Annotated in this window: 60 protein-coding genes and 1 pseudogene (2 of these 61 running past the window's edge); 22 read left to right on the plus strand and 39 right to left on the minus strand. The window is 68.4% G+C overall.

What is annotated here, in order from left to right; translation table 11 throughout:
- The 11 genes and pseudogenes from CHC08_RS11210 to CHC08_RS11250 all read right to left on the minus strand — a co-directional run.
- Window positions 1-305 carry the 5' portion of a hypothetical protein gene (locus tag CHC08_RS11210; RefSeq protein WP_089207156.1) on the minus strand. The gene continues 25 nt to the left of window position 1, outside the view, so the window shows 305 of its 330 coding nt (coding positions 1-305); its start codon is at window positions 303-305; its stop codon lies beyond the left edge, outside the window.
- On the minus strand, window positions 302-493 hold the full coding sequence (locus tag CHC08_RS11215) for a hypothetical protein (protein WP_089207157.1): 192 nt from the start codon (window positions 491-493) through the stop codon (window positions 302-304). Before CHC08_RS11215 ends, CHC08_RS11210 begins: the two co-directional genes overlap by 4 nt.
- Complete coding sequence (locus tag CHC08_RS11220; RefSeq protein WP_143653169.1) at window positions 490-756, minus strand: hypothetical protein; 267 nt, start codon at window positions 754-756, stop codon at window positions 490-492. Before CHC08_RS11220 ends, CHC08_RS11215 begins: the two co-directional genes overlap by 4 nt.
- A gap of 33 nt (window positions 757-789) precedes the next feature.
- Window positions 790-948 (minus strand): hypothetical protein, encoded by a 159-nt coding sequence (locus CHC08_RS49445; protein ID WP_179281979.1) that lies wholly within the window; start codon window positions 946-948, stop codon window positions 790-792.
- Window positions 949-1034: 86 nt separating this feature from the next.
- Entirely contained in the window at window positions 1035-2252 is a 1218-nt protein-coding gene (locus tag CHC08_RS11225; protein WP_179281980.1) for a DUF3987 domain-containing protein, read from the minus strand.
- Between the two features lie 131 nt (window positions 2253-2383).
- Window positions 2384-2668, minus strand: coding sequence for a hypothetical protein (locus CHC08_RS11230; protein WP_143653170.1), 285 nt, complete (start codon window positions 2666-2668; stop codon window positions 2384-2386).
- A 24-nt stretch (window positions 2669-2692) separates the two neighbouring features.
- Window positions 2693-2911 carry a hypothetical protein gene (locus tag CHC08_RS11235; RefSeq protein WP_089207161.1) on the minus strand — a complete coding sequence of 73 codons (219 nt, stop codon included), beginning with the start codon at window positions 2909-2911 and terminating at the stop codon, window positions 2693-2695.
- 82 nt (window positions 2912-2993) lie between these two features.
- Window positions 2994-3335 (minus strand): annotated as a pseudogene (locus CHC08_RS48120) (DUF7178 family protein); the annotation flags it as partial.
- Window positions 3336-3599: 264 nt separating this feature from the next.
- The gene (locus CHC08_RS11240; RefSeq protein ID WP_089207162.1) at window positions 3600-3854 is read right to left on the minus strand and encodes a hypothetical protein; all 255 of its coding nucleotides are present in this window, start codon (window positions 3852-3854) and stop codon (window positions 3600-3602) included.
- Window positions 3855-4844: 990 nt separating this feature from the next.
- Window positions 4845-5279 carry a hypothetical protein gene (locus CHC08_RS11245; RefSeq protein WP_143653172.1) on the minus strand — a complete coding sequence of 145 codons (435 nt, stop codon included), beginning with the start codon at window positions 5277-5279 and terminating at the stop codon, window positions 4845-4847.
- A gap of 201 nt (window positions 5280-5480) precedes the next feature.
- A complete protein-coding gene (locus tag CHC08_RS11250; RefSeq protein WP_179281981.1) occupies window positions 5481-5843 on the minus strand; it encodes an Lsr2 dimerization domain-containing protein in 363 nt (120 codons plus the stop codon).
- Between the two features lie 274 nt (window positions 5844-6117).
- Between CHC08_RS11250 and CHC08_RS11255 the strand changes: the two genes are divergently transcribed.
- The gene (locus tag CHC08_RS11255) at window positions 6118-6396 is read left to right on the plus strand and encodes a hypothetical protein (RefSeq protein ID WP_089207165.1); all 279 of its coding nucleotides are present in this window, start codon (window positions 6118-6120) and stop codon (window positions 6394-6396) included.
- Here CHC08_RS11255 and CHC08_RS11260 read toward each other — a convergent pair.
- Window positions 6393-6725: a hypothetical protein gene (locus tag CHC08_RS11260; RefSeq protein WP_089207166.1), complete on the minus strand. Its 333-nt coding sequence runs from the start codon at window positions 6723-6725 to the stop codon at window positions 6393-6395. The two genes, CHC08_RS11255 and CHC08_RS11260, sit on opposite strands and share 4 nt — an antisense overlap.
- A gap of 156 nt (window positions 6726-6881) precedes the next feature.
- On the opposite strand from CHC08_RS11260, the gene CHC08_RS11265 reads away from it, so the two are divergent.
- Complete coding sequence (locus CHC08_RS11265) at window positions 6882-7118, plus strand: GntR family transcriptional regulator (RefSeq protein ID WP_218825248.1); 237 nt, start codon at window positions 6882-6884, stop codon at window positions 7116-7118.
- Window positions 7119-7160: 42 nt separating this feature from the next.
- On the opposite strand, the gene CHC08_RS11270 is transcribed toward CHC08_RS11265, so the two are convergent.
- Both CHC08_RS11270 and CHC08_RS11275 read right to left on the minus strand, forming a co-directional pair.
- On the minus strand, window positions 7161-7871 hold the full coding sequence (locus tag CHC08_RS11270; RefSeq protein ID WP_143653173.1) for a hypothetical protein: 711 nt from the start codon (window positions 7869-7871) through the stop codon (window positions 7161-7163).
- Between the two features lie 138 nt (window positions 7872-8009).
- A complete protein-coding gene (locus tag CHC08_RS11275) occupies window positions 8010-8816 on the minus strand; it encodes a hypothetical protein (RefSeq protein ID WP_089207168.1) in 807 nt (268 codons plus the stop codon).
- A gap of 73 nt (window positions 8817-8889) precedes the next feature.
- On the opposite strand from CHC08_RS11275, the gene CHC08_RS11280 reads away from it, so the two are divergent.
- Window positions 8890-9285, plus strand: coding sequence for a hypothetical protein (locus CHC08_RS11280; RefSeq protein WP_143653174.1), 396 nt, complete (start codon window positions 8890-8892; stop codon window positions 9283-9285).
- Here CHC08_RS11280 and CHC08_RS11285 read toward each other — a convergent pair.
- From CHC08_RS11285 to CHC08_RS11310, 6 genes are all read right to left on the minus strand, one after another.
- The gene (locus CHC08_RS11285; protein WP_143653175.1) at window positions 9268-9915 is read right to left on the minus strand and encodes a hypothetical protein; all 648 of its coding nucleotides are present in this window, start codon (window positions 9913-9915) and stop codon (window positions 9268-9270) included. The two genes, CHC08_RS11280 and CHC08_RS11285, sit on opposite strands and share 18 nt — an antisense overlap.
- A complete protein-coding gene (locus tag CHC08_RS11290) occupies window positions 9852-10205 on the minus strand; it encodes a hypothetical protein (RefSeq protein WP_089207171.1) in 354 nt (117 codons plus the stop codon). The genes CHC08_RS11285 and CHC08_RS11290 overlap by 64 nt, the downstream gene beginning before the upstream one ends.
- Complete coding sequence (locus CHC08_RS49450) at window positions 10166-10459, minus strand: PD-(D/E)XK nuclease family protein (protein ID WP_089207172.1); 294 nt, start codon at window positions 10457-10459, stop codon at window positions 10166-10168. The genes CHC08_RS11290 and CHC08_RS49450 overlap by 40 nt, the downstream gene beginning before the upstream one ends.
- A gap of 50 nt (window positions 10460-10509) precedes the next feature.
- The gene (locus CHC08_RS49455) at window positions 10510-10743 is read right to left on the minus strand and encodes a hypothetical protein (protein ID WP_089207173.1); all 234 of its coding nucleotides are present in this window, start codon (window positions 10741-10743) and stop codon (window positions 10510-10512) included.
- A 70-nt stretch (window positions 10744-10813) separates the two neighbouring features.
- Window positions 10814-11248: a hypothetical protein gene (locus tag CHC08_RS11305; protein WP_089207174.1), complete on the minus strand. Its 435-nt coding sequence runs from the start codon at window positions 11246-11248 to the stop codon at window positions 10814-10816.
- A gap of 689 nt (window positions 11249-11937) precedes the next feature.
- Window positions 11938-12135 carry an LLM class flavin-dependent oxidoreductase gene (locus CHC08_RS11310; protein WP_089207175.1) on the minus strand — a complete coding sequence of 66 codons (198 nt, stop codon included), beginning with the start codon at window positions 12133-12135 and terminating at the stop codon, window positions 11938-11940.
- A gap of 464 nt (window positions 12136-12599) precedes the next feature.
- Here CHC08_RS11310 and CHC08_RS11315 point away from each other — a divergent pair, with 464 nt between their 5' ends.
- The gene (locus CHC08_RS11315) at window positions 12600-13445 is read left to right on the plus strand and encodes an oxidoreductase (RefSeq protein ID WP_089207176.1); all 846 of its coding nucleotides are present in this window, start codon (window positions 12600-12602) and stop codon (window positions 13443-13445) included.
- A 9-nt stretch (window positions 13446-13454) separates the two neighbouring features.
- Here the strand turns inward: CHC08_RS11315 and CHC08_RS11320 are convergent, their stop codons facing one another.
- The 3 genes from CHC08_RS11320 to CHC08_RS11330 are packed head-to-tail and all read right to left on the minus strand — an operon-like array spanning window position 13455 to window position 16027.
- Window positions 13455-14597, minus strand: coding sequence for a magnesium and cobalt transport protein CorA (locus CHC08_RS11320; RefSeq protein WP_089207177.1), 1143 nt, complete (start codon window positions 14595-14597; stop codon window positions 13455-13457).
- 10 nt (window positions 14598-14607) lie between these two features.
- Window positions 14608-15084: a nuclear transport factor 2 family protein gene (locus tag CHC08_RS11325; RefSeq protein ID WP_089207178.1), complete on the minus strand. Its 477-nt coding sequence runs from the start codon at window positions 15082-15084 to the stop codon at window positions 14608-14610.
- A 13-nt stretch (window positions 15085-15097) separates the two neighbouring features.
- Window positions 15098-16027 (minus strand): amidohydrolase family protein, encoded by a 930-nt coding sequence (locus tag CHC08_RS11330; RefSeq protein ID WP_245878260.1) that lies wholly within the window; start codon window positions 16025-16027, stop codon window positions 15098-15100.
- Window positions 16028-16101: 74 nt separating this feature from the next.
- On the opposite strand from CHC08_RS11330, the gene CHC08_RS11335 reads away from it, so the two are divergent.
- From CHC08_RS11335 to CHC08_RS11380, 10 genes are all read left to right on the plus strand, one after another.
- Complete coding sequence (locus CHC08_RS11335) at window positions 16102-16815, plus strand: M50 family metallopeptidase (protein WP_089207180.1); 714 nt, start codon at window positions 16102-16104, stop codon at window positions 16813-16815.
- A gap of 294 nt (window positions 16816-17109) precedes the next feature.
- A complete protein-coding gene (locus tag CHC08_RS11340) occupies window positions 17110-17829 on the plus strand; it encodes a sensor histidine kinase (RefSeq protein ID WP_089207181.1) in 720 nt (239 codons plus the stop codon).
- A gap of 147 nt (window positions 17830-17976) precedes the next feature.
- Window positions 17977-20613, plus strand: a complete 2637-nt coding sequence (gene lanKC / locus CHC08_RS11345; RefSeq protein WP_089207182.1) for a class III lanthionine synthetase LanKC — start codon at window positions 17977-17979, stop codon at window positions 20611-20613.
- Between the two features lie 8 nt (window positions 20614-20621).
- Window positions 20622-20765 (plus strand): SapB/AmfS family lanthipeptide, encoded by a 144-nt coding sequence (locus CHC08_RS11350; protein ID WP_089207183.1) that lies wholly within the window; start codon window positions 20622-20624, stop codon window positions 20763-20765.
- Between the two features lie 32 nt (window positions 20766-20797).
- Window positions 20798-20941: a SapB/AmfS family lanthipeptide gene (locus CHC08_RS11355; RefSeq protein WP_089207184.1), complete on the plus strand. Its 144-nt coding sequence runs from the start codon at window positions 20798-20800 to the stop codon at window positions 20939-20941.
- A 33-nt stretch (window positions 20942-20974) separates the two neighbouring features.
- Window positions 20975-21118 carry a SapB/AmfS family lanthipeptide gene (locus CHC08_RS11360; RefSeq protein ID WP_089207185.1) on the plus strand — a complete coding sequence of 48 codons (144 nt, stop codon included), beginning with the start codon at window positions 20975-20977 and terminating at the stop codon, window positions 21116-21118.
- Window positions 21119-21151: 33 nt separating this feature from the next.
- Window positions 21152-21295, plus strand: a complete 144-nt coding sequence (locus CHC08_RS11365) for a SapB/AmfS family lanthipeptide (RefSeq protein WP_089207186.1) — start codon at window positions 21152-21154, stop codon at window positions 21293-21295.
- A gap of 107 nt (window positions 21296-21402) precedes the next feature.
- Window positions 21403-23076, plus strand: coding sequence for an ABC transporter ATP-binding protein (locus CHC08_RS11370; protein WP_089207187.1), 1674 nt, complete (start codon window positions 21403-21405; stop codon window positions 23074-23076).
- A complete protein-coding gene (locus CHC08_RS11375) occupies window positions 23073-24776 on the plus strand; it encodes an ATP-binding cassette domain-containing protein (RefSeq protein WP_089207188.1) in 1704 nt (567 codons plus the stop codon). The genes CHC08_RS11370 and CHC08_RS11375 overlap by 4 nt, the downstream gene beginning before the upstream one ends.
- Window positions 24773-26827, plus strand: a complete 2055-nt coding sequence (locus CHC08_RS11380; RefSeq protein WP_245878261.1) for a prolyl oligopeptidase family serine peptidase — start codon at window positions 24773-24775, stop codon at window positions 26825-26827. Before CHC08_RS11375 ends, CHC08_RS11380 begins: the two co-directional genes overlap by 4 nt.
- A gap of 53 nt (window positions 26828-26880) precedes the next feature.
- On the opposite strand, the gene CHC08_RS11385 is transcribed toward CHC08_RS11380, so the two are convergent.
- Window positions 26881-27537, minus strand: coding sequence for a response regulator transcription factor (locus tag CHC08_RS11385; RefSeq protein WP_089207190.1), 657 nt, complete (start codon window positions 27535-27537; stop codon window positions 26881-26883).
- 295 nt (window positions 27538-27832) lie between these two features.
- On the opposite strand from CHC08_RS11385, the gene CHC08_RS11390 reads away from it, so the two are divergent.
- Window positions 27833-29242 carry a threonine/serine exporter family protein gene (locus CHC08_RS11390; RefSeq protein WP_089207191.1) on the plus strand — a complete coding sequence of 470 codons (1410 nt, stop codon included), beginning with the start codon at window positions 27833-27835 and terminating at the stop codon, window positions 29240-29242.
- Here CHC08_RS11390 and CHC08_RS11395 read toward each other — a convergent pair.
- Complete coding sequence (locus CHC08_RS11395; RefSeq protein ID WP_089207192.1) at window positions 29165-33157, minus strand: AAA family ATPase; 3993 nt, start codon at window positions 33155-33157, stop codon at window positions 29165-29167. The genes CHC08_RS11390 and CHC08_RS11395 overlap by 78 nt on opposite strands.
- Window positions 33158-34285 (minus strand): exonuclease SbcCD subunit D, encoded by a 1128-nt coding sequence (locus CHC08_RS11400; RefSeq protein WP_089207193.1) that lies wholly within the window; start codon window positions 34283-34285, stop codon window positions 33158-33160.
- A 192-nt stretch (window positions 34286-34477) separates the two neighbouring features.
- Between CHC08_RS11400 and CHC08_RS11405 the strand changes: the two genes are divergently transcribed.
- Complete coding sequence (locus CHC08_RS11405) at window positions 34478-35944, plus strand: alpha/beta hydrolase family protein (RefSeq protein WP_089207240.1); 1467 nt, start codon at window positions 34478-34480, stop codon at window positions 35942-35944.
- Here CHC08_RS11405 and CHC08_RS11410 read toward each other — a convergent pair.
- Window positions 35917-36873, minus strand: coding sequence for an alpha/beta hydrolase (locus CHC08_RS11410; protein ID WP_089207194.1), 957 nt, complete (start codon window positions 36871-36873; stop codon window positions 35917-35919). The genes CHC08_RS11405 and CHC08_RS11410 overlap by 28 nt on opposite strands.
- A gap of 291 nt (window positions 36874-37164) precedes the next feature.
- On the opposite strand from CHC08_RS11410, the gene CHC08_RS11415 reads away from it, so the two are divergent.
- Window positions 37165-38670, plus strand: coding sequence for an LCP family protein (locus CHC08_RS11415; protein WP_245878262.1), 1506 nt, complete (start codon window positions 37165-37167; stop codon window positions 38668-38670).
- Between the two features lie 74 nt (window positions 38671-38744).
- On the opposite strand, the gene CHC08_RS11420 is transcribed toward CHC08_RS11415, so the two are convergent.
- From CHC08_RS11420 to CHC08_RS11435, 4 genes are all read right to left on the minus strand, one after another.
- Window positions 38745-39803, minus strand: a complete 1059-nt coding sequence (locus CHC08_RS11420; RefSeq protein WP_089207196.1) for a glucose 1-dehydrogenase — start codon at window positions 39801-39803, stop codon at window positions 38745-38747.
- 150 nt (window positions 39804-39953) lie between these two features.
- Window positions 39954-40961, minus strand: coding sequence for an enolase C-terminal domain-like protein (locus CHC08_RS11425; protein WP_089207197.1), 1008 nt, complete (start codon window positions 40959-40961; stop codon window positions 39954-39956).
- A gap of 136 nt (window positions 40962-41097) precedes the next feature.
- The gene (locus CHC08_RS11430; RefSeq protein WP_089207198.1) at window positions 41098-41880 is read right to left on the minus strand and encodes a hypothetical protein; all 783 of its coding nucleotides are present in this window, start codon (window positions 41878-41880) and stop codon (window positions 41098-41100) included.
- Entirely contained in the window at window positions 41867-42382 is a 516-nt protein-coding gene (locus tag CHC08_RS11435; protein ID WP_089207199.1) for a SigE family RNA polymerase sigma factor, read from the minus strand. The genes CHC08_RS11430 and CHC08_RS11435 overlap by 14 nt, the downstream gene beginning before the upstream one ends.
- Before the next feature lie 213 nt (window positions 42383-42595).
- On the opposite strand from CHC08_RS11435, the gene CHC08_RS11440 reads away from it, so the two are divergent.
- Window positions 42596-43519 (plus strand): hypothetical protein, encoded by a 924-nt coding sequence (locus CHC08_RS11440; RefSeq protein WP_089207200.1) that lies wholly within the window; start codon window positions 42596-42598, stop codon window positions 43517-43519.
- 232 nt (window positions 43520-43751) lie between these two features.
- Here the strand turns inward: CHC08_RS11440 and CHC08_RS11445 are convergent, their stop codons facing one another.
- Both CHC08_RS11445 and CHC08_RS11450 read right to left on the minus strand, forming a co-directional pair.
- Window positions 43752-45113 (minus strand): MFS transporter, encoded by a 1362-nt coding sequence (locus CHC08_RS11445; RefSeq protein WP_089207201.1) that lies wholly within the window; start codon window positions 45111-45113, stop codon window positions 43752-43754.
- A gap of 48 nt (window positions 45114-45161) precedes the next feature.
- Complete coding sequence (locus CHC08_RS11450) at window positions 45162-45908, minus strand: TetR/AcrR family transcriptional regulator C-terminal domain-containing protein (protein ID WP_089207202.1); 747 nt, start codon at window positions 45906-45908, stop codon at window positions 45162-45164.
- A gap of 275 nt (window positions 45909-46183) precedes the next feature.
- On the opposite strand from CHC08_RS11450, the gene CHC08_RS11455 reads away from it, so the two are divergent.
- Complete coding sequence (locus CHC08_RS11455) at window positions 46184-47098, plus strand: NAD(P)H-binding protein (RefSeq protein ID WP_089207203.1); 915 nt, start codon at window positions 46184-46186, stop codon at window positions 47096-47098.
- A gap of 82 nt (window positions 47099-47180) precedes the next feature.
- On the opposite strand, the gene CHC08_RS11460 is transcribed toward CHC08_RS11455, so the two are convergent.
- Entirely contained in the window at window positions 47181-47903 is a 723-nt protein-coding gene (locus CHC08_RS11460) for an MgtC/SapB family protein (RefSeq protein ID WP_089207204.1), read from the minus strand.
- A 146-nt stretch (window positions 47904-48049) separates the two neighbouring features.
- The gene (locus CHC08_RS11465) at window positions 48050-48895 is read right to left on the minus strand and encodes an SDR family oxidoreductase (RefSeq protein ID WP_089207205.1); all 846 of its coding nucleotides are present in this window, start codon (window positions 48893-48895) and stop codon (window positions 48050-48052) included.
- Between the two features lie 54 nt (window positions 48896-48949).
- Between CHC08_RS11465 and CHC08_RS11470 the strand changes: the two genes are divergently transcribed.
- Together CHC08_RS11470 and CHC08_RS11475 are read left to right on the plus strand one after the other, a co-directional pair.
- Window positions 48950-49171 carry an AbfB domain-containing protein gene (locus CHC08_RS11470; RefSeq protein WP_218825249.1) on the plus strand — a complete coding sequence of 74 codons (222 nt, stop codon included), beginning with the start codon at window positions 48950-48952 and terminating at the stop codon, window positions 49169-49171.
- Window positions 49172-49301: 130 nt separating this feature from the next.
- Complete coding sequence (locus CHC08_RS11475) at window positions 49302-50087, plus strand: GNAT family N-acetyltransferase (RefSeq protein WP_089207206.1); 786 nt, start codon at window positions 49302-49304, stop codon at window positions 50085-50087.
- A 107-nt stretch (window positions 50088-50194) separates the two neighbouring features.
- Here the strand turns inward: CHC08_RS11475 and CHC08_RS11480 are convergent, their stop codons facing one another.
- Together CHC08_RS11480 and CHC08_RS11485 are read right to left on the minus strand one after the other, a co-directional pair.
- Window positions 50195-52015, minus strand: a complete 1821-nt coding sequence (locus tag CHC08_RS11480) for a hypothetical protein (protein WP_089207207.1) — start codon at window positions 52013-52015, stop codon at window positions 50195-50197.
- Window positions 52000-52755 carry an ABC transporter ATP-binding protein gene (locus tag CHC08_RS11485; protein WP_089207208.1) on the minus strand — a complete coding sequence of 252 codons (756 nt, stop codon included), beginning with the start codon at window positions 52753-52755 and terminating at the stop codon, window positions 52000-52002. The genes CHC08_RS11480 and CHC08_RS11485 overlap by 16 nt, the downstream gene beginning before the upstream one ends.
- Before the next feature lie 325 nt (window positions 52756-53080).
- Here CHC08_RS11485 and CHC08_RS11495 point away from each other — a divergent pair, with 325 nt between their 5' ends.
- A complete protein-coding gene (locus CHC08_RS11495) occupies window positions 53081-53350 on the plus strand; it encodes a hypothetical protein (RefSeq protein WP_218825250.1) in 270 nt (89 codons plus the stop codon).
- 267 nt (window positions 53351-53617) lie between these two features.
- Here the strand turns inward: CHC08_RS11495 and CHC08_RS11500 are convergent, their stop codons facing one another.
- Together CHC08_RS11500 and CHC08_RS49460 are read right to left on the minus strand one after the other, a co-directional pair.
- Window positions 53618-54787, minus strand: coding sequence for a VWA domain-containing protein (locus CHC08_RS11500; protein ID WP_089207210.1), 1170 nt, complete (start codon window positions 54785-54787; stop codon window positions 53618-53620).
- Window positions 54780-55316, minus strand: partial view of a DUF5682 family protein gene (locus CHC08_RS49460; protein WP_179281983.1) — the 3' portion only. Its footprint extends 2229 nt past the window's final position; 537 of the gene's 2766 nt are visible here — the last part of the coding sequence; the start codon falls outside the window, past its right edge; it ends in the stop codon at window positions 54780-54782. Before CHC08_RS49460 ends, CHC08_RS11500 begins: the two co-directional genes overlap by 8 nt.

Consider the following 55316-nt stretch of genomic DNA (forward strand, 5'->3'; position numbering starts at 1 on the left):
ACCAGCCAGTCACACCCGGCCAGGAAAGCCCTGTCGTCCTCCTCTGTCTGCGGTGGGGCGAGCGACAGCCGGATCGGGGCATCTGGCCCCTTGGCGTAGTCGAGCCCCGCCTCGCACGAGGTGAAGTGCCGAAGGCTGCGCGGCTGCGACGTGACCTCATAAGCGGCCTCCGTACCCGACTTGAAGTAGGGGCTCTTCATCGGGTCCGCCTCCGCGCTCGGCCCGTAGACACCCATGAGGGCGGCTCCGGCCGCCGCCAGGGTAAGAGCCTGGGCAGCGACCAGAGACCTGTACGAGCTGTTCACGCCAGCTCCACCTCGGTGCCGATGGGGGCCGTCAGGTCCGCCCACTCCAGTTCCTCGCAGGTGACGAACACCTGCCCGTCCTCCTCGATACGGACGGCCTCCACGCGAGACGTGATCATGCCGCCGAGACCGGCCCACAGGATGATCTCGTCGTCCTTCGAAAGCTCCTCGATGTTGAGGCCGCTCATGCGTTGTCCTTCTCTCTGCTGATGTAGGTGGTGATCCCAGCCCGGAGGCAGTAGATCGACCAGCCCTTGTCGAAGTCCTGGCCGCTGAAGCGGCCCAGCGTGAGCCCAGTGACGTTGCCGTCCAGGTCCAGCGGTGTGCGCCAGGAGACGAACCGGCCATCCCAGGCGGCGAATACGTATTCGGCCACGCCATCCGCGCCGGGGGTGAAGTGCAGGACCGCCGCACCGTTAGGCAGCGGGTCGCCGACCTGCAATGCCTTCATGATCTGACTCACTCCGATGTGATATGTGGTGGGTCAGTCGGCGATGTTCATCTCGGTCACGGTCCAGACGCTGCCGTCCTCGAACTCCAAGGGGGTGCCCATCAGGACCCCACGCAAGTGCATAGCCACCTCGTACTCACTGATCTCGGCGTTCTCGGGGTTGGTGAGTACGAACTCGATGGTGACGTCCATGATCTGATTCCTTCGGTAGTGACGTGCAGACCGCTGTGGCGATCTCCCCGCCCGACCGGACCAAGGCCCGGTGAGCGGAGGGACCGTCAAGCCGCCACGAGCTGATCAAGCTCGACAGCCACCGCGGATTCCTCAACCGCCTCCTCGATCCAGGTGAAGAGGGTTGCGGGGCGGCCACCCTCAGACCTCAGCTTGGATGTGGTCACAAACTCGCTGGCGTCGGTGATCGCTCGGACCTCCGCAGCACGGACCCGCTGGAACTTGCGGGCCACCTCGGTGGAGGTCACACCCTCCGGCCCGGCGCCCTGGATGAAGGCCAGGATGCGCGCCGGGATCTCGTTACCGGACGCCTCGACCTCGGGCAGCGTGTAGGTGACCGTCTCGACCATGTAGGTGATGAGGGCCAGCGCGGCGTCGAAATCCCCGACCGTGAGTTCTGTCCGCTTATCGGCCAGGGCATAGAGGCCGGCGAGTCTGATCATGTACGCCATGGCCCGCTCGGTGTACTGCCCGAGCTGCTCGTTTCCCGTGGTCATCGCGTCGCAGATCTCGCGATGCCGGGTCTCGAAGATCTTCGCGACCGCCATGGGCACGTTCAGGTCGGTGACCTCTTGGGCGAAGTTGACCATGCTCCGGAACCTGTGGCCCAGACGCTCGATGACCTTGTCCGGGTTCGCCGAGGCGAACACCGGGAGCTTCTTCGACTGGAGCACCCAGACCGGGAAGAACCGGTTGTAGGTGCCGCCCGTGGCGTCACGAGACCCGCTGATCGCGCCCCAGTTCTTCGGCTGCACATGCCCGACGATCGCGACGTGTGGCTTGTGGATCTGGAGGTCAACCTGGCTGGTGCGGTGGCCGATGGTCGAGCCGTCCCACGCCTTGCGGAGGTACCCACCGATCTTGGTGTCTCGCTTGGCGTTCGCGATGAACTCGTCCATCTCTTCGGAGATGAAGAGCATGGGCGATGACACGCCCCGGATCGCGCGCTCCGCCAGCTCGTTGGCGAAACCCAGCCCCGTGGCCGGGAGGTTGTACGAGACGTTGTTCTGGAAGAACGACTCCAGCCCGGACTCAATGACCTTCATCGCGATTCCGGTAGCCGTTCCCTTACGGCCCACCCCGGTAGGCCCGACCAAGACCGGCCAGAAGCTCAGCGGCATCGACCCCTTGCCCGTGCCCACACCGGGCAGGCTGCCAACCGCAGCACTGAATCCAGAAAGGAAGGTGACCAGAACACCCACCATGGAGCCCTCGGTGTACTTGTCCAGCTCCTCGACCATCTTGCCGAGTGGACCCTGGAACATGTCCGGATTAGCAACCGGCATCTCATTCGTTAAGCAACTCACCGCATTCTCCTTTATCAAGTAAGTTGAGTTATTGGGATTGACGATCTGGAGACCGCATACCGCTTGCGCGGTGTGCTGGTCCAGTCCTCTCAATCGGTGAGAGTCACGGCCAATTCGTGCGCGCTGTAGCGATCGGCAACAAACCCGGTCACGTCCTGGTCGAACGCGATCACCGAATAAATCCAGTCGCTGGGAGATTCATCGGGGTCGAGTTCGTAGTCGTGCCCGAACTCGGCCAGCAGTTCCTGCTTGATTTCCTCGCGGTCGTCGAGGAACACGAACCTCGATCCTTCCGGATAGGTGACCGTGAGCAGGAGCGGCGGCGCATCCTCATGAGGTGCGAACCAATCGCAAACCATCGTTTGAGTGGGCATCAGGAAACCTTCTCTTTCTTGTTGCTAGGACAGGAGCGAATCGACGTACGCGGGAATGTCAACAGCCTTGAACACGTCGTCGTCATCGAACTCGATGTGAATGTCCGAGCCTTCGGAGTCGGCCTCGGCGTGGCCCTCAAGCCATGTGATAGCCGCATCCCCATGGCCAGCGACCATGAGCAGAGCTGCCACCGAGTCCGCCTCATGGCAGGAGAAGTGGCCGCCATTGTCATAGGCGAACATGCCGCCACCGAATACGTCGGCCAGGTCCGTAAGGCATACGGCGAGAAGGCCAAGGTCGATGGTTGTGGTGGTGGTGTCCGTGTCAAATCTCCTGTGTGGCGTTGTTCGGGCAGGGGTTCAGCGGGTCCATATCGAGTGCGTGTCGGTCGATGCAAATCGAATCCGCATCGATCGGGTCAGTAATGCACCTGTAGAAATTCCCCGCCTTAATGCCCGTCGGAAGCACATGCTCGGGCAATTCACCCGACATAATCCGAGCGGCTTTCCGGAGTGCATCGCCCAAGTGCCCCGACGGCTTACCCTCAACGAATGCCTTAGCGGCCAATTTCATGTTTTCGTTCCAAGATTTATTAGCCGAAAGCGCAGCGACAACACCCGCACCCTTGATTAAATCGCCATCGGCGATCATGTACGCCAGTTGATTAGCCGTGCGGTATCAGGACATTCCACGGCACATTTGGTCGGGCGTGGCCCTGTCCCAAACCGCGAGGGTGTTCCCCACGTATGCCCCACGCGTCATTTCGTTGGCCTTTATCTCGATCATTAATAGCTCCAAACAATGGCTGTAGATGTTCGAGGAAGTGCCCTAGGCGCGTTTGAAGCGCTTGCTCACGCCATTTCTGGCGCACTAAGGATAATGCCGCGAAACTCGTTCCTACCAATCTCATATAGACAGGAAAAAGGGGGACTACACCCACGCCGGGTAGTAGTTGTCCTGGTCGGCGTACCAGCGCTCGATCAGGGCGTATGCCGACCATTTGTCGTCGGCCGTACCCACCAGCTGCACGCGCTTGCCGAACACGGCGTATGCCTCATGCGTCTCCCACACCGTCGATGCGACCTGTTCCCTCCGGCGAATCGTCACGCCGTTGGCGTCTCCGCCACCGGCCACCATGGCCAGTCCATCGCGGTGCGGGTAAGCGCCATATTCGAAGTCGATCACTGTTCCTCCGGTTGTGATCAAGGAGTCACGTCCCGATGACATGACCCCGTGATCACCGCCCGGCGGCGGTGATTGATCAGCGAGAGCGCCCACCTCTCACACGGCCGGGGATCGTCGCACGAGACGAAAAGTCTCTGGGTTCCAGGGCTGCCCGCTGGGGTTCCGGTCCGCCGCCCCGTTCCGGTGGGGCGACCTTCTTCGATTCAGTTCTCAAACAGCTGCTGTAGCGGCGTTCGCGCCGTATCGCGCCACTTGCCGCTCCGGGGATTCCCCCGGCCAGTCCGCGCTCCCTGGCGACCGTCCTGCTCTGCCCCTTCGCCGTGTCGCTCGGTGTTGCTTACAACGAGAACTATGCAGGACATGAGTATGGGAGTCCAACAAGATCTTGCATATACCATTCTCATAGCAGTCGTGATCATGGCTTCCACCTCCCGATTTATCAATTTTAAGAATCTTGAAATTAGTTTGGTAGGCCATTCCCAACAGGCTTTCCAATGAGATTGGGAGAATTGCTCGCACACGGGCACACGGGCACACGGGCACACGGGCACACGGTCCCGCGTGGGCGCTGGGCTCTCGCTCGGCTGGTCGGTCAGTCACGTCGCATGACGCGCTCGGCCGCGCATGGCGCGCCCCCTCGCTCGCATGGGTGCGCTCGCGCCTGCCCCCCGCCTCCGCGCGCCGCCACCCTCGCTCGCGCATGAGGCGCGCTACGCGCGACTACGGGAAGATCACCAGGCGCCATTATTCAGGGTGCCCTTACCGTCTCGCCGGTAGCCCCGGTTTTCGCCTCGATTGAGCTGCGGATTCTCGCCTAACGGCCTAACTCGGTTAGGTCGGATAGGGAGTGCCCGAGAGGCCCCCCTTAATGCCAAAAAGCCCCTCAGAGGCCCTATCGGGGGCCGCCTACGGGGTCTTGGGGAGGCCGCGGCGAGGTGGGGCCGGCGACCTGGAAACTGCCCTCTTGTGGAGGAGCTTCCGCGGAGTTGATCAGGCGGCGGCAGTACCGGTTTCACTGTCCTTCACCCAGTACCTGACGGTGATGTCCATGTCGGTCCGGTCCATCGCGACGATGGGCGCCGTGAGCGTCGGTGCGAGGCAAGGGAGTCTCGGCCAGGGGTGGCCGAGCTGGGACTGGACTCGGTAGATCCAGCCGTCCTCGCCGTTCTCGAAGCGCAGCCGGCTGACGACGAGGTGCTCGTCCTCGTGCAGGGTCTCGTACTCGACTGTAGGTGTTGCCATGAAGTCCACGGCGGGCAGCCTGGACATCCAGACGGTGATGTAGTTGCACTCCCCGTCGAAAAAAGTGCGGAGAAGCCGGCCCCTGAAGAGGGGGGTCGCGAGGTGTGGCGTCTCTGGGTAGATGGAGACCCCGTTGGGGACCTTGTACTCGTAGATGTAGCCGTCCGCGTATGCCTGTCGCATCACGCGCACCCCGGAGGTCGTGTGCGTGAGCACCTCTACGCAGCCCGTGGCGCGGAGGGGGTCTGCTGGGCCGTGTGTGGCTGGTACTTGTGGTGCTAATGGTGCAACTTGTGCTGCCAGCGGGGCAGAAGCGTCTAACATGTCCGATTTATATCGTTTTTAACCCATTTTTGGGTCACACATCGGTGAACGTTGGGTAGATCAGCGCTGGTCAGCCAGCACGTTGGGCTTGCCGGCCTTCTTCCACGCCTGCTCGATGTGGAACCCGACCCGTCCGTTGTCGTTGACTTCCATGTTCTGGCTTTTGGCCCAGGCCCGAGCCTGGGCATTCTCGCTGGGAACGCTCCTCGGGAGCCTCTTAGGCGCCGGTCGGGAGGCCGGCCTCAGTGCGGAGGCGCTGGACCCCTTCTCCACGGTCTCCCATGCCTTGAGGAACTCCTTCTGATGGGTCACGCAGAGGTCGTTCTCCTTGCGCTCGCCCGCCAGGTTGGTCCACGCGTTGTGGTGGATGGCCTCGGCGTCGCCGTCGTGCCAATCACACACCACTATCTGTTTGGTAGCCACGTCTCCCCCATCTGCCATGCCCGATGAAAAAGGAAGAAGTCGGGCGATCAGTCTGTGCTCGTACGGGCGCTGATCTTACCAACCTCCACCTCTTCTATCGCAAAGAGCCCCCGCCAGGGTGGCCTTACCCGCCCTTCACCCAGGTTTGGGCTCCGTTTTGTTTGAAAGTTCTAGCATTTCCCATACTGTATGGCGTATGGACAAAACACCGACTATCGGTTCATCCTATGAATCGGCCGAGGGGGCCAAGATGTGTTCGATCGCTCCAGAGTCCATGTCCGATGAGGTTCTACGGGATCTTCGGGGCTGGAACAGGCTGCTGGCCGAGCTGAGCTGGCACGAATCCATCTACTGGGTGCTCCGTGCCCCGCAGAACCCCATGTCGTACCGGGATCTGGCTTACAAGGCCCATCTCAGCGTCTACTTCCTGTTCCAGATCCACGACTGGCTCCTGATCCACCAGCACGAGCTGGTGAAGGACATCCTCACGCCGTTCCACTGCCCGAAGTGCACCTACCGCATCCACCCGCCGGAGATGCTGGCCGAGCCCTAACGGGTGTCCGGCGCGCGCCAGAGCCGGCGCATGCGCTGCTGCCCCAGTTCCTTGAGAGTTCTGGCGTTCTGCCAGGACTCCAAGGGCTCGGGGAGGTTGTCGAAGAGGGTCGCCTTGACGGCAGACACGAAGAACTGCCAGCTTTCGGGGTCGGTCTCGACGCTGCTCAGGGTTCCTCGGCCGATGGTGACGAACACCCGATCGTCGGAGCCAAAGTGCGGCTCGTAGAGGTCGCCCTTGATGTTGGCCAGGAAGCCATACCAGTCGTATTCGGACACGACGATGGCGTGGCCTTCGCATCCGGTGGCTCGGATCTCAATGACCCTCATGTACTCGGCTCTGCGGGCCTCAATCATCATTGAATTACCTGCCTTATAGTTGCGCCTTGGTTCGCATCATAAACTGGACAAGATATATCTCGCTATGGTTCACTCCTGCTCGCGGTGCCTCGCACTGGCACAATGTGGCCACCTATGGTGATCTGCGTGGTGGACCTGCGCAGCAACGAGCCTCTGTGGCCTCAGATCGTCGAGATCATGACGAAGCGAATCAGATCCGGGCAGTATGAGCCCGGTGAGCGCATCCCGAGCGTCCTTGAGCTGTCTGCTGAGTTCCACGTCACTCCGGTGACGGTGCGTAAGGCCATCGGCGGTCTGCGGGATGCCGGCCTCATCGTCACGCATATCGGCATGGGCTCCTACGTGGCCAACAAGCTGCCATAACGCAAAAAGCCCCCGGCCGAAGCCGGGGGCACCCTTAGCGGGTTATGAGCAGGTGTAGGCGGACGGGGCCTGGTCGAAGGCGATCGGCCAGGTGGTCTTGCCCCGGAGCTTGACGGCCGGGCTGGTGGCCCTGGCGGTCACGTAGCCCTTGCTACCGGCCTTCACCACGTTGTCTCCGGCGTTGAGGGCCTTGAACCCGTAGGAGTACCGGACGCCAGGGGTGTTGCCGATGACAATGTGGGCGGCCTTGTCCGAGCAGCGGGGCTGCTTGAACTCGGGGGCCACGGTCACGGCCTTGCAAGAGGTCTGCACGGTCGCGCTGGCCCAGGGCAGGAACTGCTTCTGCTCCGGTCCCTCGGCCAGGCGCCATTCAACCTTGTGGTAGCCGGAGTTCGGCTTGAAGGGCAGAGTCACCGTCTTGGTGCCCACACCGTCGATCTTGACCAGGTTGTACCTCGGGCCGAACTTCTGACCAGCCAGAGGGCCTTCCTTGATCGTGGCGTCAACGACCGGGGGGTGCTTCGGCCGCTGGTCATCCACGCGATAGTCGAAGGTGTAGGCGAACCGCGTCGGGTTGTTAAAGGTGAGCGTGAGCTTGCCGCACTCGTTGACGGCGGCGGCGCTCGGCACGGTGGGTGCTGCGGCGGCCTGCGTCGCGGAGGGCGTCGGCGTCGGGGTCGCGTCCGCTACGGCGGCCGTGGCCGTCGAGAGAGCTGATGCCGCGAGCAAGCCCGTGGCAACCAGTGCGAACATGGTGTTGATCTTCAAAATGGACCTTTCGCGAAGGGTCGTGCAAGGAAGTGCCCTCCGCTACCAAGGCGCGGAGGGCCTGTCTGTTATATACAATTTCGCTATATCTTGCTATATCTCACTGCAGCTCACGACATATGACTACGCTGCACAGTCGCCGGCCTTTGGCTTGTAGATGACCCGCAGGGGTCCGTACTGGACGCCCAGGGCCAGCCACTCGACATCCTCCAAGTCGTCCCAGTGGACGGTGCAGGACCAGCCACCCTCATGCCGCCGGGCCTTCATCAGGCGCTCCATGAGTGCCCTGCGCTTCGCGAGGCGCTTTTCGATCCGGGTGCGCAGGTCGTTGGAGGTGCGTAGGTGCTCCACGGTGTCGCGCAGCCTCTTGTTCTCCGCGCGGAGCGTGGTCACGGACTCGTCGAGCTGGATCATCTGGTAAATCGCGTCGAGCAGGTCGGGGTCACCCTTCTGCAAGGGGCAGAAGTAGCCGGCCCATGGGCCCCGAGCGCCGTTGCCGGTGCGGTAGGTCATCTCGGCGCGGGAGCAAGCGTTGCCCTGCTGTCCGGGCGGGGTGGATGCCTGCGAGCGGGCCGGGGCGGCAGGACTCGCGGCGGAGCGTGCGGCGGGAGCGGGAGTCCCGGGGTCCAGGGTCTTGGCGAACTTGGCGACGCGGGCGACCAGCTCCAGGTAGTTCTTTGCACCGTTCAGTGTGGTCTCGGCCTCCTCCACGGTGTTGCTGGGGAAGACCGCCCAGGGGGCGTCGAAGCCGCTGCCGAACTTGATCGTGGTCGTGATCTTGGCCTCGGGGCCGTTGTTGACGGTGATGGTGCTCTCCTTGCTCGGGGCGGTGCTGGTGCCGCTCGGGGGGCCTGCGGCCTGCGCCTCATCGGCGGGCGGCTGAGGGGCCGGTACTGCGGTGGCCCAGGGGTCAGTGTCGAACGCGCTCATACTGCTACCAATCTCTTGAATGATGAATTGCGTTTAGTCCCGAATTAGAGGGGTCTCCCACTACTCTGATTCGGTGGATTTATGGAATTTGCTCAGCCTGACCGTTGGTGTGGTTGGCCTGGTTCTGGCTGCCATGCAGGTCCACTACGCGCGCCAACAGGCCAAGCGCGGAGGAAACGCCCAGGAAATGCAGCGCTCAGCTGTACGTCAGGAGGAAGCACCTGTAGGCCAGGAGGAGGTTCCTGTCCCCTCGCGGAAGGTCCCATGGGTGATGCGGCGCATGGCTCCCGCCTCCTGGCAGGAGGACCTAGAGATCTGGAACTACCGCGAGCCACCCCCAGTGGAGAGGAAGCTTCCCAAAGAAGTCAAAGTGTTCGGGTGGGTCGTTCTCTGGCTGCTTCTTGCCTCCATGATTTACGGGATGCTGGGCGGCCCCGGGAGTTCCTGGATGTTAACGGATTGGGCATGATCCGTTGGCGCAGTCCTCGTCGATGCCGCCCTCGACGTTGGACAGCCCGGTGATGAAGATCCAGTCCTGGTAGTCCTGCTCGGAGATTCGCTCGTAGGGGGCCAGCTCATATCCCTGCTCGGGGAAGATCGTGGTTCCCTTGAGCTTGCCTGCGAACTGCAGGATCGTCTCGGCCACGTCCTGCGGGGTGTACTTGGCGGGATCGATGCTGGCGGTGAAGGACACCGCGTTGTCGGCGTACTCGGTCTGGAGCATCTCCTGGAAGGCCAGCAGCTGCTCAAGCGTCAGCTCGTCGGCGGACTCCACGAGGTCGGCGGGCCGGCCGACCTCCTCCACCCGCTCGACCACGGACTCCTTGGACGGGATCTCGACCACGACGGTGTTGGCGGCCTGGGGGTCGGGGAGGATGTTGTATCCCTGCTCGCGGTACCCCTCCACCTGTGCCCGCCGGTCCGGGTCGATCGTCGAGGAGCGAATGCGACGGATGTAGTACCCGTACATGATCGGGTGCCCGCCCTCTGTGGTCCCCGGCAATTTCGCGATTGAGCCGGTGGGTGCCAGGGTGGTCACCTTGACCGGCTCGGGGATTCTGAGTTGGAAGGAGTACTTGCGGGCCTCGTCTCGCACCACCTCCTTAGCTTGCGGAAGATCGCCCGAATGTAGGCCTCCTTGGGTGCCGTGATGTAGCGCACGCCCATGAGCGCCAGCGCCTCCTGGACACCGAAGATGTAGCCGTGGACGGTGATCCCGCCGAAGTCGATGTCGACCTTGGAGGCGGCGGTGCCGTCATCGGGTCGGGCCATCGGCCGCAGGGCGGTGTCGGTGAGGTTGTAGTCGATGTAGTCGGCCACCTGGCGCAGGCCGTCGTTGTAGCGGTCGATCAGGTCGGTGTAGACCTTCTTGCGCCTCCTACGAGCCATTTGTCGCGGTCGGGTTCGGCAACGTCGTTCTTCGCTATCTCGGCCGTCCAGACGGCGCCGAAGACCGCCTGCGCCTCGGGGATGGACATCTGGCGGTCGAACTTCTCCCAGGCGTCGGCCGCGTCGTGGATGGCGGTCCCCTGGGAGAGCCAGGCGGCCGGGAGGACGGGCACACGCAGTTTGCGCTCCAGCTCATATGCCGTGCCGCAGCGGGAAATGCTGGTGACGCGGGAGACCGAGGTGCGTCTGCTCAATCGAGCGCTCCCAATCTCATGTATCTGATCATGGCTTAGGCAGCCTCCTGTCAGAAGTTGATGGTGATGTCCTCGTCGTCTGCGAAGGCGTCTCGAAGCAGTGAGTGCTGGGGCAGTTGCTGGAGTGCGGTGATGATGTCCGCGACCGTGTAGGCGCTGTAGCGGTTGACGACGAGTTCGAAGTAGCCACCTTTGGTACCTGTAGCGAGGGCCACCAAGATTCCGGTGTTCGCCCAGACGATCTCAGGGGTGTTGAGGTCGAGGAGGTTCTTCGGGCCGATCATTGCTACTACCAATCTACAGCTTATGGGAGAAAGAAAAGCGACCCCGTCAAGTGGGGCCGCTGATCCCTTTTCAGGGGAAGGTTGCATCTCGAGTCATTGCCGAATTCACGTCTTCGAGGACCATCGCGATGTGCCATCCGGCTTTGTCGGCGGGTTTCTCGAAGAATCCGGTCTCCTTGGTGTAGTCGATGTCGAGGTCCTCATCATGCAAGCGGACCGCCCAGCGAAGCGCTGAGTTGAGCTTCACGAGGGGGACCTGCTGGCCTTGGGCCACCTTGCTAAGGATTCGCAAGGAGGTGACCGGGCCGGACTGGCTATGCTCCTTGGCCATCTGCCAAGGGATGAACTTGTCGTGCCGCAGGTTTTTCTTCTGCATTCCGAGTCGTTCAACGGCTTGCTGTACGCCGCCTACGGACACATGGAAGTAGTCGGCAATCTCCCGGTAGGGGGTTCCGGCCTCAATGAAGCTCCGGAGTTTAAGCGGGTCGATCTGTCGGTTTCCCATTTATTGGCCCTCACATAATAGTTACGGGGCTATCTCAATTGACTACTCCCTTCGCGAGGTATTACGGATGTGAGCGACAGTAGTAGAAGTGCTCACTTACCTTGTCGGTACGAATGGTTGACATTCGGGAGGCTCTCTATGAGGGAATGTTGCTGCGATTCGGTAGTAGGCCGAACGTACGAATATAATGACCCACCTACACGGTCTCCCGTACGCTCGAAAGCTATCGAATCCATATAGTCAGGTTCCAACCCAGAGCCAGTCTTGCCCGCATAGGCGGGCCCATGGTTTTCGGTTGTGCTTCCACGGAACCTTTATGGTCTTAACATCACTGGGGCGCGGCGAATGACAGCCGTCTTTATATTTTCACCTCAAGAGGCTAGGATCTGCGCCTTTCAGCTACAGCCACCTGTCCCGGACCGTTCTTCAGGCGACGGTGCCCATAGATTATCAAGTGGCGCCGTGCGCATTCTCACCCACTTTCCGACCTTTCGGGCCGGCCGGTGGTGATGCGATTTTTTGAAGCTACCAGACTTATGTAAATCTGTCAACTCCGAGCTGCTCAAGGTCGTTTTAGCAATCCTCGGCATTTCGTTTAGATGAATAAATTACCAGTCTTATGTATGGCGTCAACCCCCGCCGCTTCAACTGATCACAGACTCAGGGGGACGCGAGGCCGCCAGGACGGTCTATTCAGACACGATGCCTGTATGGGAATCCGTGTCCTGTGGTAAGTGGTGCTCGACCTCCCAGGCGTAGTCGAAACCCACCCGATCGGCGATCTCGATCTGCTCCAGCGCGTCCTTGTAGAGCCGCCGCTCGTCACCGGGCTGCCATGGCTTGGGAAGCTGGTGTTCGTAGAAGATGCCGAACCTGATCCGAACCACCTCCTGGCTCCCGGGCCGAGGAGGCCTCCGACCGGAGGTCTCCTCCCGGCCGGCCTTACCCGCATTGGATACCGCATCAACGCGGCACCGCCCATGCGACCGGGGAACGGGAAGCCGGTCACGTGCGGGTCCTGCCGTACGGAAAGCCCGTCGCGTGCCGACCCGGCCCGAGGAAGGAACGTCGCCGCCGGACCGAGCCGGTACGGCCGCCCATCGGCGAGCGGGTCCGCGGCAAGTGAGCACGGCAAACGGTGCACGGTGGTTGTTTTCTTCCAAATTCCCACCAAAAGAGATCGATAGGGGTCCAGACGGCGCCTGGCTGGGTAACTTCCTCCGGGTCAGCGGGCTGCGGAGTCGGCGCTGCGCGCAGAAGACGGTACGGGGGCAGCGGCCCCTGCGCGGGGAGGGCCCTCAGCGGGCACGCCACCGTCATCCGGCACACCACCATCACGAGGAGGTTCACCATGAGTGTCTGGTTCATCACCGGCGCCTCGCGCGGGTTCGGACTTCTCATCGCCCGCGAGGCGCTTGCCCGCGGCAACCAGGTCGTCGCGACCGCCCGCCATTCGAGCGATATCCAGAAGGCGTTGCCCGACGCCGGCGACGATCTGGTCGCGGTCGACCTTGACGTCACGAACGCCCGGCAGGCCGCGGCGGCCGTCCAGGCCGCGACCGACGCTTTCGGACGCATCGACGTTGTCGTCAACAACGCCGGGCGCGGAGTGCTCGGCGCCGTCGAGGAGATTTCCGACGACGAGGCCCGCGCGGTCTTCGATGTCAACGTCTTCGGCACGTTGACCGTGCAGCGCGCCGTCCTCCCCGTCCTGCGCGCCCAGCGGTCCGGGCATGTCATCAACATCAGCTCGGTCGGCGGACTGGTCGGCTCGCCCGGATGGGGCATCTACGGCGCGACGAAGTTCGCGATGGAGGGATTCACCGAGACGCTCAGCCAGGAACTCGCCCCGCTCGGGATACGGGTCACGCTCGTCGAGCCCGGATACTTCCGTACCGACTTCCTCGACGCGTCGAGCCTGCGCACGGAGGGCCTGGTGATCGACGACTACGACCAGACCGCCGGCGCCACGCGCCGTAGGGCGGTCGACGTCAACCACGCACAGCCAGGTGACCCCGTCAAGGCGGCGTCCGCCATCGTCGACATCGCCGAAGTCCCCGATCCGCCGCTGAGGCTGCTCCTCGGCGTGGACAGCGTGACCGGCGTCGAGAACAAGCTCAGGCAGGTGGCCGCGGACATAGAGACCTGGCGCGCCCTGTCCATCTCCACTGACCACGACGACGTCCGCGCGCTATGAGGTCGACGTTCACAGCCAGTCGCGGCGTTTGAACACCAGGTACAGGGTCGTGCAGACGCCCGCCATCAGGAGCACCGCGAACGGGTAGCCCCACGCCCAGTGGAGTTCGGGCATGACGTCGAAGTTCATACCGTAGATGGTGCCGACGAGGGTGGGCGCGAACAGGATGGCGGCCCAGGCGGAGATCCTCTTGACCTCCTCGTTCTGGGCGTTGCTGGCCTCGGTGAGGTTGGTCATGTGCTCGTTCTGGGCCTGGGCGACCATGGTGGAGTTGACCACGAGGATGTCGTGGAGCATCTGGCGGAAGCCGCTGACCCGCTCCCCCACGGTGATCGTGTGATCGGCCACGTCGCGCAGGTATCGCTGCAGCTCCTCGTCCACCCCGTATTTGACCGCCCCCGCGATGAATCCCTCGATCATGCCGAGCAGCGGCTGGGTGGCCCGCTGAAACTCGATCACCTCGCGTGACAGCTCGTAGATCCGGCGCGAGACGCCGGGCTCGTTGCCGAAGACCTGGACCTCGATCTCGTCGATGTCGTTCTGCAGGCCGGCGACCACGGGGGCGTAGCCGTCCACGACCGCGTCGAGGATGGCGTAGAGCACCGCCTGCGGACCCTGGCCGAGCAGCTCGGGGTCGTCCTGCATCCGGCTGCGGACCTGGGAGAGGTCGGGGGCCTCGCTGTGCCGTACGGTGATCACGAAGTTGTGGCCGACGAAGACGTGGAGCTCGCCGAAGTCGACCTCCTCGACCTCGTCGAGGTATCTGGCCGGGCGGAGCACCACGAACAGCGTGTCCCCGTAACGGTCCGCCTTGGGCCGCTGGTGGGCGACGATGGCGTCCTCGACCGCCAGCTCGTGCAGGTCGAACTTCTCCGCGACGTTGAGGATCACCGAGTCCTCGGGCCGGTAGAAGCCGATCCAGGCCATGCTGCCCGGGGTGTTCTTCAGGCTTTCGAGGGCTTCGCGCAGCGACTCGGGGGTGGTGGACCGGCAGCCGTTCACGTAGATCGCGTTGTCGATGATGTGCGACCGGGGCGGGATCGGTTTGTCGCCCGCGGAACGAGGGTCCATCGACCGCTCGGGAGAGTCCCGGACGACGCCGGAACGTCCGCGAACCAGGCTCCGCAGGCCACGCACTCGCCGATCGGTCACACACTTCTCCTCATCGGGTCTTCATGAACTCTTGCAGTGACTGCGTCGCCCTACCCCTGACCGAGGCCCGGAACATCGGGGTCCAGCCGAAGAAGAATCCGACCGGCTTTCCCATGGCCATCTTCGACCACCGCCTGAAGTCGAACTCGTCGTGGTGCCGGACGATCAGGCCGTCCTCGAAGCGGAACAGGGCGTCGACCTCGTTGACGACCGCCCTGCCCGTCCCGCTGAAGGTGTAGTGGGCGGTCCAGTGCGCCGTGCCCTCGTGCTCCTGCGCGGTGATGTCGCGCGCGGTCACGGTGATGTCGGCGCTACGGCCGAGCAGCATCCGCCACATCCCCATGACCTTGTCGCGGCCCTCGAGATCCTGGAAGACGGGGTCGCCGAACGTGACCTCGGGGTGGTAGCAACGCTCCATGGTGTCGGCGTCGCGGCGCCCGAAGGCGTCGTAGAACCTCTTGATGAGGGCGGCGTTCTCGTCGTTCACAAAGATCTCCCGATCATGACTGGCCTGGCGGCTGAGTGTAGTCGGGAGTGAGATCTAGTAAATGGTCGGCATTGTCCCAGCACACCGCTCGCAGCCAGTCCTCACCGAGACCGAGACGGTCCAGTGACTGGAGCTGGTGCGCGTACGAATGCGGGATGTTCGGGAAGTCGCTGCCGAGCAGGACCTTGCCCGCCAACCCGAGGTCACGTAGGCGCGGTTTGAGGCGAGCGGGAAACGGCATGCCGTGCTCGGCGAAGTCGGTGAAGGCCATCGTGGTGTCGAGCCGCACGCCGGAGAACGCCTCGGCCACCTGGAAGAACTCGTCGTACTCCGGCATGCCGAGGTGCGCGATGATCATGGGCAGGCGGGGATGGCGGGCTAGGACCTCGGCGATCGGCTCCGGACCGGTGCACCGGCCGGGCAGGGGGATCGAACTGGCGTGGACGACGACCGGGACGCCCCGCTCCGCCAGCAGCCCCCACACCTCGTCGATCTCCTTCAGCCTGGGATCGAAGTCGCCCACCTGGAGATGGACCTTGAAGATGCGCGCACCGCGCTCGAGCGCGTCCCGCACGTAGTCGAGGACCCCAGGCTCGGGGTAGAAGGTGGCCGAGGGGAGACATCCGGGGGTACGGCGGGCGAAGTCGAGCGTCCAGTCGTTGAGGCTTTCGGCCATGCCCGGTCTGTGCGCGTATGCCAGGGCGGAGAACACCTTCACCCCGAGATCCTTCAGCTGGGCGACCCGCGCCTCGACGGACACCCGGTAATGTATCCGCCACCCCTTCCCCACCAGCGGGCCACCGTTCTCGAAGTGGTGCCAGACTCGGCGCTCCATGCGCTCGGGCAGGAAATGGACGTGCACATCCGCCAGACCAGGCAGACCAAGCCCCCTCCACCAGGCGGAGACCCCGGCGTCCGTCAGTTCCGGAATCCTGTTCTGCACAACTACGACTTTATCGTGAGCAGACCATCCCATATGAGACGCTCTGCTCCGACGTTGAGAAGGAGAAGTGAACGTTGTCCGAGGTCTGGGTGACTCTGACCACGGCCCGTTCGGGGCCACCCCCGCTGGTCGTGCTGCTGTCCGCGCTGGCCGCACTGGTCGTGGTGTCGTGGTCCACCTCCTGGCAGCTCTCCCGGGGCCTGATCACGATCGCCCACGAGGGCGGGCACGCGCTGGTGGCGCTGCTCACCCGGCGCAAGCTGCAGGGCATCCGGCTGCACTCCGACACCTCGGGCGTCACGCTCACCCGGGGCAGGCCCACCGGTCCCGGAATGATCCTGACCGCGGCCGCCGGATACGTCGCGCCGTCCCTGCTGGGGCTCGGCGGAGCCTGGCTGACCTCCTCCGGCTACGTGGCGGTGCTGATCACCATCGTGATCGGGCTGCTCTTCTGCATGCTGCTGCTGATCCGCAACCTGTTCGGCGTGGTGAGCCTGCTCGTCACCGGTGGCGCGATCTTCGCCTTCACCTGGTACGCGGCGCCCGACATGGACGCGGTTCTGGCATACCTGGCGGTCTGGTTCCTACTGCTCGGAGGCTTCCGGCCGATCGTGGAGCTGCAGCGCAAGCGGCGCCACGGCCGCGCCCCCGACTCCGACGCCGACCAGCTCGCCCGGCTGACCTTCCTGCCCGGCGGATTCTGGGTGTTGCTGTTCCTGCTCGTGGCGGGGGCCTCCCTGGTGAGCGGCGCATACCTGCTGTCCCCGGTGCCACTCGATTTCGGCTGAGGACCACGGGGTCCGTCGCACCGCGCCCGGCGGGTGACATCGGCCGTCCCACGGCGGCCGCGATCGCCCGCTCCGGCAGGCCGCGCTCCGTGAGACCGCGCCTCACGATGAGGGCGGGAATCACTGGATCACCTATGACCGGTTAAACACGTTAATAAATCACGCTATGACGTGAGCCAATATCGTTATTATCAACCTTTCGACCGCCTTGGAGTATTACTCTCCTTTGGCGACAGTTAATCATTTTTTTGAGTGTATTACGAGGCATGCCGTTCACTCGGCGAGAGTCGGTAGATGCTGCACCACACGTACTTCGCTGGAACAGCCGCCCTGGGGATCTTCCTGATCTCACTGGGTGTGATGATCGGTCTGACGCTGCGGATCAGACGGCTCAACGCCGAGAAGGACCGTGCCGTCGCCCTGGCGCAGGAGCAGCAAGAACAGCAGGAGCAGCTTGCCCGCGACGTGCACGACCTCGTGGGGCACTGGCTCTGGCTGGCCTCCATCAAGAGCGAGCTGGCCTACCGGCACGCGGAGGGCGACGCGCGCCTGCGCAGGGATCTGAGCGAGATCCTGCAGGCCGTACAGCATGCCGCGCACGCCGCGCGGAACGTGTCGCAGGCTTACCAGCAGCTCTCGCTCCAGGGGGAGACCACGCGGGCCGAGGCCCTCCTGTCGAGCTTCGGGGCCTACTGCTCGGTGCGGATGGACGTCACCGACCTGCCCGATGACGTGAGCGCCACGCTGGGAACCGTGGTCCGCGAAACCCTCACGAACATGCTGCGGCACAGCAGGGTCACGAGATGCGCGATCGAGCTGACCGGGCACGGCGGCCGGCTGCGGCTGACGGTCGCCAACGACGGGGCCTCCCGGCGGGAGCCGGCGTCCACCGGCAGTGGCCTGGGCAATCTGGGGCACCGCGTGGGCAAGCTCGGCGGCACGGTGCGCGTCACGGCCGACGGGGACGGCTGGTTCATTCTGATCGCCGAATTGCCGCTAAATTTTTCCGAATAACCTTCACATCTATTGCAAAAGCGCAGGTAGCGCACACCGTCACGGTTGGATCTGTGAGGTTCGCATACATGAATGGTTTAGTTTGTAACTAGTGATTCCTCGGGTTATCCGTAATTCTCTCTTCTGGAAGACAGCAGGGAGAATGTCGTGGATGACCAGTATGAGCTTTACTGCCTGGCGGACCCGCTCTTTTATGACACGCTTGACGGCCGCCGGGGCAATCACCCCGATTTTTCGCTAACCGCCCGTGAGGTTCCGGACGGCTGGGGGCACCAGGCGACCGACACCTGGATGCACTACGCGCCCCTCGCCAACCGGACGCCGGCACAGGGTTGGAAGATCCATGTGTCGGCGTGCCTGGAGGACGCCGAGCGCGTCACCGAGGCGGTCTGGGACTACTGCGTGCCGCGGGACATCTCGTTCAAGTTCCTGCGCAGCCGGTCGGTCATGACCATGTTGAACTCCAAGGCCGCCCCCCGCGGGTCCAGCGGCAAGCTCGTGACGATCTACCCCCTGGACGACGATCAGCTCGAGCTCACGCTGAAGGAGCTCGACGAGCTGCTCCGAGGCGTCGAGGGGCCCTACATCCTCAGCGATCTCCGCTACGGCGAGGGTCCGCTCTTCCTTCGGTACGGCGGCTTCTCGGCGCGGCACTGCCTGGGCGAGAACGGCGAGCAGGTGCTCGCCATCGAGGACGGCGAGGGGCGACTGGTCCCCGATGTGCGGGGGCCGGCCTTCAGCCTTCCGTCCTGGATGACGCTGCCCGCGTTCCTGGAGCCCCACCTGGCGGCCCGCAACGCGGTCACCACCAACGGCCTGCCGTACACGATCGAGAGCGTCATCCAGTTCTCCAACGGCGGAGGCGTGTACCTCGGGCGTGACACGCGCACCGACGAGCAGGTGGTGCTCAAGGAGGCCCGCCCGCACGCCGGGCTGGACGCGGCCGGCCGCGACTCCGTGACGCGGCTGGCGCACGAACGGGACATGCTGGAGCGCCTGGCGGGACTCGACTCGGTGCCGGATCTGCTCGACTACTTCACGCTCGGCGATCACCACTTCCTGGTCCAGGAATTCATCGACGGCAACCCGCTGCAACGGCTCCTCGTGCGGAAATACCCGCTGACCCGGGCGAACTGCGACCAGGAGACCCTCGCCGAGTACACCTCGTGGGTGCTCGACATGCTCCCCGAGGTCCGGCGGGCGGTCGAGTCCCTGCACGAGCGGGGGGTGGTCTTCGGTGACCTGCACCCCAGCAACATCCTCATCAGTGGAGAGGGCCGTCTGGTCCTGATCGACTACGAGGTCGCGACCCTCGCCGCGGACCACGCCCGCGCCGCCCTCGGCCATCCGGCCTTCAGCCCGCCGCCCGGCAGGCAGGGCGTCGACATCGACGCCTACGCCCTCGCCTGCCTCTGTCTCGGGCTGTTCGCCCCGCAGCTCACGATCATGTTGCCGCTGGACCGGGCCAAGGCGGTCCAGCTGGCCGGGCTCATCACCGAGACCTTCCCCGTGGCACCGGGGGTGATCGACGAGGCCGTCCGGACCATCATCGGCGCCGACCCGGTGACCGCGCGGCTCACCCCCAGGCTCGACCGGGACAACTGGCCGCAGGTCAGGGAGGCGATGTGCCGGGCGATCCTGGCGAGTGCCACACCTGAGCGCGAGGACCGGCTCTTCCCCGGCGACGTGGCCCAGTTCCAGCCCGGCGGAAGCGTGAACTTCGCCTACGGCGCGGCGGGAGTGCTCTACGCGCTGGACGCGGCCGGGGCACCCCGCCTCCCCGAGTACGAGGACTGGCTGCGCCGGCACGCGCTGGCCCCGGATCCCGGAACGGGCATCGGGTTCTACGACGGGCTCCACGGCGTGGCCTACGTCCTGGATCTGCTCGGGCATCGCCAGGACGCGATCGACACCGTCGACCTGTGCCTGCGGGAGAAGTGGGACTCGCTCGAACTGGGCCTGTTCGGCGGACTCGCCGGAGTCGGGCTGAACCTGCTCCACTTGGGCGGGACGACCAGCGAGGCGACGTTCACCGATCTGGCCTTCCAGATCGTCGACATCTGCGCGGACAGACTCGGCGGACCCGACGACGTGCCGGAGATCAGCGGCGGCGCCAATCCCCGCGCCGGGCTGATGTACGGCTCCGCGGGCCCCGCTCTGCTCTTCCTGCGCGCCTACGAGCAGACCGGTGACACGGCGCTGCTCGACCGGGCGGCCGTGGCCCTCCGGCAGGACCTGCGGCGGTGCTCCTCAAGCGAGGACGGCACGCTCCAGGTCACGCAGGGCTGGCGCACCCTCCCCTACCTGGACGAGGGCTCCGTGGGCATCGCCCTGATCCTCGCCCGCTACCTGACCCACCGCGACGACGAGGGTTTCCGGACCGCGCTCAGCGCCTGCCGGCTCGTCACCCAGGGACGATACTTCGTGCAGTCCGGGCTGTTCACCGGCCGGGCCGGCATGGTCGCGACCCTGGGCACGGGGCTGGGACCCGCACCGAACGATCCCGACATCGACCTGGCCGAACAGATCCGCGGACTTGGCTGGCACGCGCTGCCCTACGGCGGCGGCCTGGCCTTCCCCGGCAACCAACTGTTCAGGCTCTCCATGGACTTCGCGACCGGCACGGCCGGAGTCCTGTTCGCGATGAGCACCGCGCTGCGCGAGCGCCCGGTGTTCCTCCCCTTTACCGAGCCGCCCGGCGGCGCAGGCGCCCTGTCCACGGCACTGCCTGCGCATGAATCCGCCGAGCGGCTTCGCTCCTACGAGTCACTGAAGGAGGTGTAACTACAAAGATGGTACTTCTCGACCTCCAGAGTCTGGAAGCCCCCACCGGCGGCGGCGGCCACGGTGGTGGCGGTGGCGGCGGCAGCACGCTCACCGTTCTCGGGTGCGCGTCGGTCACCCCGAGCAACCTCAGCCTGATCCTCTGTCACTAGTCATCGCGGTTCACCAGAAATGGAGCAACACCATGGTTCTTCTCGACCTCCAGGCTCTCGAGACCCCCGGCGGCGGCGGCCACGGCGGTGGCGGCGGCGGGGGCGGCAGCACCCTGACCGTCCTCGGCTGCGCCTCGGTCACCCCGAGCAACCTCAGCCTCATCCTCTGCCACTAGTCGTTCCCGTCTCCCAAGAAGTGAGGTAACACCATGGTTCTTCTCGATCTCCAGACTCTCGAGGCTCCCGGCGGCGGCCACGGCGGCGGGGGCGGGGGCGGCGGCGGTAGCACGCTCACCGTCCTCGGCTGCGCCTCGGTCACCCCGAGCAACCTCAGCCTCATCCTCTGCCACTAGTCGTTCCGCTCTCCCAAAAGTGAGGTAAGAAAAATGGTTCTTCTCGACCTTCAGTCCCTGGAAACCCCCGGCGGCGGCGGCCACGGCGGTGGCGGCGGCGGGGGCGGTAGCACCCTGACCGTCCTCGGCTGCGCCTCGGTCACGCCGAGCAACCTCAGCCTCATCCTCTGCCACTAGGTGAGCCGGGTGCCCGGGACGGCCAGCGACGGCGGCCGTCCCGGGCACCACTCTTTCCCCTGTCCTTTCCACAGAGCCCTGATCCCGAGCTTTCACGAGGAGGAACGGTGCGGACGGCAGATCGGCTGGTGGTCCAGACCGTACGGCGGGGCGGCCCCTGGCTGGGCGTTCTCGCCGTCACCTCCGTCATCGGCGCCTTCGCGGAGCTGGCGCTCCCCCTGGTCCTGGGCAGAACGGTCGACAGTCTCGTGGCGGCCGGGCCCGAGGGCGGATCCTGGCTCGGCGCCTGCGCCGCCATCGTGATCCTGGCCGTGCTCTGCGACACCCTGGGCGTCTGGGCCTCCGGGTCGAGCAGCGCGCAGGCCTCGGCGTGGCTCCGCAACCGGATCGCGCGGCACGTCCTCGGAGTCGGCCAGGCGATGACCCGCCGGTTCTCCGAAGGAGACCTGGCCACCCGGATGGGCGTGAACGCCGAGGAGGCCGGGCGCGCCCCCGAGTCGATCGTCACCGGGGCGACGCTGATCATCCCCACGGCGGGCAGCATCGTGGCGCTCACCCTCATCGATTTCTGGCTGACCCTGACCCTGGTCGTCGGCCTCGTCCTCATCGCGCTCGTGCTCCGGGCCTTCCTCCAGGTGAGCACCTCGATCGCCGGCGACTACCAGGAGGCGCAGAGCGACATCGCCGCCCGCCTGGTCGACGCCCTCGCCGGAGCCCGCACGATCGCCGTGGCCGGTACCGCCGACCAGGAGAGGGCGCGGGTGCTGACCGCCCTGCCCCGGCTGCGCCTGCACGCCATGGAGATGTGGCGGGCCAACGCGAGGGCCGGGGTGCAGGCGGGCATCGTGGTGCCGCTGCTGGAGGTGGCCGTGCTGGCGGTGGGCGGGCTGCGCCTGGCGGCCGGTGATCTCACGGTCGGCGAGCTGTACTCCGCCGCCCGCTACGTCGTGCTCGGAGCCGGTCTCGGCGCGGCGCTGGGCTACGTCAACCGGCTGGCCCGGGCGCGTGCCGCCGCCGGCCGGATCACCGAGCTGATCGCCGAGAGGCCGAGAGCGTACGGCGGGCAGCCGCTGCCCGCTGGCCCCGGCACCCTGGAGTTGCGCGGCGTCTCCGCCGACGGGCTCGCCGACGTCGACCTCGTCGTCCCCGGCGGATACGCGGTGGCCGTGGTCGGCCGGTCCGGTACGGGTAAGTCCCTGCTCGCCGCCCTCGCCGGTCGGCTGGTGGATCCCCTGCGCGGGACGGTCTCCCTCGACGGCGTGCCGCTGCCCCGGCTCTCCCCCGAGGCGCTGCGCCATGCCGTCGGTTACGCCTTCGAACGCCCCGCGCTGATCGGCGGCACCATCGCCGGGGCCATCGGCCTCGGCCTCGACCGCCCCGATCCGGAGACCGTGCGCGCGGCCGCCCGCGCGGCGTGCGCCGACACCTTCGTCCGGCGACTCCCCCTGGGATACGACACGCCGCTGGACGAGGCCCCCATGTCCGGCGGGGAACGGCAGCGGATCGGCCTGGCCCGCGCCTTCGCGCACGGCGAGCGCCTGCTCATCCTGGACGACGCCACCTCAAGCCTGGACACCGTCACCGAGCGCCAGGTCGGCAGGGCACTCGCCGGAGAGCTGCACGGCCGTACGCGCCTGATCGTGGCCCATCGGGCCGCGACCGCGGCGGCGGCCGACCGGGTGATCTGGCTGGACGGCGGCCGGGTGCGCGCCTACGACAGCCACCACGCACTGTGGCGCGATCCCTGCTACCGGGCCGTCTTCCAGGCGGGTGCCCCGTGAACCGCCCCGTGCGCCGGGCGCTCAGAAGCGACCCGTACCGGCTGGTCAGGCTCGGCGCCTGGTCCGTCGCGGAGACCGCGCCCGCTCTTGTCATCGGCCTCGCCATCGCCCGGGCGATCGACGAGGGCTTCGCCGCCGGCCGGCCGGGCGTCGGCTTCGCCTGGCTGGCCGTTCTCGGCGGTGCCTGGCTGGTGGCCGCGGTCGGCGCGCGGCAGGTCGTGATGGCCGTCGCCGCGATCGTGGAGCCGTTCCGCGAGGATCTGCTCGCCCATGTCGTCGAAGGCGCGCTACAACGGTCGACCACGTCGGGCCGGGGGCCGGGCACGGGGGCGGTGGCCCGGTCGAACCTCCAGGTCGAGCTGGCCCGCGACGCCTTCGCCTCGGTCATCACGGTGGTCAGGTCCTTCGTCTTCACCGTGGTGAGCGTCATGCTCGGCCTGACGACCCTCATCCCGGAGGTGCTCGTGCTGGTCCTGCCCCCGTTTGTCGTGGGGCTGGGTCTCTTCCTGCTCTCGCTGCCCGCCCTGGCCAGGCGGCAGCGGGCCTTCATCATGGCCGACGAGCACACCGCCGAGTCGCTCACCGACATGGTCGGCGGGCTCCGCGACATCACCGCCTGCCGTGCCGAGGACCGGGTGGCCGCCACGGTCGGCCTCCAGGTGGCGGAGCAGGCGCGCGTGACGCGGTCGCTCGCCCGGGTGACCGCGCTGCGTACGGTGTCGCTGGCGGTGGGAGGGTGGCTGCCCGTGCTGCTCGTGCTCGCCGGCACCCCCTGGCTGATCAGCCGGGGAGCCGGCGCCGGAGTGATCCTCGGCGCCCTGGCCTACATCACCCAGTCGCTGGCCCCGGCGCTCGGCAACCTCGTGGAGGGTCTGGGGATCAGCGGGGTCCGGCTGCGAGTGTCGCTCAACCGCATCCTGCACTCGGAAGACCTCCCCCGCCGACCGGCCGGGCGGAGCCCGTCCAAGGGCACGTCCAGGGGAGCGGGAGTCGAGCTGCGCGGTGTGACGTTCGCCTACGGACCGCACGCGGAGCCGGTGATCGACGACCTCCATCTGTCCGTCCCCGAGGGGGATCACATCGCCGTGGTGGGGCCCAGCGGCATCGGCAAGTCCACGCTGGCCGCACTCGTCACCGGCATGCTCCGGCCCCACTCCGGACAGATCCTGGTGGGCGGCGTCCCCGCCGAGGAGCTCCATCCGGCGGGGCGGACACTGATCCCCCAGGAGGCCTACGTCTTCCGGGGCTCCCTCATGGAGAACCTGACCTATCTTGCCCAGGCGCCCGCGGCCGCCGTGGACGGCGCCGTGGCCGCGGTCGGACTCACGGCTCTGGTGACGCGGCTGGGCGGATACTCCGCCGAGATCCACTCGGGCATGCTGTCGCCGGGCGAGCGCCAGCTGATCGCCCTGGCCCGCGCCTACCTGGCCCCGGCCCGGCTGGTGATCCTCGACGAGGCGACGTGCCATCTGGATCCGGCGGCCGAGGCCCGCGCGGAGGAGGCGTTCATCCGGCGCGGCGGCACGCTCCTCGTCATCGCCCACCGGCTCACCTCGGCGCTTCGCGCGCGGCGAATCCTCGTCATGGACGGAACCAGCGTCCGGTTGGGCGGGCACGAGGAGATGCTCGCCGTCTCCCCTCTCTACGCGGATCTGGTCGGCCGATGGAACCCTTCGAACACTCAGGAGCTGGTCCCGTGATCTATCCACCCGCCGACCGGCAGCCGGTCGTCGATCACCTTCACGGCCATGTCGTACCCGATCCCTACCGGTGGCTTGAGGATCGGGAGAACCCGGCGACGCGGGGCTGGCTGGCCGCCCAGGACGATCTGTGGCGCGGCCACGCCGCCGCGCTGCCCCGCCGCGACGAGTGGCGTGCCCGCGTGTCCGAGCTCACCGACGCGGGAACGGTCGGCCCTCCGCTCTGGCGGGGCAGGCGCCGGTTCTTCCTGCGCCGTACGGCCAGGCAGGAGCACGCGGTGCTCTACACCATCGCCCCCGACGGGGCGGAGGAGACACTGATCGACCCGATGGAGATCGATCCCAGCGGGCTGACCACTCTCGACAAGTGGCAGCCCGACCTGGACGGACGGCTGCTGGCCTACCAGCTGTCCAGGTTCGGGGACGAGCGGTCGGAACTGCGGGTCATGGACGTCGGCACCAGACAGATCGTGGACGGCCCGATCGACCGGTGCCGCTACTCGCCGATGGCGTGGCTCCCCGACGGGAAGTCCTTCTACTACGTCCGCTCCCGCCAGGTCTGCCTGCACCGGCTCGGCACCCCGGCAGGAGACGACATCGTGATCTGCGGGGCCGAGCGCTCCTACGGTCTGGGAATCAGCTACAACGGCCGCTGGCTGACGGTCTCGGCGCCGTCCGACGGCGGCAACGACCTCTGGCTGGCCGACCTGTCGAGCTCCTCCCCCGACCGTCCGGACCTGCGGGTGATCCAGGAGGGGGTGGACGCGGTGACGGTGTCCACCGTCGGCCGCGACGGGCGCCTGTACCTCCTCACCACCCTGGACGCGCCCCGGGGTCGCCTGTGCGTCGCCGACCCGGCTCGCCCGAGGCCCGAGCACTGGCTCGACCTGGTCGGCCCGGATCCGGAGGCGGTGATCGGTGACTTCGCGATCACCGGCGACTCGGTGCTCCTCGTCGGCTGGACCCGGCACGCGATCAGCGAGATCAGCGTCCACGACCTGAGGACCGGGGAGCGGCGCGGCGAGGTGCCGCTGCCGGGACTGGGCTCGGCCGGAGGGATGTCCACCCGCTCCGGAGGCGGTCACGAGGTCTGGTTCACCTACACCGACGGGGTCACCCCGCCCAGCGTGCACCGCTACGACGTGCGCACCGGGCAGACGTCGCTCTGGGCCAGCGCGCCGGGCACCGTCGAGGTGCCGAAGCTACAGGCTCGCCAGGTGGTCTACCCCTCGGCGGACGGCACGGCGGTGCGGATGGTCGTGCTCGCCCGGCCGGGGACCGGTCCCCGGCCCACGATCCTGTACGGCTACGGCGGGTTCGGGCTCTCCCTCACACCCTCCTACTCCAGCTACATCCTGCCCTGGGTCGAGGCCGGTGGGATCTTCGCGCTCGCCCAGCTGCGCGGCGGCGGCGAGGAGGGCGCGCAGTGGCACCGCGACGGCATGCTCGACCGCAAGCAGAACGCCTTCGACGACTTCACGGCGGCGGCCGAGAAGCTCATCGCCGACGGCTGGACCACGGCCGGGCAGCTGGGCGTCTGCGGCGAGTCGAACGGCGGGCTGCTCGTCGGCGCCGCGGTCACGCAGCGCCCGGACCTGTTCGCCGCCGCCGTCTGCTCTGCCCCGCTGCTCGACATGGTCCGCTACGAGCGGTCGGGACTCGGCCCCTCGTGGCGATCGGAGTACGGCTCGGCCGACGACCCCGAGCAACTGGGCTGGCTGCTGGGCTACTCCCCCTACCATCGGGTCACGGACGGGGTGGACTATCCGGCGATGCTGCTGACCACGTTCGACGGTGACTCCCGGGTCGACCCCATGCACGCTCGCAAGATGTGCGCGGCCCTGCAGCGGGCCACCTCGGGCCCGCGCCCGGTCCTGCTGCGTCACGAGAACGGGGTCGGGCACGGGTCCCGGTCGGTCAGCCGGTCGGTCGACCTGGCGGCCGACATGCTCGCCTTCCTCGCCGCGCACACCGGGCTCGGCGACCGGCGACCGGCCGACGATCAGACCGGCGACCGGCAGGGAACCAACGATCAGGCCCACGACCGGTAACGGACCGGCGACCGGACCGGCAACAAATCGAAGATCAGGCCCGCGACCGGCGATCAGGTCGGCGACCGGTAGCGGATCACTCCGAGGTCCCCCAGGTCGTCGGGCCACAGCCAGCCGGCCTCCCTGGCGATCGTGACCGCCTCCACCCGTGTCCGGGCGCCGACCTTGCTGAGGATCCGCGACAGGTAGTTGCGCACCGTTCCCCCGGAGAGGCAGAGCCGGTCGGCGATCTCACCGACCGGCGCCCCCTCGGCCGCGGCCTTGAGCACCTCCAGCTCGCGGGTGGTGAGCGGGTTCTTCCTGGCGTGGAGCGCGGCGACGGCCAGATCGGGGTCGACGACCCGTTCGCCGGCGGCCACCCGGCGCACACACTCGGCGAGCTGCCTCGCGGGGGTGTCCTTGACGACGAACCCGCGCGCCCCGGCGTCCAGCGCCCGCCGCAGCGCCGCCGGGGTCGCGAGACCGGTCAGGATCACCGCCCTGCACTCGGGAAGCCTGCGGCTCAGCTCCGCGGTCGCGGTGAGACCGTCGGTGCCGGGCAACCCGATGTCGATGAGCGCGACGTCCGGTCTGTGGAGCAGGCACGCGGGCACCACCTCGTCACCGTGTCCGACCTCGCCGACCACGGTGACGTCCTCCTCCGCGGAGAGCAGGGCGACCATGGCCCCGCGGATGAGATGCATGTCCTCGGCGATCAGGACGTTTATCACGGTGCTCGCTCCTTTTTGGTGGCGTGCCGGTGTTCCTGGGCCAGGGTTGTTACCCAAAGGGGTCAAACGATTACGCACCATGCCCGAGTTAAGCACCGATACACGGGATCCATAAAAGGAATCGCCTCCTCCCGCGCACCGGGAATCGTCTCGCGAGATTCCGCCGCCCACCGAGTGAGCGTTTCGATCGGTTTGACGTGTTCGCAGGGTGAATCCCGAGGCCGGCCGACGGCGGCACTCAACGCCTCGGCGAGCAGGTAGCCTCTTGGGGCATGCCGGGAGGTCAGGGGGCACATTGTCGGCGTCACCTCTGGACCAGGCGCCCGTCCAGCGTGAGAGCTACCGGGCCATGGGATTGGCACTGCGCGTAGGCGAGCTGCTGCTCGGCAGCGGGGAGTCCACCGAGACGGTCACCGTCACCATGCGCAGGGTCACCAACGCGTACGGCGTGCCCCACTGCGAGGCCGACGTGAACCTCTCGGTCATCACGCTGTCGCACGTCCCCACGGACGGCAGCGCGCCGGTCACCGCCCAGCGCAGGGTCCGTCGCCGGCTGCCCGACTACGACCGGCTGATCGCGGTCCACGACATGGTCAGGGAGGCCTCCGGCAGGTCGGTGCCGCTCGACGACGCCGAGGCCCGGCTGCGGGAGATCACCCGGCGGGTTCCGGCCTACCCCAACTGGTTCCTGGTCACCGCGCTCGCGCTGATCGCCTCCTCGGCGAGCATCCTGGTCGGCGGTGGCTGGTCCGTCGCGGTCGCCGCGTTCTGCGCCACCGTGCTGGGCGACCGGGCCAGCGCGTGGCTGGCCAGGCGGGGCGTGGCGGAGTTCTTCCAGCTCACGGTGGCGGCGATGCTCGGCTCGCTGGTCTCGGTCCTGATGATCGCGATCGACGCGCCCGTTCAGGCCTCGGCCGTGGTGGTCGGCGCGGTCGTCGCGCTGCTGCCGGGCCGCCCGATGGTGGCCTGCGTGCAGGACGGCATCGCCGGGGAGTACGTGACGGCGACCGGCAGGCTGTTCGAGATCTTCTTCATACTGGCCGCGGTCGTCTCGGGGATCGGCATCACGCTGTACGCCGCGATCCGCCTCGGCGTGCCGCTGAGGGTGGAGAACGTGCCCGGCGCGCCCCTCGTGCTCAGGCCGGAGCAGTTCCTGGGCGCCGTCGGGGTGACGGTGTCGTTCGCCGTCGCGCTTCTGGTGCCGCCCCGCTATCTGATCCCGGCGGCGATCGGTGGCGGGGTGGCCTGGACGGTCTTCGTGCAGCTCCACAGCTGGCAGGTCCCGACCATCCTGGCGACGGCCGTCTCCGCCGCGGTCGTCGGCCTGTTCGGCACCGCCTACACCAGGCACGTCAAGGTGCCCTCGATGGTGATCACGATCCCGGCGATCGGCACGCTGCTGCCCGGCACCGCCCTCTACCGGGGCATGCTCGAGGTCAGCCTCGGGCACGGGGACGCGGGTGCGTCCAGCCTGCTGCAGGCTCTGTCGACCGCGCTCGCCCTGGGAGCCGGGGTCATCCTCGGCGCGGAGATCCTGCGCGCGGTCACCGGCTCCGACCTGACCAGGCGGGTGCTCCGCCCGGCCGCCCGCCGTACCCGAGGCTCCGCCGAGCGCGCCCCGGAGAAGTCACGGAGTCGTCGTGGACAGGGTGGAGCCCCGGCGCTCCTTGCGGACGCGGAGTTGAGCGGGGACGCGGGTGCGTAGCTCGGCGACGTGACTGACGATGCCGACCGCCCGGCCGCCGTCGCGCAGGTTGTCGAGGATGTCGAGCACCCCGTCCAGGGTGTCCTCGTCCAGGGTGCCGAAGCCCTCGTCGACAAAGAGGGTCCCGAGTTCCACTCCCCCGGCCTCGGCGGTCACCACGTCGGCCAGGCCCAGGGCGAGCGCCAGCGAGGTGACGAAGCTCTCGCCGCCGGACAGGGTCGCCGGATCGCGGTCCACCCCGGTCCAGGCGTCCAGGATCCGCAGGCCGAGCCCGCCGCCCGACTTGCTCCGGTCGCCCGCGGTGCGGCTGAGGTTGTGTTCGAGGAGATAGCGCCCGCCCGACATGTGGTCGAGCCGCTCGTTGGCCGACTCGACCACCTGGCGGAGACGCTCGCCGAGCACGTAGGACGACAGTCGCATGTTCCACTGGTTGTCGGTGGAGTTTCCGCCGGTCAGGGCGGCGAGCCGCTCGGTCAGGCGGTGCCGCTCGGCGGCGGGCAGCCAGCGTTCGAGGGACGCGGCCAGCTCGGTGCGGAGGGCTGCCAGGCGGGCCCGGCGGGCCTCGGCCTGGTGCCGTTCGGAGAGCAGGCCGGCGTGGACGGCGTCGGCCTCGTCCCGCGCGGCCCGCAGCCCGGCGAGGTCGGGCTCGGGCTCCGCGGCGGCGGCGATCAGCTCGGGGTCGGCGAGCAGCGCGGCGACCTCGGTGCTCGCCCGGTCGAGCTCCTGGAGCCGTTCGGTCTTCTCCTTCAGCTCGGCGGCGGGACGGATCGCCGCGCGGGCGTCGTCGAGCCCGAGGAACCCGGCCTCGACGATGGCGGCCAGGGCCCGCTCCCGGGCGGTCGCGAGCTCGGCCGCGGTGGTCCGCTCCTCACGGGTGGCCTCGACCGCCTCTCCGAGCAGGTCGGCCTCCTCGGTCAGCCGTTCCAGCCGGGCGGCCAGGGTCGCGTCGTGCCCTCGGGCCTCGTTGATGCGGCCGGTCAGCTGCTGGGCGTCGGCGGTGAGCCCCTCGACGTTCGTACGGCGGGCGGTGAGGGCGACCGCGAGCTCGCGTGAGCGCTCTCCCAGAAGTCCCAGCTCGGCGGCCAACGCCTCCGCCTCGGCCAGCAGTCCGTGCTCGGCCTCCGCCGACTCCCGCAGCACGGTCAGTGCCCGCTCCGCCTCGGCCAGCCCGGCCCCCGCGAGCTCCACGGCGAGGTCGGTCCTGTCACACGCCTCGCGGTGGCCGGCCGCGAGCTCGGCGACGAGGGTCGCGGCGGCGAGGGCGACGGCGAGGAGCGCGGCCTCCCCGGTGAGACGGTCGCGGCGCGCCTGAACGGTGGGGTCCACGCCGCGGGCGCCGTCCAGGCGGGCGGTCAGCCGGTCGTGCTCGGCCTGCCACCCGGCCAGGCGCATACGGTCTCCGGTCAGCCGCCGGGCGAGCTCCGCGGCTTCCTTCCTCGCTCCGTCCAGCTCGGCGGTGAGGCGCTCCACCTCCGCGGCGAGTGCCTCCTCGGTGCTCGCGGCGGCGGTCAGGGCCTCCAGCTCCCGCTCGGCCTCGGCGAGGATCTCCTCGGCCTGCCGCACGGTCAGGTCACCGGCGATCGCGAGGGCCTCCTCCAGGCGGGAGCTCAACGCGGTGACGGTCGTGCCGGCGTCCCGGCGGCGTTCCATGGCCGTCTCGTAGGCGCTCTGGGCCGTGCGTTCGTCCTCGGCGGTGGGCGCCTCGGCGGCGGGGGCGGCCGGGGCGGGGTGGTCGGGTGAGCCGCAGACCGCGCAGGGGTCTCCGGGGGAGAGCTTGGCCGCGAGCTCGGCGGCCATGCCCTCGATCCTGGCCTGGCGGAGATCCTGGTGCCGGTCGCGGAGATCCTGGGCCTCGTCGACGGCCTTCACCTCGGCCGCGCGCGCGGCCTCCAGCTCGGTGCGGAGGTCGTCGCGGCGCCGGGCGGCGCCGAGCACGGAGACGGCTCCGTCGGCCGCGGCCCGAGCGGCCGGGATCCCGGCCGTCTGAGCCCTGGCGGCGGTCAGCCGCGCCGAGGCGTCCGCCGACTCGGCGGGCAGTCCTTCCTGGCGCTCGTGGAGCACCGACTCCTGCCGGGCGGACCCCTGGATCTCGAGGTCGAGCGCGGTGAGCAGATCGTCCAGCTCGGCGAGCCGGGCCTCGTCGGCCCGCAGTCCTTCCAGCCCCGCGAGCTCCTCGCGGCGCTCGCGCTCCCAGGAGGCCAGCGCCTCACGGGCCCCGGCCTCGTCTGTCTCGTCCGGCGCGACGGGCAGGACCGCGAGTTTGGCAGCCAGGTCCGTGCGGGCGCGAGACAGCTCGGCGGCGAGGCTCTCGCGGTGCTCGGCCGCCCGGAGCAGGGCGGCGGCGCTCTCGGCCGCCGACTCGGCGGCGGGGACGCGGGCGGCGTCGAGGCGGGCGGCCGTGAGGCGGGCGTCCACGTCGAGCCGGAGGCCGGGCAGGACCTCCAGGCGGGCGTCGGCCTCGGCCTGCGCGGCGGTCAGATCGACGATCTCCCGGCCGGCCCGCTCACGCTCCTGGAGGATCGTCGCCAGGCGTGACTCCTCGGTGCGCAGCTCACGCAGCCGGGTGATCTCGCTCTGGCGGTCGCGCTCCAGCGTGGCCAGAAGGTCCGGGCTGGGGTCCCGGCCGGCGGCGAGGAGGGGAATCGCGCGGGCCACGGCGTCGGCGGCCAGCTGGGAGGCCTTGGCCGCGGCCTCGGACCGCTGCTCCGCGCCCTGGATCAGGGGGAGCAGCCGGTCGGCGCGGGCGGCCTCCGTCAGGGTGGCCTGCAGATCCACCCGCTCCTCGGCGGTCTCCTCGACCATGCGGCTCCGCGTCAGCGCCTCGGTGTGGCGACGTCGCCGGTCGGCCAGCGCGGCGCCGTACTCCAGGCTTGCGCGCGACTCGCGCACCGCGACCTCGCCCTCGGCGCAGTCGCGGCTCACCCGGGCGACCACCCGGCCCGCGAGCTCCTCAAGAGCCTGGGCCCATTCCAGCGGGTCCTCCTCCACGGAGACCGCCACGCTTCGCGGCCCGGCGCCCTCGGCGGGGTCGGAGGCCACTCGCGCGACGCGGGAGGCCGCGCCGTCCGGCGCCTCCCCGAGGGCCGCCCCACCCGGGGAGACCGCGCCGTCCGGAAGCTCCTCCGAGGTCTCGCCGTCTCGGGGCTCGCCGTCCTGGAGTCCGCCGGAGGCCGCGCCGTCCCGGAGATCGCCGGGGGCCGCGCCATCCGGAAGGTCGCCCTCGGCCAGGGCCGTGAGAAGGGCGGGGCCCGCGGCCTCCTCCAGGCGCTTGGCGGCGAAGTCCACCTCCCTGCGGAGGGCCTGCTGCTCGCGGTGGGCCTCGGTCCGCCTGTCCGCGAGCCAGGATTCGGCGGCGGCGTAGATCTTCACGGAGAACAGGCGTTCCAGGACCTTGCGACGGTCCTCGCCGTCGGCACGCAGGAACTTCGCAAAATCACCCTGGGGCAACATCGCGACCTGGAAGAACTGGTCGGCGTTCATGCCCAGCAGGGTGCCGATCAGCTCTCCGGCCTCGTCGACCCGGGTGGTCAGCCCGATCCACTCCCCCGAGGCGTTGAGCTCCTGGAGGAGTGCCTTCTCGTTCTCCCTGGTGGTGCCCGTGCCTCTGAGCTTCGGGCGCTGCCAGGACGGCGACCGGGTGATCTTCAGTCGCCTGCCCCTGATCGTGACCTCCAGCGCCACGCTCGGCCCCCGGCCCGGGGGCGCGTGATCACAGCGCAGGCTCTTGGCGCTGTCGCGCTTGCCGGGCACCCTGCCGTAGAGGGCGTAGCAGAGCGCGTCGAGAACCGTGGTCTTGCCCGCGCCGGTAGGACCGTGGATCAGGAACAGGCCCGCCTCGGTGAGGGCGTCGAAGTCGACCTCCTCTTCGGCGGGGAAGGACCCGAACGCGGTGATCCACAGACGGTGCGGGCGCATCTACGCCATCGCCTCCTTGGTTCGGCATGCCTCGACGGCCTTCTGGAGCAGATCGGTCTCGGCGGGGTCGGCGGCCTCGCCCCTCACCTCGCGGACGAAGTCGAGGGCCACCTCGATCTCGGGACGGCCCGCGACCTTGGGACGCGCCACGGCGTCCTGGACTCCGCCCTCGGGCTCGAAGGACAGGGTGAGCGTGTACGGAAAACGGGACCTGAGCCGGTCCATGGCCCCCTTGGGGCGGATCGGGTCGGTGAGCACCACCTGGAGCCAGTGGTCCTCGTAGGGGGCGTGTTCGTCGGAGGTCAGCAGATCGTCGATACGCCCGCTGAGCCGGTTGACCGGCCGGGGCACCGGGGCCTCGACGAACTCGGCGCTCACCCGGCCGCCCTGGTCGAGGTCCACCAGCCAGGAGCCCTTCACCTGGCCGACCTCGGAGAAGGAGTAGGCGACGGGGGACCCGGAGTAACGGACGGTCTCGCTCATCCGCTGGCGGCCGTGCAGATGCCCCAGTGCCACGTAGTCGACGCCGTCGAAGGCCGAGACCGGGACGTGCGCGACGCCGCCGACGCTGATGTCGCGCTCGCTGTCGCTGCCCCTTCCCCCGGTCACGAACGCGTGGGCGAGGACCACCGATCGGGGGCCCCGGCGGGAGAGATCGTCGCGGATCAGGGTCATGGCGTGGTCGATCGCGGCGGTGTGGGTGCGCTCGGGCAGTTCCCAGGGGACGCGCACCAGCTCGGGCTCCAGGTAGGGGATGCCGTAGAAGGCGACCTCCTCGATCACCACCGGCTCACCGACCCTCCCCGGATCGGTGCGCAGGTGAACGCCCGCGACGTCGATCAGGTCGGCGCCGAAGCCCAGGCGGCGCGCCGAGTCGTGGTTGCCGCTGATCACCACGGTGCGGACGCGCTCGGCGGCCAGCCGCCGCAGTGCCTGGTTGCACAGGTCCACCGCGTCGACCGAGGGCAGCGCCCGGTCGTAGACGTCGCCGGAGACGACGACCACGTCGACCCGCTCGGATCTGACCGTCTCGATCAGGTGGTCGACAAAGGCTCCCTGGGCGGTCAGGAGACTCTCCCGATGGAACGAGCGGCCCAGATGCCAGTCTGATGTGTGCAGCATCCGCATGTCGCATGAAGCTAACAGGCCCCGGCGATAAATGACGCCACTCTCATCACATGGGTCTCTCGCACTGCCCCTGAGCCTCGCTCATGAGTACGCTTAAAGATCGAGGGGAACGATACCTCTATATGACCATCACGGAGGCGAGTGACGGGCGAGATCCGGAACGTTGCGCAAGCCGGCCGGGGCGTGCTGAGCATGGCTGCGGGCCTGATTCTGCTTATCCTCGCGACGCTGGGTTACACGCTGCCGCCGCCGTTCGACCCCACCCCGATGACCGCCGACCCGATCTTCCAGACCCTGCCCGCCCAGCCTCCGTCCGAGGTCAGGCCGGTCGCCGCGAACGGGAAGATCACCACCCAGGACGTCACCGTCTACGCCGGGGACGGCACGGCCCTGGGCGCCACGATCCGCGCGCCGATCACCCCGGGACGCCACCCCGCGCTGATCTTCGTGCAGGGCGCGGGGCCCGGGGCGCGGGGCGAGTTCACGACGCAGGCCGAGTGGCTGGCGAGGGCCGGGATCGTCACGCTCGTCTACGACAAGCGGACCGTGGGCTACGACTTCCTCAACCGTGACTTCGGGCTGCTCGCCGACGACGCCCTGCGCGTCCTGGCGCGGCTGCGCGAGCGCCCCGACGTCGACCCGGCCAGGACCGGGCTCTGGGGGGTGAGCGAGGGCAGCTGGGTGGTCCCCATCGCCGCCGCCAGGAGCGAGACCGTCGGGTTCACCGTGCTGGTCTCGGCGCCCAACGTCTCCCCCATGCGGCAGGTCACCTGGGCGCTGAGCGAGCAGCTCGACCGGCTGCACGCGCCCAGCGGGGTGCGTGAGCTGCTCACCCGCGCGATAAGCGCGGTCCGCATGAACTTCCTGCGCTACGACGGACTGCCCATGCTGCGCCAGCTGCATCAGCCGGTCCTGGCCCTGTACGGCACGCGCGACCCGTCGATCCCCTTCGTGGAGAGCAGCCAGGCGCTCACCGGCGCGCTCGCCAAGGGGCGCAACACCGACTACACGATCCGCTATCTCAACGGCGCCGACCACGGCATGCGCATCCAGGGAGGCCCCCTGGCGCCGGGTTACCTGCAGACGCTCTCCAACTGGGTCCTGGACCTTCCTGGAACCGCCCGGCCCGCGGTCCACATCGCCGGCGCCACCCCGGTCCAGCGTTACCAGGCCAGCGATGTTCCCAGCGCCCCCTGGTACGCCGGGGGCACGGTCCTCGGGCTGGCGCTCTGCCTGGCCGCCGGCGGCTACGTGGTCGGCCCGGTGGCGGAGATGATGGTACGGCTGCGCGGCCGGCAGCTGGCCGCCGAGACCAACGCCCGGATCTGGCCGCCGATCCGGCGTCGCTTCCGCAGGATGGCGTGGACCGGGCTCGGACTGCTCGTCTCGGTGCTCGCGTTCATCACCCTGCTGGTGCTGTTCTCGGTCAACCAGGCGGGAGCCTGGCCCGCGGTGCTCTCCGGGTGGCTGGTCATCAGGATCCTGGCGCTGCTCATGCTCGTGCAGGAGGTCACGGCCGTGGCGGCCGTCGTCTCCGGGCTGCGGGAGGGCTGGCTGCCCAGCCGCTCCCAGCACGTCGCGATCACCGGGGTGCTGGGCAGCACCGGCCTGCTCCTGGTCGCCGGGGCCTATTACGGCCTCTTCGTGTTCCCCTGGTAGCAGTCGATCCAGCGGTCCATCTCGGCGAAGACCCGCTTGCGCACGGGCTCGGGTGACAGCACCAGGTCGTGCATGCCGCCCGGCACCCGGATGCACGTCACGTGCGGGCCGATGCTGGTCGACCAGCGGGCGATCTGCCGGGGATCGAGCACGATGTCCGCGCTCTGGGCCTCCGGCGCGAAGTCGCGCAGCTGCAGTCCCTTCTCCGCGCAGAGCACCAGGACGGGGACGTCCACGCCGAGGCCGCCGTGGAGCCTGCGCTGGGCCCGGCGGATCGCGGCCAGCCAGACCGCGTGCACAGAAAATCCTCCGATCGGCTTCCACTCCAGGTCGAAGTCCCACTCACCGTGGTGGCCGCGGTGCAGGCTCGTGCCGTACGCGGTGGCCGTGCCGAGGGGCAGTACGGTGCGCGTGGACATCCTGGACATCGGCCCCCGCAGCACATCGGCGGCGACCCGCAGGTGCGCGGGAATGTTGAGGTCGAGGAAGGGACTGTTGAGTACCAGTCCCTGGACCAGCCCCCGGCCCCGGACCCGGTCGGCCCAGAGCGCGGCGATCAGGCCCCCGGTGGAGTGGGCGTTGATGATCACCTCGTCGTGACCGTCCTCCTCCCTGATGATCCGGATCGCCTCGTCGATCTCCGGAAAGTACTCGGTGACGCTGCGCACGAGGCCGCGGGTCTGGTGAGGCAGCAGCGAGCGGCCGTACTTGCGCAGATCGAGCCCGTAGAAATCGGTTCCCTGGGCGACGAAGTGCTCGGCCAGATGGGTCTGGAAGAAGTAGTCGGTGAAACCGTGGATGTAGAGCACGGCCCTGCCGGTGGGCTCGGCGGCGCGCCGCACCACCAGCGAGGCGACCACCGCCCCCTCGTAGTCGTCTGACATGGGCAGGGTTCTGAGCTGGTAGTCGGAACCGAGAACGTCGGGCATACCGGTCAGGGTAGCCAGGGTGGTCCGCGGGGGTTGACCGGCCGGTGGGGCTCGGGGCCGGAAGACCCCCTCGACACCCCTGCCCGAAACTCCATTGGAAACCCCGCCGGAATCGCCCATCGCGCCGCGCTGAGTCTCCGTAAAAACCATGATCGAAAATTATTTGAGTAGAAATGAGGCGATAAAGCCGTATTAGCTTTCCGTTCTGTTCATTCACTCGTCGCCTACGGCATGGTTTGCCGCCCTACCATCTCTCTGCGGCGCTCAAGCTTGGTAGGAAACGGGGAGCAGTTGCGGGACAGATCTAAGCCGCCCGGTGTCGGTGCGGTCATCGGTTGGACGGCACTGGCCGCCATCGCCCCCGGGGCCGCGCATCTGCGCGCCGGATGGCGCAGGACCGGGCTGACGCTCCTGTCCGTCTACACGGCGTTGCTGCTGGGCCTGCTCTGGGTCGCGCTCACCAGCGACCTCGGCGAGCTCGCCGGGCAACTGGTCGCGTCGTCCTGGCTGACCGTCGTCACGGTGGTCTCCATCGCGCTCGGCGTCGCCTGGTTCGCCCTGATCGTGCACTCGTTCGTGGTGATGAACCCCGGCAAGCTCCACGGAAAAGCCCAGATCCTCACCGGAAGCGTGGCGGGGGTGATGGCGGTGGGCGTGCTGCTGCCGTTCAGCCTGGTCGGGCAGTACGCGGCGGTCTCGCAGTCGGCGCTGGACGACGTCTTCAGCGCCCCGGCCACACCGCGGCCCCAGGTCAGCGGCGTGCGGGAACAGGACCCGTGGGCGGGTCACAGCCGGGTGAACATCCTGCTGCTCGGCGGCGACGCCGACACCAACCGGGTGGGCGTGCGGACCGACAGCATCAACGTGGCCAGCATCGACGTCAAGACCGGCAACACCGTGCTGCTGAGCCTGCCGCGCAACCTGGAGAACGTCCGCTTCCTTCCCGGCTCCCCGATGGCCAAGCGGTTCCCCGACGGGTTCCGGCTGCCCGCCAACCCGGACGGCTCGCGCGAGGACCTGCTCTTCGCCGTCTGGGAATATGCCGACATGCACCCGGAGATCTTCGGGGGTCGCAAGGGCCAGGGCACCCAGACGCTCATGGACACGATCGGTTACACGCTCAACCTGAAGATCGACTGGTACGCCCTGGTGAACATCTGGGGCTTCGCCCGGCTGATCGACGCGATCGGGGGTGTGAAGCTGACCGTGCCGCAGGACGTGGTCTTCGGCAAGTACAACGAGGGCCTGGTCAAGGCGGGCACCCGCAAGCTCCGCGGTGCCGACGCCATGTGGTTCGCCCGCTCCCGCACCAACAGCGACGACTACACCCGGATGGGACGCCAGCGCTGCGTGCTGGGCGCCCTGCTCGCCCAGTCCGACCCGGCGACTGTGCTGGTGCGGTTCAACCAGGTCGCGCTGGCCGCCAAGGAGCTCTTCAAGACCGACATCCCGCGCTCGATGCTGGAGCACCTGGTCCCGCTGGCCCTGAAGGTCAAGAGCGCCAAGGTGACGAGCGTCCAGTTCGTGCCCCCGCTGATCAACACCGGCTACCCCGACTGGAACAAGATCCGCACCGTCACCGCGAAGGCCATCCGGACCTCGGCCCTCACCCGGCAGCCCCTCGCCGCCACCGCGCAGCCCACCGCACCCGGCTCCGCGACCGTAAAGCCGACCGTCAAGCCCGGCACCGGCACGACGGCCTCCAAGCCCGGCGCCCGCCCGACCTCCAGTTCGAGCGCCTCCTCCGGCGCGACGGACGTGACCGCGCCCAAGGACATCAGCGAGGGCTGCGCCTAACCCTGCTCGTCCGGCGAGAAGGCCGGTGGGGTGCTCACGTCAGGCTCCCGGCGCGGGGCCGGTGGGCCTCCGGGTTATGAGGTGCTCGCGTCGAGGGTGATGACGACCTTGATGTCATCGGGCCGGTGCGTGAACGCCTCCGAGAATCGTTCGAGCGGAACCTGCCGGGAGATGAGCCGGCGGAGCCAGTCCGGGTCGGCCTTGGCCAGGGCGTCCGCCGCCGCGGAGTAGTGGGTGAGGTTGGCGTTGACCGATCCGACGATCGCGTCGTTCTCCAGGACGATCTCCCGGTTGAGGTCGCCGGCGTCGACGGTGAGCCGGTGTGCCGAGGAGACGCCGGTCAGGCAGACGATGCCGTAGGGGGCCGTGGCGGCGATGGCGTCGAACACGACGCGGCCGCTTCCGGTCGCCTCGATCACGACGTCGGGTCTGGCCGAGGCCACGGCGTCGCCGACCCCGCTGTGATGGTAGGTGGCGCCGAGGTCGCCGACGATCCCGGGTTTGGGCCCGCCGGTGGCCCTGTCCAGGACGTGGACGTCGAGTCCGCGCTGGACGCCGAGCAGTGCGGCCAGCAGCCCGATCGGGCCCGCCCCGGTGACCAGGACGGTGCGGGGTTCGAACCACGCCCGCGCGCCGATCCTCTCGACCTGCTCCCAGGCCTTGGCCACCACGCTGGTGGGCTCCATCAGCACGCCGACCCCGGCGAGGGCCGGGTCGAGTTTGACCGCGTAGCCGGCTTCCACGCGCCAGGATCGGCTGGCGTAGCCGTCGATCTCCTTGATGCCGCGTTCGGTGTAGCGGTTGTTGCGGCACATGTCGAACTGCTCGTGCGCGCACGCCCCGCAGGGCACCGGATCCGGGCGTCTCACGACGCCCACCACCAGGTCACCCGGGGAGAAACCGCTGCCGTCCGGGGCCTGGCGCACGCGGCCCAGCGATTCGTGCCCGATCACCAGCCTCTCCCTGCCGGGCGGCGCCCAGCCGTACTGCCCGGCGACGATCTCCTTGTCCGTCCCGCACACGCCGACGGCGAGCCCGTCGACAAGAAGGTCTCCGTCACCCGGCTCCGGATCCGGGACGTCGGTCACCGCGAGCGAGTCCTTCTTCAGCGGGACAACGGTCAGTGCACGCATGTGGGCTCCCGATGGCAGTCGTACCTGCGGGATGGCCCGGCTGTGAGGCTCTAAACACTCGCCATGTGGAAACTGTCGACTCTTTGCGATTTTTGTCACCTGGACGATGAACGCCGAGGGCAGGCATTGCGAGAGAACCGCTGCCAGGCCCTACCGGGTGGTGTACGACTCCTTGGCGAGACGGCGGACGCGTACCTCGTCGATGGTGTGGCCGAGACCCGACTGGGTGAGCGGCACTGCCACCACCCCGCCGGAGGCGCCGACGGGCGGGGTGACGATCTGCGCGCTGCGCGGAGGTTCGGCCACGTCACAGGGGAGGTCGCAGCCGGGCAGGCTGGCCGCGGCGACCGTGGCCGCCCGGGCCAGGCCGGTGCCCTGGCCACCGGCGCAGGCGATCTCCCAGCCCGCCGCCACGGCGTGGTCGTGCGCTCGCCGTACCTCGCGCAGGGAACCCAGCGCGGCGGGGCGCAGCAGCAGGGCCCGGCCCGCGCTCGCCATGATCGCCTCGTCGAGCTCGGTCACCGAGGACACGTCGAGCAGGACCGGGGCGGCGACGCGCTCCTGCAGGTCGGCGTGGTCGGCGAGGCTGGCGAACGGACGTTCGATGGATGAGAGGTTGTAGGCGTCCAGCGCCTCGAGCGCGTCGATGTCGGTGTAGACGCCGCGGGCGTCCACGCCGATGCCCAGCGCCGGGTAGGCGTGGCGGACGGCGCGCAGCGGCTCGATGTCCCAGTCGGGGTGGACGTCCAGCGTGACGTGGGCGTATCCGGCGCAGACGAGGCGGTTCACCCGCGCGACCAGGCTCTCCAGGTTGCGATCGCCGCCGATCCTGGCGGTGGCTATGAGCGAGGTGCGGTTGCCGCCCAGGGCGTGGGAGAGCGGCACCCCGCGCATCTTGGTCCACAGGTCCCAGCAGGCCATGTCGGCGGCGGAACCGCCGGGGACGGTTCCCAGCTCGTCGGGGTGCTCCCAGTCGACGCCGATCAGCGCCCGGGCGAGCCCCTCCTCCAGAGCCGCCCAGACCTTGGGGTCGGCGTCGACGACCTCGCCCCAGCCATCCATGCCCCCGTAGTCGACGAGCCGGACGAGAATGCTCTCCGGCCGCCTGGCATACGGCAGGACCAGCCGGAACACCTCAATCTCACGGACCCGCGGCATGGACCCCCCTCGATCTTTTTCAAGCTCGGAAAACACGAAACCCGCCCGGGGGGCGGGACCCACCCCTCAACACCGGGAAGGGGGGTGTTCTTCCCATGGTGTCATGACGTCCGAATTCCGGTGGGCGCGGGCGGTTTCAGCCCGTGGCGGTGAGCCCTGCGGCGATCTTCTTCAGTTCGCGGTCGACCGCTCTCTCACCACCGAGCCGCTTGGCGAAGGTGGGGCTGAACATCACCTCGGCCGTCCGCCCCTCCCCCACGCTCAGGAAGATGCTGGGAGTGCCCTTCATACCGTCCTCGCCGACCCGCTGCCTGAGCAGATAGCCGGTCCGGTCACCGATGGTCACGTCCCTGCCCTCCTTCTCCTCGCGGTATGCCCGCACGCGCTCGTCGACCTCCCGGACCGTCTGGCCCTCGTAGACGAAGATCTGGACGCAGTAGAAACCGTTCTTGTCGCCGTCGTAGTTCCACGAGGTCGTGTAGCTGTCTCCGGAGTCCAGCGACCAGTGGGACCATTGCAGGCCGTCGGGCAGGTAACCCACCTCGACGCGCCCGAAGGCCCTTCCGTCGCCCAGATCCCCGAGATCGGGAGTCGGGGAAGGGGTGGGCGGGAAGTCGTCGATGGCGGGGGGTCCCGGCACGGCCTGGCCGGTGGCGTCCGGCCGCGACGTCTCGGAGGCCGCGACCGGCTCGCCGAGCCCGAATCCCTGTACGGCCACGGAGTTCGGGCCGAGGACCAGGTAGACGGGGACCACGGCCCCCGCGACGGCTACCGCGGTGGCCAGGGCGGTGAGCCTGACCCGGTTCGTCTTCTTCTGCCGCGAGGATCGGAGCACCCGGTCCACCAGGTCGGGCGCGACGCGCAACTTCTCGGTCTCGTTCGCCATGAGCCGGCGAAGGTCGTCCTCAAGCGTGGACATTCCTGATCACCCCTTTCACTGATTCCCCGCCGCTCGCCAGGCGGAGCTTGGCGAGCGCCTTCGAGGCCTGGCTTTTCACCGTGCCCGCCGAGCAGCCGAGGACCTCCGCGGTCTGCGTCTCGCTGAGGTCCTCCCAGTACCGCAGGACGACCACCGCACGCTGCCGGGGAGGCAGGGCGCGCAGCGTGTCCATGAGCACGTGGCGCAGGTCGACGTCGGTCTCCCGCACCGGCAGCTCTGGAGGGGTGTGCATCGGGATGATCCGCAGGATCGCCCGGCGCCGGGCACGGCTGATGGAGGTGTTGACGATGACGCGGCGGATGTAGGGCTCGGGATCGTCGTACCGCACCCGGTCCCAGTTCTGGTACGTGCGCTCCAGTGCCGTCTGCAGCAGGTCCTCCGCCTCCCCCTCGTCACCGCACGCGAGGTAGGCGACCCGCAGCAGACTCGTGCCGCGTGCGGCCACGAACGCGGCGAACCCGTCGTCCTCCGTGCTGCTCACGCCTGTTCGTCCAATTTCATGACCTCTAATACGCCTGGACCGCGCCCGGCGTTGCCCGCAAGCGCGAACCGCTACACATTCCGTGGAATCGGTTAATTCGCGACAAATATGTCGAAATATGCGCACTGATCAAATCAGGGACCGAACGCGTGCAACCCTTTGGGCGGCCCAGGCGTGTTAAGAGTCATGAAATCGGACGCCTGGAGGAAACAGATGAGATTCGTGACCACACCGATCCGGCCGCTGATCGCGATCGGGGTCGGCTTGGCCGCGGTGGGCGTCATCGCTCTGTCGGGCCTTCCGGACGCGCCGGACCTGCGACTCATGGCCTCCCCCCGGTCGGTGACGGCCCCGGAAGAAGGCGCTTACTGGCGTACGAGGACGCTGTGGAAGATGACCCATCCCCGGCAGCTCGGGCACGGGGCGAACCGCTACTGGGTGGAGGAGCAGCGGCTCATGGAGGACTGGACCTCACCGGTCGGCAAGGGCTGGTCCGGCTATCGGCCGCTGGGAGTGCACCCGAAGAGCGCGGCGGATGAGAAGGCATGGCGCCGCGACGGCTCCCCGACCACGTGGAAGCGCACCGCGGATGGCACGGTTGTGTCCCTGTCCGCCAAACCGGACAGAGGCACGGTCGCCCCTGTGAAGGGCCGCCCGTCCACGTTCTTCCTGGCCGGGCAGCAGCTGTCGTACGAGGAGCTCCAGAGAATGCCCTCGGACCCGGCCGGGTTGAAGACCTGGCTCGGGGAGGCCGCGCGAGCCGCGAAGGCTCCCATCGGCGGCGTCGACGGCTACGTGACGCGGGCGCTGCCCTCGCTGCTGCACGAGGTTCCGGTGTCGAAGGAGGTCCGCACCGCGGCCTACCAGGCGCTGCGGGCGATGCCCGGCGTCCGCTCCCTGGGGAAGGTCAAGGACGCTCGGGGCAGGGTCGGCGAAGGACTCTCCTTCGTCCTGCAGAAACAGGACACCCTGGTGGCCACGACCCAGGTGATCGTCGACACCGGCACGATGCTGCTGCTGGCCGGCAGCCTGAAGACAACGATCGACGGTAAGCCGTTCCCGAACAAGACCTGGACCGAGACCATGCTCCAGGTCGGCTGGACCGACGACGAGCCATCGGTCCCCGCCCTCCCCTAGCCGTCGGGCTGCGCTCTCCCGTCAAGGGGCATTCGCGATCCCGGGGCCGGGGGGCCTCGGGACCGCGTTTCGGGATGAGCGCAGCGCCCGGACGGGGACCTTCACGTGACGGGGGAAGGCTCATGGGCCGGCCAGGCGTACGGCGCCGCGGTCAACGAGGGGGCACGACGGGAGAGGAGCGCGGCGAGCACCCTCACCCGAGAAGACACGCTTCCCGATCCCACCGGCACTTTCAAGGCCTCCGGGCGCCGACCCGGCCCGCGACCAGCACCCCCGTCGTCGCCATCAGCGCGGTCAGCGCGAAGCAGAGCACGTAGGTGAAGACGGCGGCGCCCAGAGCCGCGAGGATCGCACCGGTGACCGCGACCGAGACGACCGTGTAGACCGACTCCCCGACGCCCAGGGACGCACTGTTCTCTCCCTCCTCCCCCGGGCGCGACAGCTCCAGGACGAGCACCGACAGCGTCGGGTACACGATGCCCATGCCGAGCCCGAGCACGATCTCACCGAGGAAGGCGCCGGCGACCGGAACGACGGCGAACACGGTCAGGCCCATCAGTGCGAGACCCGCGGCGACCAGACCGGAGCCGATCCGCAGAACCAGGACGCGGTCGAAACTCCTGCGGCCCACGACCCACGAGCCGAACGACCAGCTCAGCGCGCCGCCGGTCAGCGTGAGCCCGGCCATGGTGAGCGACAGGCCGCGCTCCTGGTTCAGCATCAGCGGCAGGAACGCCTCGCCTCCGAGGGCCGCGCCCGCCACGATCCCTCGGAGGGTGATCACCGAAGGCAGGCCGCGGGCGGCGCGCAGGGTGCCCGGGGGCAGCAGCCGGGGCAGCGCCGCGGCCAGTACGGCCAGGCCGAGGAACAGCAGGATCAGCCCCGCGCCGCGGGCCGCGCCGCCGTACTGCATGAGTGCCGCGCCGACCGCGACCAGCACCGCCCAGCCCAGCCGCCGCACGATCGAGGACCGCGCGCCCAGCGGCGGCTGCTCCGCCATCGGCGCGGAGGCCAGGCCCCGCCCGAACAGCAGCGCGGCCGGGAGAAGAAGCGCCGTCACCCCGATGAAGACCCAGCGCCAGCCGGCGCCCTCGACCACAAAACCGGTGATGGCGGGACCGACCATGGAGGGCACCACCCAGGCGGTCGCGAAGATCGAGAAGACCCGAGGATGGATCTCCGCCGGGTAGACCCGCGAGACCAGCACGTACAGCGAGACCTGGAGGATGCCTCCCCCGAAGCCCTGGACGAACCGCCCCACGATGAACAGGTCCATCGTCGGCGCCAGTCCGGCCACGACCAACCCGGCGGCGAAGGCCGCCACGCCCGTCCAGAGCGGCGCGATCGGCCCCCTGACGTCGCTCCATCGCCCGCTCAGCACCGTCGCGACCACCCCGGCCGCCAACGCCCCGCTGAACGCCAGCCCGTACAGCGCGTATCCGTCCAGCTCACGTGCCACGACCGGCATGGCGGTGGCCACCGCCAGATATTCGAAGGCGACCAACACCATGAGGGCCACCATTCCGACCGTCAGCGCACGGTAGGGCTGGGCGAATATCCCAGCTGGGCGTTCAACAGCCGTCAAAGTAGTCATGATTCGACAATATGATCACCTCTCGGCACGGAGCATCGGCCTGAGGACTCAGCCCTTGGTCGTAGGACCCGCTGGATCCGCGCCTTCGACGCGGGAGGCCAGGCCGCGCAGGATCAGATCGAGACCGAACTCAAACCGCTCGATGCCGTCGGCATCCATCAGATTGTCCACCTGGGCGACGAGGGTGGGGAAGCGGTCAACGGGCAGGCTGCGGTAAAAACCCTCGATCTGACCGAAGAACTCCTCCATGAAGCTCCCCAGCTCCTTTCCGCTGTCGCGCTGCCTGCTGAGATGGAGCGAATCCTCGTAGACGTCGGAGCAGATGTAGAGACCGAGACGGTCGATCATGATGCCGGCGAACTTGGGAGGCACGCCGCCCGCGAGCATGATCGCCATCTGCGCCTCGGCGATCCGCAGCCCGTTGGGCCCCGTCGGGAGGTTGCCCAGGCCGATCTTGGCGATGTCCGCGTGGGCGCTCAACACCCGGAACGCGTCGAGTGCCATCTCCCTGAGCTGCTCCAGCCATCGCTCCGGCTCGGGCTCGGGCACACGGACCTCGGCCAGCGCCTCGTCATAGATCAGGTCGAGCAGTTCCTTCTTGTTCTCGACGTGGGCGTAGAGGGAGGCGGGACCGGTCCCGAGCTCCTGTGCGACCCGGCGCATGCTCAGCGCGTCGAGGCCTTCGGCGCCGAGGATCCGCAGGCTGGTCGCGACGATGAGATCCCTGTTCAGGACGGCCCGTGGAGCGTTCACCTTGCGAGTCCTGCGCCACGGCGGAACCGGGATCTCGGTCATCCGCCGATCGTATATCGCGGGAATCGCCTACGGCGAACACTGTACTTAAAGCGAACATCGTTCTTCGAAGGAACGGTGTTCGCTCAAAAAACGGCGTTCGAAGTGACGAACGACGCCCGCCTTTAGGGGACCGCTCGCCTCCGTCTTCCCGCCCCGCCCCGCCCCGCCCCGCCCCGCCCCGCCCCGCCCCGCCCCGAGGGAGGAGACCATCAAACGAGAGCCAGTGGATCGCTCGCCGAAAGGCGGTGACTACCCTGAGGTAAGGAGGCATCACGATGGTTGACGACAGCCTTATCCTCGTCACCGGTGCCGGCGGTGGCGTCGGAGGCGTTGGCCGTACCGTTGTCCGGCTGCTGCGCGAGCGTGGCCTGCCCGTGCGGGCGATGCTTCATCACGACGACGAACGCGCGGACGCGTTGCGGGCCCTCGGCGCGCAGGTCGTCGTCGGTGATCTCACCCGGCCCGACGATGTGGCGAACGCCCTTGACGGCAGCTCCCGGATGTTTTTCAGCATGAGCGTCTCACCGTCGTACCTGGAGGCCGCCGCCACCGTCGCGACCGTGGCTCGCGCCCTGGGCGCCCTCGAGGTCCTGGTCGGCATTTCTCAGATGACCGTGTCGCAGATGAATCCGTTGAGCACCGAGGAGTCGCACCAGCAGCGGTTGCACTGGCTGTCCGAACAGGTGCTCGACTGGTCGACGCTCCCGATCGTGCACATCCGCCCCACCATTTTCCTGGACAACCCGCTGTTCACAACGCTGGCCGCGCAGTCCATCGCCGACAGCGGAACCATCCGGCTTCCCTTCGGAACCGGCCGCACCTCACCGGTCGCGGCCGACGACGTCGCGCATGTCGTCGCCGCGGTTCTGGAAGACCCGCGACCGCATCTCGGGCACGTCTACGAGCTGACCGGGTTCCGGTCGCAGGAGATGACCGGCGTCGCCGAGGAGTACTCCCGCGCGCTGGGAAGGGAGATCGCCTACGTGGACGTCCCGCTCGACCCCTGGATCGACCAGGTCGTCCTGCCCGCCGGATTTCCGCCGCACACCGAAGAGCACATCATCACCATGGCGCGCCTGCATCGCCGGAATCGTTACGACCGAGCGACCCGGGACATCGAGTCGATCCTCGGAAAGCCCGCAAAAACGGTGGAGGAATTTGTCGCGGAACGGGCCGGGCTTTTCACCTGACGACCGTTTCCACCGCGCCGACGGGCGCGCTTCCCGATGGACGACCGGCGCGGTGACAGGGCCCGGGACCTCGGTACGGCCTTCAGGGCACCGCCGCGTTGGCGTCCTGGCTCACCACGGCGAGCACCCCGTCGGTCTCGGAGAGCGCCGCGGTCAGCTCCGATATCGAGCCGGCGCCGTACACGGTGAGCCAGAGCGAGACGGTCGCCGGGTCGCGGCGCTCGATCCGCTGGTCGATGGCCAGCTCGTTCACGCTGAACCCCCGCCGCGTGCATTCGGTCAGCACCTGCCGCAGCACTCCTCGTCCGTCGAGGTAGGTCAGGCGGAGCCGCGAAGGTACGTACTTGGACCGGGGGAGCCGGATGGCCATCGGTGAGAAGACGAACATCGTCACGAAATATCCCACGGTGACGATGATGGCCAGCAACCACAGCCCCGCCCCCGCCGCCATGCCCACCGCGGCGGTGAGCCAGATCGCCGCGGCGGTGGTGAGGCCGCGGACCGCGTCGCTGCGAACGAATATCAGGCCGGCGCCGAGGAAACCGATACCGGACACGATCTGGGCCGCCACCCGGGAAGGATCGAGAGTGACACGCTCCCCCAGAACATCGGCGAAGCCGTATTTCGACACCAACATGATCAGAGCGGCGGCGATGCCGACCAGGGTGTGGGTGCGCAGTCCCGCGCTCTTCTGGCGGACCTCCCGCTCGAGGCCGATCGCGGCCGAGAGCACAAACGCCAGGGCCAGCTCCCCGACCTGCGTCCAGCCTTGCCCGGTGAGGTCACCGAGATATGCCAGTGCCATCGTCCCAGGTTAGAGGACACCTGATCGAGAAACTTGAGCAGCTCGCCATCCGGCCGTCCACGCTTTCCCCTTGGATGCCGGGCCGAAGGACAACACCCGTCGTCGACGGTCAGAGACGGTTTCACTGGATTCACGCGGGACCCCTGTCAGTCCCAGCGGCGGAAGCCGCCCTCGCTGCTGATGGTCTGTCCGGTGATCCAGGCCGCGTCGTCGGTCACCAGCCAGGCGATCAAACGGGCGGGGTCGTCGGGGGTCCCCCAGCGGCGCGTGGGGAAACGGTGCTCCACGGCCTCCAGGACGTCGGGTGGGGCGTAGCCGGTGTCAACGGGGCCGGGGTTGACGGTGTTCAGGGTGATCGCCTGGTCGGCGAGATGGTCGGCGAGGGTACGGGTGATGGAGGCCAGGGCGCCCTTGCTGGCGGCATAGGCGACTTCGTCGCGCATGGGGCCCAGGTCCTGGCCGGAGGTCATGAAGATGATCCGGCCGCCGGGGCGGCCGTCATGCTGGGCGGCGAAGGCCTGGGCCAGCAGGATGGTCGAGCGGGTGTTGACCGCCCAGTGCGCGTCCAGCATGGCGGCGTCCAGCTCGCCCAGCGGGCCGTCGCCGCCGCTGCGGGCGTGGTTGCACACCAGGATGTCCAGATGCCCGAACTCGCCGGCCGCGGCACGGATGAGCGCGGCCGGTGCGTCCGGATCGGTCAGGTCGGCACCCCGATGGGCGACGGTGGCCTCCGGGTCGGCCAGGGCCTGAGCGACGCCGTCGAGGATGGCCTGCGGGCCGCCGGGGTCCGCTCCCCACGGCTGGTCATGGTCGTGCGGAGCATGGTGGTGCAGAAACACGCTGGCGCCCAGGGACGCCAGACGGCGGGCAGTGGCGTACCCGATGCCGATGCGCCGGCTGACCCCGGTGACCACGGCTGCGCGTCCGCGCAGCGGCAACGGGTCTGTACGCAGCCGAGAATCCGGATTCCCGGGCAAGTCGCTATAAGCCATGATCGCAAGTATGGTGAAATTCGGGCGGACCCAGCTGCGCGTGGCCGATCGACGGTGAACGGAAGCGCGGTGTTCGCCGCCGACGTCACCTTCTGCCCCCAGACCGGCAGGAACGGCCGGGGCAGCTCACTCGCCTCGTACAACTATCCGACGAGGTTCCTGCGCCACTACGACAACACCGTCTCCATCGCGAGCAACGGCGGCTCGAACACCTTTGACGCCACCGGCTCGTGGGCCGACGACGTGAGCTGGGTCGTCGGTCAGCCCTGGTCCTGAATCCTCTCGCTCGAAACAGAGCCGTCGCAGAGCCGTCCCCGGTCCACGGGGACGGCTCGGTACGCGACGGCGAGGTGCCGCGCCCGAAACCCGGTTGCCGTCGCCGGCGTGGTTCTGGTCGGATGCCCGCATGGATCGACAAGCGGTACTCGCGGCCTTCGACGAGCAGCTACGCCGGCGTCCGGAGCCCGACGCGCCGGACGGGTACGTCGAGCACGACGGCGGCGTGATCCGCAGCATGTCCGCCGGGGACGGTTGGGCGGGGGTGACCTGGTGCGATCTGGACCCCGCCGGCGCCGACGCGGTCATCGCCGCGCAGATCCATCGGTTCGCGGGACTGGCTCGCCCCTGGGAGTGGAAGCACTACTCCTACGACCGGCCCCCGGATCTCCCCGACCGGCTGCTCGCGGCCGGTTTCACTCCTCAGCCGGCCGAGGCCCTGCTCGTCGCCGAGATCGCGGACCTTCCGCTCGAGATGTCACCTCCCCCGGGCGTGGAACTGCTGGCGGTCGTCGACGGACAAGGTGTCGACGCGCTCGTGCGGGTGCATGACGAGGTGTTCGGCGGAGACCACTCCCCCGTGGGCAGAACCCTGCTGGCCGGTCTCGCGGGCCGGGGCGGTACGACCGCGGCCGTGGTCGCCCTGGCCGGGCGGACTCCGATCTCCGCCGGGCGCGTGGAGTTCCACGACGGCACCGACTTCGCCAGCCTGTGGGGCGGCGGCACGTTGCCCGCCTGGCGAGGCCGTGGCGTGTTCCGCTCGCTGGTGGCCCACCGGGCCGCCCTGGCGGCGGCCAGGGGCTTCCGCTACCTACAGGTCGACGCCTCCCCGGACAGCCGTCCGATCCTGAAGCGCCTCGGCTTCGTCGAGCTCGCCACCACGACCCCGTTCACGCACCCGGGCGGAGCCGGCTGACGTCGGCTCCGCCCGGCCCTCACCCGGTACGGCGGCGCACGCCCGTGCCCTCCTTGTCCGAGACGAGGTGTCGCCGTATTCACCGCCCGTCGTCGGCGGCGACCCGGCTACGCCGCCTCCGTGGAGGTGACCGTTTCGCGGCCGGCGACGGGAGACTCCTTACGCCGGTAAGAGACGATCACGCCTGTCGTGTACATGGCCACTCCCAGGACGACCATGAACACGATCGTGGGCCACTGCAGCCACGACGGTAGATAGAGGGCCAGAAACCATGAGCGCGTGGAGCTTTCGGAGACCTTGAGGTAACCGGCCACCACGCCCTGCGGGAACAGTGGGATCGCACCGGTCGTGAAGCAGATCATGGCGATGATCTGCTGACGGCGCGTCAGGTCCTCGAAGCGGGTTCGACCGACGGCACCGGGTTTCGCGGCCGGTCGGCGCCCGGTGCGCATCATGTCGAGCAGCTCGGGTCCCTCCGCGAGCAGCCGTCGCTCGGCGAGAAGCCCGAATCCCCAGTAACAGAGAACACCCGTCAGGGCTCCGACGGCCACGCCCGCCCAGCCGAGCAGCGCGGTCGCGATCGCCGCGGGGACCGCGGTGAGGGCGGTCAGCGCCAGCACCGCGTACACCATGCCGGTGACCGCGCCGTCCTCCTCCGTGGAGCGCAGTGGATTGCCGCCGCGCCGGTGCGGGTCGGTGCCGGGGATGAGCGCGTACACCGAGGCCAGGGGCACCAGCCCGGCGCCTCCGCCCAGCAGGGCGAGAAGTATGGCGAGCAGTGTGGGCTCCGGCCCTCCGGTGACCACGGCGAGAGAGAGCGTCAGCACGACGGCGAGGGGCGCGACGGCCAGCAACCACGCGTGCTGCCGCCCGCGGACGTCGGTCGCTCCCGGTGTCATGAGGGTGAGCCACAGGGCGGTGCCGTCGCTGCCGTAGAGATTGGCGGACATCGCCGCGGCCATCAAGACGAAGATCGGACCCGCCCAGGGCAGCATTCCGTTCCAGTTCATCAGCAGCGGGGCCGCCGCGAAGCACACGCCGTAGGCGAAGGCGAAGGTCAGCTGGTGCGTGCGCACCAGGTCTCGCGACCAGGTACGCAGTTCCTTGGCCAGCACGGCACCGGAGGCGGTGGTGGCCCGCATCGGCCTGCGTCCCCGGGTGGCGGCCCTGGTCGCCCCCGCACGCCGGGTGAGGAGGGCCGCCCATGCGGTCAGCAGCAGGGCGATGAGCAGCGCCATTCCGCCGAGAGCCGCCGCCGCCCGCAACCAGTCGCCGGACGCGGCGGCCTCGACCGCGACCAACCCCCAGCCGGAGGGCAGGTAGCGGGTCACCGTCGTCACCACCGGCGGGATGCCCTGCGTCTGGCCGAGCGCCACGAAGACGACCCAGATCTGGCCGAGGGTCGCCAGGATCAGGCCGTTGATCAGGCCGGCGCCGATCGCGCCGACGCGGGAGCGCAGGGCCAGGCCGAGCAGGGCCACCGCGACCCGGGAGAGCAGGACGAACACCACGAGCTGGAGCAGCAGCGCGGGGACCGAGACGAGAGCGGCCACGACGCCCTGCCGCGCTCCGAATACCGTCAGCCCGGTGAGGGCGAGCAGGCTGATCACCGGCGCCACCCCGACGAAGGCCGCCACGAGCAGCCCCGAGGCCAGACGGCGCGGCGGCAGGCCCACCAGCGTGAAGTACTCGGGACGGAGCGTCTCGTCGCCTCCCCCGGCGAAGACGGGGCCGAAGATCCAGCCCAGCATCCAGACGGCGTAGACGGCCGTGAGCAGATCGGCCCACGAGAAGGCCAGGAAGATCGTGCCGACCGCGAGAACCAGGCCGACCAACGCGCCCATGACGATGAAGCCGGCCCGCTGGCCGGTCATCGAATGACGGAGCACGGCCACCTTCATCTGGACCATGGTCAGCGCGACAGCCACGTCAGCTCCTTCGATCCGCCGTCGGAGGCGCCGACCAGGCCGACGAAGGTGTCTTCGAGGGAGCCGTCGCCGCGGACCTCGTTCAGAGACCCCGCCGCGGCCACCTTTCCCTTGTCGATCACCGCGACGTGGTCGCAGAGCTGCTCCACGAGGGCCATGACGTGGCTGGAGAGCACGATGGACCCGCCGCCGGCCACGAACCCCCGCAGGATCGTCTTGATCGTCGCGGCCGACACCGGGTCCACGGCCTCGAAGGGCTCGTCGAGCACCAGCAGCCTCGGCGCGTGCAGCAGGGCGGTGGCCAGCCCGATCTTCTTGCGCATTCCGGTGGAGTACTCGATGACGAGCGTCTTCTCCGCCTCGTCGAGCTCCAGGACGGACAGCAGTTCCTCGGCGCGCTGGTCGACGACCTCGCGCGGCAGCCCGCGGAGCAGGCCGAGGTAGGTCAGCACCTCGCGGCCGGTGAGCCGTTCGGGCATGGCCATCCCGTCGGGCAGCACCCCGACCAGCGTCTTGGCCTCGGCCGGGTTGGACCAGACGTCGGCTCCGAAGATCCGCGCGCCTCCTTCGTCGGGACGCAGCAGGCCGACGGCCATGGACAGAGTGGTGGTCTTACCGGCGCCGTTCTGGCCGACAAGCCCGTAGAAGGAGCCTTGGGGGATGCTCAGGTCGACGTGGTCGACGGCGACCTTCTCTCCGAAAGTCTTACATAAGCCTGAGATTTCGAGCGCTGCGGTCATACGTCACTCCGGGTCGTGAGCGTGAAGAGGACACTCAGTGCGTGTGCGAGATGATCCAGATCTGGATCGGAAAATACGATCATCTGAGCAGGTATCGCGTCAATGGCGCCGCGGATTACAAGCGTCATCGCTCGAAGGTCGAAGTCGCGGCCCTCGCCCGTCCGCCGTCCCCGGATCAGCATCTTCTCCGGGACCGCGAGGGCGATCTCATGCTGGGCGGCGCAAGGGTCTGGCCAGCGAAGCGGGCAAAGTCTTGCTAAACGGCGTTACTGGTCCATGCGAGACGGGGATTGGCGACAGTACATCGTGACTCACGGAGGCCGCCATGGTCCAGAGAACCAGCACCGCCTCGAACGGCCGCACGCGCGCCCGGGCGGACCAGCCGCAGCGGCCACACGTCAGCGTGCCGGTGATCGGCACGCTGACTCTGCCGCCACCGGATCGGCTCGTCTTCTACGCCGTACTGGGCGCGCTGGGTGCCTTGGAGATCATTGAATGGCCCATCGCGCTTGTCGTCGGGGTCGGTCACTACCTGACCGAACAGCGCTTCTCCCCCGCCCTGCAGGAAGCCGGACAGGCCGCCGAAGCGGCCTAGCTCAGCGAAACGACCAGGTCAGGGTTCGGAGACGTCCAACTCATCAAGCAGCCAACGTACTTGCATCAACCGACATAAATGGTGTCAATCAACGAAAAACGGTTAGAAGACCCTGAATTTCCAGAAAACAATCGTTTTATCCATAAGCGGAGTATCCAAAAAAGCGCGACCCCGTAATCACCGTGAGACGTCGCCGCAGATCGCGGGTCGCCGCCGTTTTGACGCTCTGACAGGGGTGGGCCTCCGTGCCGCCCCCGTCAGAGCCGATCAGATCGCCGTCCGGCCCAGCTGCCGCTCGGCCCACTGGCCGATGTCGCGACGCTCGATCGCGGCGGCCATCAGGTCGGGAAAGGCATCGGGGGTGCAGGCGAAGGCGGGCACCCCAAGGGCGGCGAGCGCGGCGGCGTTGTCGTGGTCGTAGAAGGGCGCACCTTCGTCCGACAGCGCGAGCAGCACGATCACCTGGATTCCGGCGGCGGTCATCTGGGCGACCCGGCGGAGCATCTCCTCCCGGACGCCGCCCTCGTAGAGGTCGCTGATCAGAATGAAGATCGAGTCGGTGGGCCGGGTGATGAGGCCCTGGCCGTAAGCGATGGCCCGATTGATGTCGGTACCGCCACCGAGCTGGGTGCCGAACAACAGCTCGACCGGGTCGTGAAGCTGGTCGGTGAGGTCGACGACCGCGGTGTCGAAGACCACCAGCGACGTCCTGAGCGAGCGCATCGAGGCGAGCACCGCGCCGAAGACGCTCGAATAGACGACGGAGGCGGCCATCGAACCGCTCTGGTCGATGCAGAGCACGACCTCGCGCTGGACCGCCCGCTGCCGCCGGCCGTACCCGATCAGCCTCGACGGGATCACGGTGTTGCGGTCGGGAAGATAGTTCTTCAGGTTGGCTCGGATCGTACGGTCCCAGTCGATGTCGGCCACCCGCTTGGGCCGGTGGGTCCGCGCCGAGCGATCCAGCGCCCCGGTCACCGCGGCCTTCGTCTTCTGCACGAGCTTGCGCTCCAGCTCGGAGACGACCTTTCGGACCAGCGCCCTCGCCGACTCGCGGGCCTTATCGGGCATCACACGGTTGAGCGACAGGATCGTGCCGACCATGTGGACGTCCGGCTCGACGGCTTCCAGCATCTCCGGCTCAAGCAGCAGCCTGGTCAGGTTCAGTCGCTCGACGGCGTCCTTCTGCATGACCTGGACGACGGTCGAGGGGAAATATGACCGGATGTCGCCCAACCATCGCGCCACCCGGGGTGCGGAGGCGCCCAGACCGCCGCTCCGCTCGCTCGAGCTCCCGCCACCGTCACCGCTCCCGCCGCTGTTGTACAGCGCGGCCAGAGCTCCGTCCATCTGGGCGTCGGTCCCGCCGAGCGCGCATCCGGTGCCGTCGGCGTCTCCGCCCAGCACCATCCGCCAGCGACGCAGCCTCTCATCCATCAGCGCTCTCCGCCTTCCCCAGAATCGTCAGTACGGTTCGTACGGCCGCCGCCGCGCGCCTCTCGTCGAGATCCGTCACCTCCTGCACCCCGTGGGCCGCCCCGGTGGTGAGCGAGCGCACCCGCGAGCCGATCGAACGTCGCTCCGGAGCGGCGAAGGCGCCGAACGTCCGCCGGAGCAGCGGCAGCACGTCCACGAACGTCTCCGGGGCGAGCCCGATGAGCCACTCGTCGACCAGACCGAGCAGCCGGGAGTCGTGGACGAGCAGCAGTCCGCCACCCGACAGGAATCCCTCGATCCAGGCCGCCGCCCTCGCGGGCGGATGTCCCGCCGACATCGCCCGCGACATCCGCAGGCCCACTTCGGTCGCATCGAGATCCCCGGCGTCCAGCAGGATCCTGGTGAGCCGTCCCTCGATGATCCCGTGCAGGTCGGCCCGGCCCGACGCGCCACGCAGCGTGGTCAGCCACCGCGCCTGGGGCGCCTCCTCCCCTGAGCCGCCGTCGAGCAGGGCCACCGAGGCGTGCAC

The organism is Streptosporangium subroseum (genome assembly GCF_900188345.1).
Taxonomy (GTDB): Bacteria; Actinomycetota; Actinomycetes; order Streptosporangiales; family Streptosporangiaceae; genus Streptosporangium; species Streptosporangium subroseum.

Excerpts from the sequence above, each read along its gene's own strand:
- CHC08_RS11475 (WP_089207206.1), top strand. The coding sequence starts at position 49,302 with ATGGATCGACAAGCGGTACTCGCGGCCTTCGACGAGCAGCTACGCCGG.
- CHC08_RS11290 (WP_089207171.1), bottom strand. The coding sequence starts at position 10,205 with ATGGCTCGTAGGAGGCGCAAGAAGGTCTACACCGACCTGATCGACCGC.
- CHC08_RS11465 (WP_089207205.1), bottom strand. The coding sequence starts at position 48,895 with ATGGCTTATAGCGACTTGCCCGGGAATCCGGATTCTCGGCTGCGTACA.
- CHC08_RS11245 (WP_143653172.1), bottom strand. The coding sequence starts at position 5,279 with ATGCGACAGGCATACGCGGACGGCTACATCTACGAGTACAAGGTCCCC.
- CHC08_RS11430 (WP_089207198.1), bottom strand. The coding sequence starts at position 41,880 with ATGTCCACGCTTGAGGACGACCTTCGCCGGCTCATGGCGAACGAGACC.
- CHC08_RS11255 (WP_089207165.1), top strand. The coding sequence starts at position 6,118 with ATGTCCGATGAGGTTCTACGGGATCTTCGGGGCTGGAACAGGCTGCTG.
- CHC08_RS11410 (WP_089207194.1), bottom strand. The coding sequence starts at position 36,873 with ATGCCCGACGTTCTCGGTTCCGACTACCAGCTCAGAACCCTGCCCATG.
- CHC08_RS11440 (WP_089207200.1), top strand. The coding sequence starts at position 42,596 with ATGAGATTCGTGACCACACCGATCCGGCCGCTGATCGCGATCGGGGTC.
- CHC08_RS11225 (WP_179281980.1), bottom strand. The coding sequence starts at position 2,252 with ATGTTCCAGGGTCCACTCGGCAAGATGGTCGAGGAGCTGGACAAGTAC.
- CHC08_RS11425 (WP_089207197.1), bottom strand. The coding sequence starts at position 40,961 with ATGCCGCGGGTCCGTGAGATTGAGGTGTTCCGGCTGGTCCTGCCGTAT.
- CHC08_RS11395 (WP_089207192.1), bottom strand. The coding sequence starts at position 33,157 with ATGCGCCCGCACCGTCTGTGGATCACCGCGTTCGGGTCCTTCCCCGCC.
- CHC08_RS11500 (WP_089207210.1), bottom strand. The coding sequence starts at position 54,787 with ATGGATGAGAGGCTGCGTCGCTGGCGGATGGTGCTGGGCGGAGACGCC.
- CHC08_RS11460 (WP_089207204.1), bottom strand. The coding sequence starts at position 47,903 with ATGGCACTGGCATATCTCGGTGACCTCACCGGGCAAGGCTGGACGCAG.
- CHC08_RS11450 (WP_089207202.1), bottom strand. The coding sequence starts at position 45,908 with ATGACCGAGATCCCGGTTCCGCCGTGGCGCAGGACTCGCAAGGTGAAC.
- CHC08_RS11275 (WP_089207168.1), bottom strand. The coding sequence starts at position 8,816 with ATGAGCGCGTTCGACACTGACCCCTGGGCCACCGCAGTACCGGCCCCT.
- CHC08_RS49445 (WP_179281979.1), bottom strand. The coding sequence starts at position 948 with ATGGACGTCACCATCGAGTTCGTACTCACCAACCCCGAGAACGCCGAG.
- CHC08_RS11355 (WP_089207184.1), top strand. The coding sequence starts at position 20,798 with ATGGTTCTTCTCGACCTCCAGGCTCTCGAGACCCCCGGCGGCGGCGGC.
- CHC08_RS11405 (WP_089207240.1), top strand. The coding sequence starts at position 34,478 with ATGGCTGCGGGCCTGATTCTGCTTATCCTCGCGACGCTGGGTTACACG.
- CHC08_RS11315 (WP_089207176.1), top strand. The coding sequence starts at position 12,600 with ATGAGTGTCTGGTTCATCACCGGCGCCTCGCGCGGGTTCGGACTTCTC.
- CHC08_RS11365 (WP_089207186.1), top strand. The coding sequence starts at position 21,152 with ATGGTTCTTCTCGACCTTCAGTCCCTGGAAACCCCCGGCGGCGGCGGC.
- CHC08_RS11220 (WP_143653169.1), bottom strand. The coding sequence starts at position 756 with ATGAAGGCATTGCAGGTCGGCGACCCGCTGCCTAACGGTGCGGCGGTC.
- CHC08_RS11235 (WP_089207161.1), bottom strand. The coding sequence starts at position 2,911 with ATGTTCGCCTATGACAATGGCGGCCACTTCTCCTGCCATGAGGCGGAC.
- CHC08_RS11455 (WP_089207203.1), top strand. The coding sequence starts at position 46,184 with ATGGTTGACGACAGCCTTATCCTCGTCACCGGTGCCGGCGGTGGCGTC.
- CHC08_RS11485 (WP_089207208.1), bottom strand. The coding sequence starts at position 52,755 with ATGACCGCAGCGCTCGAAATCTCAGGCTTATGTAAGACTTTCGGAGAG.
- CHC08_RS11215 (WP_089207157.1), bottom strand. The coding sequence starts at position 493 with ATGAGCGGCCTCAACATCGAGGAGCTTTCGAAGGACGACGAGATCATC.
- CHC08_RS11400 (WP_089207193.1), bottom strand. The coding sequence starts at position 34,285 with ATGCGGATGCTGCACACATCAGACTGGCATCTGGGCCGCTCGTTCCAT.
- CHC08_RS11495 (WP_218825250.1), top strand. The coding sequence starts at position 53,081 with ATGGTCCAGAGAACCAGCACCGCCTCGAACGGCCGCACGCGCGCCCGG.
- CHC08_RS11340 (WP_089207181.1), top strand. The coding sequence starts at position 17,110 with ATGCTGCACCACACGTACTTCGCTGGAACAGCCGCCCTGGGGATCTTC.
- CHC08_RS11445 (WP_089207201.1), bottom strand. The coding sequence starts at position 45,113 with ATGACTACTTTGACGGCTGTTGAACGCCCAGCTGGGATATTCGCCCAG.
- CHC08_RS11270 (WP_143653173.1), bottom strand. The coding sequence starts at position 7,871 with ATGTTCGCACTGGTTGCCACGGGCTTGCTCGCGGCATCAGCTCTCTCG.
- CHC08_RS11260 (WP_089207166.1), bottom strand. The coding sequence starts at position 6,725 with ATGAGGGTCATTGAGATCCGAGCCACCGGATGCGAAGGCCACGCCATC.
- CHC08_RS11305 (WP_089207174.1), bottom strand. The coding sequence starts at position 11,248 with ATGGGAAACCGACAGATCGACCCGCTTAAACTCCGGAGCTTCATTGAG.
- CHC08_RS11360 (WP_089207185.1), top strand. The coding sequence starts at position 20,975 with ATGGTTCTTCTCGATCTCCAGACTCTCGAGGCTCCCGGCGGCGGCCAC.
- CHC08_RS11350 (WP_089207183.1), top strand. The coding sequence starts at position 20,622 with ATGGTACTTCTCGACCTCCAGAGTCTGGAAGCCCCCACCGGCGGCGGC.
- CHC08_RS11420 (WP_089207196.1), bottom strand. The coding sequence starts at position 39,803 with ATGCGTGCACTGACCGTTGTCCCGCTGAAGAAGGACTCGCTCGCGGTG.
- CHC08_RS11230 (WP_143653170.1), bottom strand. The coding sequence starts at position 2,668 with ATGCCCACTCAAACGATGGTTTGCGATTGGTTCGCACCTCATGAGGAT.
- CHC08_RS49455 (WP_089207173.1), bottom strand. The coding sequence starts at position 10,743 with ATGATCGGCCCGAAGAACCTCCTCGACCTCAACACCCCTGAGATCGTC.